Annotated in this window: 46 protein-coding genes, 4 tRNA genes, 3 rRNA genes and 1 pseudogene (1 of these 54 only partly in view); 21 read left to right on the top strand and 33 right to left on the bottom strand. The window is 67.1% G+C overall.

The genetic code is table 11. The annotated features are described in order from the left end of the window. On the bottom strand, window positions 1-101 hold the 5' end (the start) of the coding sequence (locus CBM981_RS00270; RefSeq protein WP_087066697.1) for an FAD-linked oxidase C-terminal domain-containing protein. The gene continues 1,372 nt to the left of window position 1, outside the view; the window shows 101 of its 1,473 coding nt (coding positions 1-101); its start codon is at window positions 99-101; its stop codon lies beyond the left edge, outside the window. Between the two features lie 161 nt (window positions 102-262). On the opposite strand from CBM981_RS00270, the gene hemL reads away from it, so the two are divergent. From hemL to CBM981_RS00240, 6 genes are all read left to right on the top strand, one after another. After that, window positions 263-1,579 (top strand): glutamate-1-semialdehyde 2,1-aminomutase, encoded by a 1,317-nt coding sequence (gene hemL / locus CBM981_RS00265; protein ID WP_087066695.1) that lies wholly within the window; start codon window positions 263-265, stop codon window positions 1,577-1,579. 5 nt (window positions 1,580-1,584) lie between these two features. Beyond that, window positions 1,585-2,709 carry a TRAP transporter substrate-binding protein gene (locus tag CBM981_RS00260; protein ID WP_087066693.1) on the top strand — a complete coding sequence of 375 codons (1,125 nt, stop codon included), beginning with the start codon at window positions 1,585-1,587 and terminating at the stop codon, window positions 2,707-2,709. 2 nt (window positions 2,710-2,711) lie between these two features. Beyond that, window positions 2,712-3,296, top strand: a complete 585-nt coding sequence (locus CBM981_RS00255) for a TRAP transporter small permease subunit (protein WP_225867439.1) — start codon at window positions 2,712-2,714, stop codon at window positions 3,294-3,296. Between the two features lie 6 nt (window positions 3,297-3,302). Further along, entirely contained in the window at window positions 3,303-4,676 is a 1,374-nt protein-coding gene (locus CBM981_RS00250; RefSeq protein ID WP_087066691.1) for a TRAP transporter large permease subunit, read from the top strand. A gap of 6 nt (window positions 4,677-4,682) precedes the next feature. Continuing rightward, on the top strand, window positions 4,683-5,087 hold the full coding sequence (locus tag CBM981_RS00245; RefSeq protein WP_087066689.1) for a YccF domain-containing protein: 405 nt from the start codon (window positions 4,683-4,685) through the stop codon (window positions 5,085-5,087). A gap of 67 nt (window positions 5,088-5,154) precedes the next feature. Further along, window positions 5,155-5,361, top strand: a complete 207-nt coding sequence (locus CBM981_RS00240) for a Nif11 family protein (RefSeq protein WP_087066687.1) — start codon at window positions 5,155-5,157, stop codon at window positions 5,359-5,361. 770 nt (window positions 5,362-6,131) lie between these two features. On the opposite strand, the gene CBM981_RS00235 is transcribed toward CBM981_RS00240, so the two are convergent. The 3 genes from CBM981_RS00235 to CBM981_RS00225 all read right to left on the bottom strand — a co-directional run bounded on the left by CBM981_RS00235 (window position 6,132) and on the right by CBM981_RS00225 (window position 9,429). Further along, window positions 6,132-6,788, bottom strand: coding sequence for a hypothetical protein (locus tag CBM981_RS00235; RefSeq protein ID WP_157665271.1), 657 nt, complete (start codon window positions 6,786-6,788; stop codon window positions 6,132-6,134). Between the two features lie 141 nt (window positions 6,789-6,929). Continuing rightward, window positions 6,930-8,498, bottom strand: coding sequence for an arylsulfatase (locus CBM981_RS00230; RefSeq protein WP_157665270.1), 1,569 nt, complete (start codon window positions 8,496-8,498; stop codon window positions 6,930-6,932). Window positions 8,499-9,054: 556 nt separating this feature from the next. Next, window positions 9,055-9,429: a VOC family protein gene (locus tag CBM981_RS00225; RefSeq protein WP_087066682.1), complete on the bottom strand. Its 375-nt coding sequence runs from the start codon at window positions 9,427-9,429 to the stop codon at window positions 9,055-9,057. Between the two features lie 89 nt (window positions 9,430-9,518). On the opposite strand from CBM981_RS00225, the gene CBM981_RS00220 reads away from it, so the two are divergent. Further along, on the top strand, window positions 9,519-10,655 hold the full coding sequence (locus CBM981_RS00220) for an IS5 family transposase (RefSeq protein WP_087066680.1): 1,137 nt from the start codon (window positions 9,519-9,521) through the stop codon (window positions 10,653-10,655). Between the two features lie 159 nt (window positions 10,656-10,814). Here CBM981_RS00220 and CBM981_RS00215 read toward each other — a convergent pair. Both CBM981_RS00215 and CBM981_RS00210 read right to left on the bottom strand, forming a co-directional pair. Beyond that, window positions 10,815-11,929, bottom strand: a protein-coding gene (locus CBM981_RS00215) for an IS3 family transposase (RefSeq protein ID WP_369801647.1) whose coding sequence is annotated in 2 segments (ribosomal slippage) — window positions 10,815-11,668 and window positions 11,668-11,929 — 1,116 coding nt in all. Because the reading frame shifts where the segments join, the coding sequence is not laid out codon by codon here. Between the two features lie 151 nt (window positions 11,930-12,080). Beyond that, window positions 12,081-12,863 carry an aldo/keto reductase gene (locus CBM981_RS00210; RefSeq protein ID WP_157665269.1) on the bottom strand — a complete coding sequence of 261 codons (783 nt, stop codon included), beginning with the start codon at window positions 12,861-12,863 and terminating at the stop codon, window positions 12,081-12,083. A gap of 804 nt (window positions 12,864-13,667) precedes the next feature. On the opposite strand from CBM981_RS00210, the gene CBM981_RS00205 reads away from it, so the two are divergent. Beyond that, the gene (locus CBM981_RS00205; RefSeq protein WP_087066675.1) at window positions 13,668-14,375 is read left to right on the top strand and encodes a hypothetical protein; all 708 of its coding nucleotides are present in this window, start codon (window positions 13,668-13,670) and stop codon (window positions 14,373-14,375) included. Window positions 14,376-14,769: 394 nt separating this feature from the next. On the opposite strand, the gene CBM981_RS00200 is transcribed toward CBM981_RS00205, so the two are convergent. Genes CBM981_RS00200 through CBM981_RS00175 form a run of 6 tightly spaced genes read right to left on the bottom strand, consistent with a single transcriptional unit; the run spans window position 14,770 to window position 20,726 of the window. Next, window positions 14,770-16,302 (bottom strand): GMC oxidoreductase, encoded by a 1,533-nt coding sequence (locus tag CBM981_RS00200; protein ID WP_087066673.1) that lies wholly within the window; start codon window positions 16,300-16,302, stop codon window positions 14,770-14,772. Between the two features lie 13 nt (window positions 16,303-16,315). Beyond that, window positions 16,316-16,936 (bottom strand): cytochrome c oxidase subunit 3, encoded by a 621-nt coding sequence (locus tag CBM981_RS00195; RefSeq protein ID WP_087066672.1) that lies wholly within the window; start codon window positions 16,934-16,936, stop codon window positions 16,316-16,318. A 4-nt stretch (window positions 16,937-16,940) separates the two neighbouring features. Continuing rightward, window positions 16,941-18,653 carry a cbb3-type cytochrome c oxidase subunit I gene (locus CBM981_RS00190; protein WP_087066670.1) on the bottom strand — a complete coding sequence of 571 codons (1,713 nt, stop codon included), beginning with the start codon at window positions 18,651-18,653 and terminating at the stop codon, window positions 16,941-16,943. 2 nt (window positions 18,654-18,655) lie between these two features. Further along, a complete protein-coding gene (locus CBM981_RS00185) occupies window positions 18,656-19,615 on the bottom strand; it encodes a cytochrome c oxidase subunit II (protein ID WP_087066667.1) in 960 nt (319 codons plus the stop codon). Continuing rightward, a complete protein-coding gene (locus CBM981_RS00180; RefSeq protein ID WP_087066665.1) occupies window positions 19,612-20,229 on the bottom strand; it encodes a DUF2231 domain-containing protein in 618 nt (205 codons plus the stop codon). Before CBM981_RS00180 ends, CBM981_RS00185 begins: the two co-directional genes overlap by 4 nt. Next, entirely contained in the window at window positions 20,229-20,726 is a 498-nt protein-coding gene (locus tag CBM981_RS00175) for a DUF2231 domain-containing protein (protein WP_087066663.1), read from the bottom strand. Before CBM981_RS00175 ends, CBM981_RS00180 begins: the two co-directional genes overlap by 1 nt. A gap of 166 nt (window positions 20,727-20,892) precedes the next feature. On the opposite strand from CBM981_RS00175, the gene CBM981_RS00170 reads away from it, so the two are divergent. Further along, the gene (locus tag CBM981_RS00170) at window positions 20,893-21,408 is read left to right on the top strand and encodes an HdeD family acid-resistance protein (protein WP_172820774.1); all 516 of its coding nucleotides are present in this window, start codon (window positions 20,893-20,895) and stop codon (window positions 21,406-21,408) included. A 17-nt stretch (window positions 21,409-21,425) separates the two neighbouring features. Here the strand turns inward: CBM981_RS00170 and ggt are convergent, their stop codons facing one another. From ggt to CBM981_RS00155, 3 genes are read right to left on the bottom strand one after another with little or no spacing between them, the layout of a single operon-like run. Next, window positions 21,426-23,225, bottom strand: coding sequence for a gamma-glutamyltransferase (gene ggt, locus CBM981_RS00165; RefSeq protein WP_087066661.1), 1,800 nt, complete (start codon window positions 23,223-23,225; stop codon window positions 21,426-21,428). Beyond that, window positions 23,222-25,114, bottom strand: coding sequence for a mechanosensitive ion channel family protein (locus CBM981_RS00160; RefSeq protein WP_172820773.1), 1,893 nt, complete (start codon window positions 25,112-25,114; stop codon window positions 23,222-23,224). Before CBM981_RS00160 ends, ggt begins: the two co-directional genes overlap by 4 nt. Window positions 25,115-25,171: 57 nt before the next feature. Further along, window positions 25,172-26,338, bottom strand: a complete 1,167-nt coding sequence (locus CBM981_RS00155) for a tetratricopeptide repeat protein (RefSeq protein WP_157665268.1) — start codon at window positions 26,336-26,338, stop codon at window positions 25,172-25,174. Between the two features lie 406 nt (window positions 26,339-26,744). Here CBM981_RS00155 and CBM981_RS00150 point away from each other — a divergent pair, with 406 nt between their 5' ends. Next, a complete protein-coding gene (locus CBM981_RS00150) occupies window positions 26,745-28,268 on the top strand; it encodes an alpha/beta fold hydrolase (RefSeq protein ID WP_225867438.1) in 1,524 nt (507 codons plus the stop codon). A gap of 16 nt (window positions 28,269-28,284) precedes the next feature. Here CBM981_RS00150 and CBM981_RS00145 read toward each other — a convergent pair. Further along, window positions 28,285-29,511 (bottom strand): annotated as a pseudogene (locus tag CBM981_RS00145) (cation:proton antiporter). A gap of 49 nt (window positions 29,512-29,560) precedes the next feature. Between CBM981_RS00145 and CBM981_RS00140 the strand changes: the two are divergent. Both CBM981_RS00140 and CBM981_RS00135 read left to right on the top strand, forming a co-directional pair. Continuing rightward, on the top strand, window positions 29,561-30,208 hold the full coding sequence (locus CBM981_RS00140; protein ID WP_087066655.1) for a potassium channel family protein: 648 nt from the start codon (window positions 29,561-29,563) through the stop codon (window positions 30,206-30,208). Then, window positions 30,205-31,881 carry a SulP family inorganic anion transporter gene (locus CBM981_RS00135; protein ID WP_225867437.1) on the top strand — a complete coding sequence of 559 codons (1,677 nt, stop codon included), beginning with the start codon at window positions 30,205-30,207 and terminating at the stop codon, window positions 31,879-31,881. The genes CBM981_RS00140 and CBM981_RS00135 overlap by 4 nt, the downstream gene beginning before the upstream one ends. A 50-nt stretch (window positions 31,882-31,931) precedes the next feature. Here CBM981_RS00135 and CBM981_RS00130 read toward each other — a convergent pair whose 3' ends face one another. The 4 genes from CBM981_RS00130 to CBM981_RS00115 form a co-directional block, all read right to left on the bottom strand. Continuing rightward, on the bottom strand, window positions 31,932-35,678 hold the full coding sequence (locus CBM981_RS00130) for a hydantoinase B/oxoprolinase family protein (RefSeq protein ID WP_087066652.1): 3,747 nt from the start codon (window positions 35,676-35,678) through the stop codon (window positions 31,932-31,934). A 37-nt stretch (window positions 35,679-35,715) separates the two neighbouring features. Beyond that, a complete protein-coding gene (locus CBM981_RS00125; protein WP_157665266.1) occupies window positions 35,716-36,198 on the bottom strand; it encodes a hypothetical protein in 483 nt (160 codons plus the stop codon). 190 nt (window positions 36,199-36,388) lie between these two features. After that, on the bottom strand, window positions 36,389-36,880 hold the full coding sequence (locus CBM981_RS00120) for a YajQ family cyclic di-GMP-binding protein (RefSeq protein ID WP_087066648.1): 492 nt from the start codon (window positions 36,878-36,880) through the stop codon (window positions 36,389-36,391). A 66-nt stretch (window positions 36,881-36,946) separates the two neighbouring features. Continuing rightward, window positions 36,947-37,924, bottom strand: a complete 978-nt coding sequence (locus CBM981_RS00115) for a class I SAM-dependent methyltransferase (RefSeq protein WP_225867436.1) — start codon at window positions 37,922-37,924, stop codon at window positions 36,947-36,949. A gap of 101 nt (window positions 37,925-38,025) precedes the next feature. Here CBM981_RS00115 and CBM981_RS00110 point away from each other — a divergent pair, with 101 nt between their 5' ends. Next, window positions 38,026-38,466 (top strand): MAPEG family protein, encoded by a 441-nt coding sequence (locus CBM981_RS00110; protein WP_087066644.1) that lies wholly within the window; start codon window positions 38,026-38,028, stop codon window positions 38,464-38,466. Window positions 38,467-38,506: 40 nt separating this feature from the next. On the opposite strand, the gene CBM981_RS00105 is transcribed toward CBM981_RS00110, so the two are convergent. From CBM981_RS00105 to ebsA, 3 genes are all read right to left on the bottom strand, one after another. Continuing rightward, window positions 38,507-39,019, bottom strand: coding sequence for a hypothetical protein (locus tag CBM981_RS00105; protein WP_006910726.1), 513 nt, complete (start codon window positions 39,017-39,019; stop codon window positions 38,507-38,509). Window positions 39,020-39,055: 36 nt separating this feature from the next. Then, window positions 39,056-40,153, bottom strand: coding sequence for a phosphotransacetylase family protein (locus CBM981_RS00100; protein ID WP_087066642.1), 1,098 nt, complete (start codon window positions 40,151-40,153; stop codon window positions 39,056-39,058). A gap of 91 nt (window positions 40,154-40,244) precedes the next feature. Then, window positions 40,245-40,727 (bottom strand): type IV pilus biogenesis protein EbsA, encoded by a 483-nt coding sequence (gene ebsA / locus CBM981_RS00095; protein WP_197686660.1) that lies wholly within the window; start codon window positions 40,725-40,727, stop codon window positions 40,245-40,247. A 138-nt stretch (window positions 40,728-40,865) separates the two neighbouring features. Between ebsA and CBM981_RS00090 the strand changes: the two genes are divergently transcribed. Continuing rightward, window positions 40,866-41,642 carry an NAD-dependent epimerase/dehydratase family protein gene (locus CBM981_RS00090; protein ID WP_087066640.1) on the top strand — a complete coding sequence of 259 codons (777 nt, stop codon included), beginning with the start codon at window positions 40,866-40,868 and terminating at the stop codon, window positions 41,640-41,642. Window positions 41,643-41,709: 67 nt separating this feature from the next. Here CBM981_RS00090 and map read toward each other — a convergent pair whose 3' ends face one another. Beyond that, on the bottom strand, window positions 41,710-42,567 hold the full coding sequence (gene map, locus CBM981_RS00085; protein ID WP_087066639.1) for a type I methionyl aminopeptidase: 858 nt from the start codon (window positions 42,565-42,567) through the stop codon (window positions 41,710-41,712). 208 nt (window positions 42,568-42,775) lie between these two features. Between map and CBM981_RS00080 the strand changes: the two genes are divergently transcribed. From CBM981_RS00080 to gltX, 6 genes are all read left to right on the top strand, one after another. Then, entirely contained in the window at window positions 42,776-43,123 is a 348-nt protein-coding gene (locus CBM981_RS00080; RefSeq protein WP_225867435.1) for a peptidase, read from the top strand. Window positions 43,124-43,182: 59 nt separating this feature from the next. Beyond that, window positions 43,183-43,734 carry a 50S ribosomal protein L19 gene (gene rplS / locus CBM981_RS15720; protein ID WP_225867434.1) on the top strand — a complete coding sequence of 184 codons (552 nt, stop codon included), beginning with the start codon at window positions 43,183-43,185 and terminating at the stop codon, window positions 43,732-43,734. A gap of 62 nt (window positions 43,735-43,796) precedes the next feature. Next, a tRNA-Trp gene (locus tag CBM981_RS00070) sits at window positions 43,797-43,869 on the top strand. A 36-nt stretch (window positions 43,870-43,905) separates the two neighbouring features. Further along, window positions 43,906-44,094 (top strand): hyperconserved protein Hcp, encoded by a 189-nt coding sequence (locus CBM981_RS00065; RefSeq protein ID WP_006043540.1) that lies wholly within the window; start codon window positions 43,906-43,908, stop codon window positions 44,092-44,094. Between the two features lie 205 nt (window positions 44,095-44,299). Continuing rightward, window positions 44,300-44,373, top strand: a tRNA-Asp gene (locus tag CBM981_RS00060). Window positions 44,374-44,436: 63 nt separating this feature from the next. Beyond that, window positions 44,437-45,882 (top strand): glutamate--tRNA ligase, encoded by a 1,446-nt coding sequence (gltX, locus tag CBM981_RS00055; protein ID WP_087069059.1) that lies wholly within the window; start codon window positions 44,437-44,439, stop codon window positions 45,880-45,882. On the opposite strand, the gene CBM981_RS00050 is transcribed toward gltX, so the two are convergent. Genes CBM981_RS00050 through CBM981_RS00040 form a run of 3 tightly spaced genes read right to left on the bottom strand, consistent with a single transcriptional unit; the run spans window position 45,814 to window position 47,902 of the window. Next, window positions 45,814-47,103, bottom strand: coding sequence for a cation:proton antiporter (locus CBM981_RS00050; protein WP_087066638.1), 1,290 nt, complete (start codon window positions 47,101-47,103; stop codon window positions 45,814-45,816). The two genes, gltX and CBM981_RS00050, sit on opposite strands and share 69 nt — an antisense overlap. Beyond that, window positions 47,100-47,345, bottom strand: coding sequence for a hypothetical protein (locus tag CBM981_RS00045; RefSeq protein ID WP_087066636.1), 246 nt, complete (start codon window positions 47,343-47,345; stop codon window positions 47,100-47,102). The genes CBM981_RS00050 and CBM981_RS00045 overlap by 4 nt, the downstream gene beginning before the upstream one ends. Window positions 47,346-47,368: 23 nt before the next feature. Continuing rightward, window positions 47,369-47,902: a DUF1643 domain-containing protein gene (locus CBM981_RS00040; RefSeq protein WP_087066634.1), complete on the bottom strand. Its 534-nt coding sequence runs from the start codon at window positions 47,900-47,902 to the stop codon at window positions 47,369-47,371. A 117-nt stretch (window positions 47,903-48,019) separates the two neighbouring features. On the opposite strand from CBM981_RS00040, the gene polA reads away from it, so the two are divergent. Continuing rightward, window positions 48,020-50,971, top strand: coding sequence for a DNA polymerase I (polA, locus tag CBM981_RS00035; RefSeq protein WP_087066632.1), 2,952 nt, complete (start codon window positions 48,020-48,022; stop codon window positions 50,969-50,971). Here the strand turns inward: polA and CBM981_RS00030 are convergent. The 6 genes from CBM981_RS00030 to CBM981_RS00005 all read right to left on the bottom strand — a co-directional run bounded on the left by CBM981_RS00030 (window position 50,913) and on the right by CBM981_RS00005 (window position 57,180). Beyond that, window positions 50,913-51,356 carry a DUF6165 family protein gene (locus tag CBM981_RS00030; RefSeq protein ID WP_197686659.1) on the bottom strand — a complete coding sequence of 148 codons (444 nt, stop codon included), beginning with the start codon at window positions 51,354-51,356 and terminating at the stop codon, window positions 50,913-50,915. The genes polA and CBM981_RS00030 overlap by 59 nt on opposite strands. Before the next feature lie 124 nt (window positions 51,357-51,480). Next, window positions 51,481-51,597 (bottom strand): 5S ribosomal RNA (rrf, locus tag CBM981_RS00025). A gap of 142 nt (window positions 51,598-51,739) precedes the next feature. Continuing rightward, window positions 51,740-54,627: ribosomal RNA gene (locus tag CBM981_RS00020) — 23S ribosomal RNA — on the bottom strand. Between the two features lie 598 nt (window positions 54,628-55,225). After that, window positions 55,226-55,298, bottom strand: a tRNA-Ala gene (locus tag CBM981_RS00015). 35 nt (window positions 55,299-55,333) lie between these two features. Beyond that, window positions 55,334-55,407 (bottom strand) — tRNA-Ile (locus CBM981_RS00010). 324 nt (window positions 55,408-55,731) lie between these two features. After that, window positions 55,732-57,180 (bottom strand): 16S ribosomal RNA (locus tag CBM981_RS00005). Together the 16S, 23S and 5S rRNA genes with 2 tRNA genes alongside form the textbook arrangement of a ribosomal RNA operon.

Genomic DNA, 57,180 nt, shown 5'->3' with positions numbered 1-57,180 from the left:
TCGCAGTCGTAGGCCAGCAGCTCCTGCCGGGCCGCCACCACGGCCCTGGGGGGCAGAAGCCGGCGCAGCTCGCGCTCCAGCGCTGGCCAGTCGATACGCACAGGGCCGCTCGGTTGTGTTCCGAAACTACTGACAAACCGTTCGGGGGGGTCTTGGGCCAGGATGGGAAGCGGTCCATCCGTAACGCTCTGCCGTTGCGGCGCTACGCCCAGCCGTCGCGAACGCCGACCAACCCTCCCGTCAACCCACCGCGGAATCCGCCTTGACCTCGGCTCCCGTTTCGGCCCCCGCCCTGAACACCACCCGCTCCCAGGAGATCTTCAGCGCCGCCCAGGCGCTGATGCCCGGCGGCGTGAGTTCACCGGTGCGGGCGTTCCGCTCCGTGGGGGGCAACCCGATCGTGTTCGACCGGGTGAAGGGCGCTTACGCCTGGGATGTGGATGGCAACCGCTACATCGATTACATCGGCAGCTGGGGACCCGCCATCTGCGGCCACGCCCATCCCGAGGTGATCAGCGCCCTGCACGCCGCCCTGGACAAGGGCACCAGCTTCGGCGCCCCCTGCGAACTGGAGAACCAGCTGGCCGAGCGGGTGATCGCGGCGGTGCCGTCGGTGGAGATGGTGCGCTTCGTGAACAGCGGCACCGAAGCCTGCATGTCGGTGCTGCGCCTGATCCGGGCCTTCACCGGCCGCGAGAAGGTGATCAAGTTCGAGGGCTGCTACCACGGCCACGCCGACATGTTCCTGGTGAAGGCAGGCTCCGGGGTGGCCACCCTGGGCCTGCCCGATTCCCCGGGCGTGCCGCGCAGCACCACCGCCTGCACCCTCACGGCCCCCTACAACGATCTGGAGGCGGTGAAGCAGCTCTTCGCCGAGAACCCCGGAGAGATCGCCGGCGTGATCCTCGAGCCGGTGGTGGGCAATGCGGGCTTCATCCCGCCGGTGCCCGGCTTCCTGGAGGGCATCCGCGAACTCACCAAGGAGAACGGCGCCCTGCTGGTGTTCGACGAGGTGATGACCGGCTTCCGGATCAGCTACGGCGGCGCCCAGGCCCGCTTCGGGGTCACGCCGGACCTGACCACCATGGGCAAGGTGATCGGCGGCGGGCTGCCGGTAGGGGCCTACGGCGGCCGCGCCGACATCATGGCGATGGTGGCCCCGGCGGGCCCGATGTACCAGGCGGGCACCCTGAGCGGCAATCCCCTGGCCATGACGGCCGGCATCAAGACCCTCGATCTGCTCAAGCAGCCCGGCACCTACGAGAAGCTGGAGGCCACCACCAAGCGGCTGATCGCGGGCATCCTCGAGGCCGGCAAGGCGGCTGGCCTGCCCATCTGCGGCGGCTCGATCAGCGCCATGTTCGGCTTCTTCCTCTGCGAGGGGCCCGTGCGCAACTTCGAGGAAGCCAAGACGGCCGACGCGGCCCGCTTCGGCAAGCTGCACCGCGCCATGCTCGAGCGGGGCGTGTACCTGGCACCCAGCGCCTTCGAGGCCGGCTTCACCTCCCTGGCCCACAGCGACAGCGACATCGACGCCACGATCGCGGCCTTCAAGGAGTGCTTCGCCGCCGTGGCCTGAGCGGGTTGACAGTCCCCCGCCGCCGGCTGCTCCAGGCAGCCGCCGCCAGCAGCTCCGCCGCCCTGCTGGGCGCCTGCACCATCCGCCGCGCCGGCTCCGCCAGCGGCGATGCCCTGCCGTTGGTGCGCTGGCGGATGGCCACCAGCTGGCCCCACTCCCTCGACACCATCTACGGCGGTGCCGAGACGGTGAGCCGCCGGGTGGCGGAGATGAGCGACGGCCGCTTCCAGATCCAGGCCTTCGCCGCCGGCGAGCTGGTGCCGGGGCTGGAGGTGCTCGAGGCGGTGCAGAGCGGCTCGGTGGAGTGCGGCCACACGGCCAGTTACTACTACGTGGGCAAGAACCCGGCCCTGGCCTTCGGCACGGCGGTGCCGTTCGGGCTAACGGCCCAGCAGCAGAACGCCTGGCTCTACGAGGCCGGCGGCCTCGAGGCGATCAACCGGGTGTACGCCGACTTCGGCGTGATCAGCTTTCCGGCGGGCAACACCGGCGCCCAGATGGGCGGCTGGTTCAAGCGGCGGCTCGACGGCCCCGCCTCCCTGCGGGGCCTGAAGATGCGGATCCCGGGCCAGGGCGGCAAGGTGATGGCCGCCCTGGGGGTGAATGTGCAGGTGCTGCCCGGCGGGGAGATCTACCTGGCCCTGGATCGCGGCGCCATCGATGCCGCCGAATGGACCGGCCCCTACGACGACGAGAAGCTCGGTCTGGCCCGGGCCGCCCGCTACTACTACTACCCGGGCTGGTGGGAACCGGGGCCCACCCTCACCGCCCTGGTGAACCGCCAGGCCTGGCAGCGTCTGCCGAAGGCCTACCAGGCCATGTTCAGCGTGGCCTGTCAGGAAGCCAACCTGGCCATGCTGAGCCGCTACGAGGCCCTCAACGCCCTGGCCCTGAAACGGTTGATCCAGGGCGGCACGGAGCTGGTGAACTACGGCGAGGCCATCCTCACGGCCGCCGCCGAAGCCTCGCAGCAGCTGCTCACGGACATGGCAGCCGGCGACCGCGGCTTCCGCGAGATCCACGACCAGTGGCGCACGTTCCGCCGCCAGGTGCAGGAGTGGAACGGCGTGAATGAGTACTCCCTCTCCCGCTTCATCTACGGCGGCAAGGGCGGTGGAGGAGGCAGCTGACCATGCCCGCCCCGCCTGAGCGCCAAGCCGATCCACCGCAGCCCCATGCAGCCCCCCGGGGCCCGGCCGTGCGCCTGGTGGCCGCCATCGACCGGCTGAACCGCTGGGCGGGCCGGCTGGCGGGCTGGGCCCTGGTGCTGATGCTCATCCTCGGCTGCTGGAACGTGTTCGGCCGCTACGCCGGCCTGCTGCTGGGCACCAACCTCAGCTCCAACGGCCTGATCGAGGCGCAGTGGTACCTGTTCGCCTTCGCCTTCCTGCTGGGCCTGGGCTGGACGCTGCAGCGCCAGGGCCATGTGCGGGTGGACGTGCTGCAGAGCCGCTGGCCGGAGCGCCGACGGCTGGGGGTGGATCTGGCCGGCACGCTGGGGCTGCTGCTGCCGTTCGTGGCCCTGGTGCTGATCGTGTCGGCGGCGCCCACGATCGAGAGCTGGCGCATCGCCGAGGCCTCACCGGATCCGGGCGGACTGCCGCGGTTCTGGGTGAAGGCCCTGATCCCGCTCGGGTTCCTGCTGCTGGGCCTGCAGGGGGTGGCGGAGGCGATCCGCCTGGCCCTGCAGCGGCGCACTCTGCGGCGGCGGCGCTGAGCGGCGATGGAGATCGAGCTGCTGGGCTACGTGATCGGCTTCGATGCCGGCGCCTGGCTGGGGGCGGGCATGTTCCTCACGCTGGTGCTGGCCCTGCTGAGCGGCTACCCGGTGGCCTTCGGCCTGGGCGGAGTCTCGGTGCTCTATGGCCTGCTGGGCATGGCCCTGGGGCTGATCGATCCCGCCTTCCTCGCGGCATTGCCGCAGCGGATCTTCGGCATCATGGGCAACTTCACCCTGCTGGCGATTCCGGCCTTCGTGTTCATGGGGGCGATGCTCGAGAAATCGGGCATCGCCGAGCGGCTGCTGGTGGCGATGGGGCATCTGCTGGGCCGGCTGCGCGGCGGCCTGGCCCTGGCGGTGGTGCTGGTGGGAGCGCTGCTGGCGGCCACCACCGGTGTGGTGGCCGCCACGGTCACCACCATGGGGCTGATCTCCCTGCCGGCGATGCTGCGCGCCGGCTACGACCGCTCGCTGGCCTGCGGCGTGATCACCGCCTCCGGCACCCTGGGCCAGATCATTCCCCCCAGCATCGTGCTGGTGGTGCTGGGCGACCAGCTGGGCGTGTCGATCGGCGATCTGTTCCTGGGCTCGCTGGTGCCGGGGCTGGTGATGGCCGGCGCCTTCGCCCTCTACGTGGTGGTGATCACGGCGTTGAAGCCGGAGCTGGCGCCGCGGCGCAGCACCGCCGAGGAGCGCGCCATGCCGGCGGCCACCCTGTTGCAGGTGGTGCTGCAGCCCCTGGGGCTGATCCTGCTGGTGCTGGGCAGCATCTTCTTCGGCATCGCCACCCCCACCGAAGCCGGCGCCCTGGGGGCGCTGGGGGCGGTGGTGCTGGCCTTGTTCCAGGGCGGCCTCAACCGCCAGGCGCTGGCGGAGGTGAGCGATGAAACCCTGCGCACCACCGCGATGGTGATGGCGATCCTGCTGGGCTCCACCGCCTTCAGCCTGGTGTTCCGCGGGCTGGGGGGCGATCAGCTGATCTCGGGGCTGCTGCTCAACCTGCCCGGCGGCCGGGTGGGCTTTCTGGCGATCGCGATGCTGGTGATCTTCATCCTGGGCTTTTTCATCGACTTCTTCGAGATCGCCTTCATCGTGGTGCCGCTGCTGCTGCCCACGGCCCGGGAGCTGCTGGGCCCCGCCGAGCTGCTCTGGTTCGGGGTGGTGATCGGCACCAACCTGCAGACCTCCTTCCTCACTCCGCCCTTCGGCTTCGCCCTCTTCTACCTGCGGGGCGTGGCACCGCCGGAGCTGGGCACCGGCGCCATCTACCGGGGGGCCTGGCCCTTCGTTGGAATCCAGCTGGCGGTGCTGCTACTGGTGGTGCTGGTGCCCCAACTGGTCACCTTCCTCCCCTCGCTCGCCTCAGCGGCCGGATGAAGCCCCATGCTGCGCTTCCTGCTCAATGTGCTCTGGTTCGTGCTCGGCGGCTTCGTGATGGGCCTGGGCTGGTGGCTGGCCGGCCTGGTGGCGGCGATCACGATCGTGGGCATCCCCTGGGCGAGGGCCTGCTTCCTGATCGGCACCTTCTCCTTCTGGCCCTTCGGCTACGAGGCGGTGAGCCGGCGCGAGCTCACCGGGCGGATGGAATTCGGCACCGGGCCGCTCGGACTGCTGGGCAACATCGTGTGGTTCCTGGTGGCCGGCTGGTGGCTGGCGATCGGCCACCTGGGCTCGGCGCTGGCCTGTTTCGTGACGATCGTGGGCATTCCCTTCGGCATCCAGCACATCAAGCTGGCGTTGATCGCCCTGGCGCCGATCGGCATGGAGGTGGTGCCCACCCAGCGCTGAGCCGGTGGGGAGGGGCGCAGCCACGGGCCGGGTGAGCTAGACAGGCGCCAGCAAGCACGCTGCCACCATGACTGCCCCAGGCCTCAAGGGACTCCTGAAAGCAGCTTTCAACGATCCCGCCCTGGAGGCCCGCCTCACCGCCCCCGGGGCGGACACGGTGGCCATCGCCGCCGCCGCAGGGTTCACCATCACGGCCGAGGAGTTCAGCAACGCCCTCGAGGGGTGGGAGGAGTGGCGGATCAGCAGCATCCACGACGTGGACACCGACACCTGAAGCCGGGGCGGGCGGCGCCCTGCGGAGGCGGGTTTCGCCAGTGCCGGCTCCGGAGCCGGAGCCGTTCATCGCGGGTGGTGACGAGAGTTGCCCATCCGGATCCCAGTCGACCCGCTGGACGGGAGCAGAGGATGCACCGCTTCGTTCGCTGCCCAGCCTCGTTCGCGGCACCGCGTCGCCCGTTTCCAGCCAATAGCTGACGCGCAGCCGTCGACGGCCCGATCCACCCCGAACACGGCTCCAGCCCAGCCGGGGCTCTGCACGCCAAGCAGGCGGCGGCCCCCGGGCTGGGCTTTCCGCTGGCGCGCGTTCCGGCGTTCATCCCAGGCATCAGCCTCAACGCGCAGGGGTAATCCCCCCGTTCCTGCCAGCCGCGCCGCCGCTCGTTGGCGAACTGAACGCTGGATCTGGGGCGCAAGCCAACGGGGAGGGGCGGAAGAATCAGGGCGGGGGCGTCGCCCTTCTCCTGCTGGCTGACGTGGTAGACGCGGGACCAGGTGCCACAGGGAGCGATCCTCCGGAGAGAGATCGGAGCGTCGCGGGAAGATCCGGCCCCGCAGCCAGGCACCAGGCTCGTAACGCCTGCTGGCCAGGTCCCAGCGCCCCCCATGGGACCAGTGGGTCGGTCCACGCCGGAACACTGCGACCACGGGGGCCTGGGTGGCCGCAAGGCAGTAGATCCGCGGCGGTAGCGGCTTATTGAAGAACGGCACGCATTGAGGTCAGGGATGCACCCTCTGGCCGGGCAGGCGGTGCCATGCGCAACACCCTCAGGGAAGCCGGGGTTGGTCCTCAAAGGAGGTGGGCTGCTTCTGGAAAAACAGGGCGGCAAGCCTCTGCATGCCCACCACGCGCCCGATCTCCCAGAAAGCGAAAAAGGGCATGAAGGCCAGGGTGATCATGAGCACACGGGCCGAAAGCTCGTACACCCCCAGGGAAGCCAGATCACGCAGCCCACTCAAGGCGCTGTGATGGCGGATCATGGCCTCGACCACGTGCTCGAGGACGCTGAACAGCAGCACCAGCAAGCCGAAGACCATCGACTTGTAGGCCACCGCAACGATCAGGGGTTGCTGGTCAAAACGACGCCCAAACCCGGCCATCCTGCCGACAAGAACCACCTTGGCGATGACCAGGGCCTCGATCAACGCGATCCCGTAGTGGAGGTAGGTCACTCCGGTTTCGGCGAGCACCAGTCTGCGGTACACGGTGAACGAGCCCAGGAAGATCCAGAGATAGAGGGCTGTAAGCCAGAAGACCTTGAGCTCCTCAAGCGCCCTCTGCTTGAAACCGGAGGCCCTGGACGACCCTGTGTTGGGCGGTGTCATGCACGCCCTCTGGCGCCCACGCTGATCGTTGCCATGATGATTGGCCCGGGCAGACCGGCGGGAAGGTTGCGTGGCCAGGATAGGCAACGGCACGGCCACAGAGAGCCTGAGGCCGGTGCAGAACGCCTCTGCAGCCTGATGAGGAAGCATCGCAGTGAGCCACCCTCAGGCTGGACACGACGTTGCTTCAGGAGTGGATGGGGTGGCTCAGCAGGAGGACAGGGAGTCGTCGGCGGTGAGCTAGTTACCCGTAGGCATGGGAATCTTGATGCCCTCCGAAGCCAGCATCTCCCGCACATGCTGGAAGCGCTCGTATTGCGTGAGAGTGATCGGACCGGAATAGCCCTCGCCCTGCATCTTGCGCGGCGGATATTCGATGTAGGTTTTCATCAGCTCCTTGATCGTGTCGCCGATGGTCACCATCACCCAGGTGCGTTCGGTGTAGTTGTTCATGAAGATGTCGTAGCGCTCCTGGGGGTCCTGCCAGAGGTCGAACAGCTGGGGCACGATGGCCACATAACTTTCCGCCCCCTTCCATCCCAGGTTGGAGTCAACGGCGAGCCCACCGGTGGTGCCGCCATCATCTCCACGCAGGTTGAACACGGCCTTGTAGTTGTTGATCCGTACGGCACCGGGCGTGAGCTCATTCTCGGTGAAGTAGAACCAGGATTTTCGCGCGCTCTTGCCGGTGCCCAACAGCACCGGAGAGAGGTCGAAGCTGTCGAAGGTGATCGGCTGGCCTTCCCGGTCCTGGCTGGGCAGGGACACACCGCCAAGGGCAGCAAAGGTGGCCAACAGATCGAGGCCTCCGAGGATGTCGTGGTTCTTGACGCCAGCCTCGATCTTGCCGGGCCACCAGGCAATGGCCGGCACGCGGTTGCCTCCCTCACGAACGGTGCCCTTCGTACCCCGGAATGGCGTATAGCCGGCGTCGGGATACACATCCTGCCAGGCTCCGTTGTCAGTGGTCCAGAAGATGAAGGTGTCCTCTTCGATGCCCAGCTCCCGCACCTTGTCGAGGATGGCGCCGATCCGGGCATCCAGCTCAACGATCGAGTCGGCGTACTTGCTCTTGGAAGGCGATTGGTGGATGAAGTCAGGGTGGGGGAGGTTGGGCTGGTGCACCTTCATGAAGTTGACGTTCAAAAAGAAGGGCTGATCGTCCTTGGCCGCCTCCTCGAGAAAGTCCGTCGCGGCCTTCTCGACATAGCCATCGAAGAAGGGGATCCCGACAACTCCTTGCTCCGGAGTATCCACATATTGACCGTTGATCTTGAAATCTTCCGTGGCCTTCTCACTGGCCTTGCCAGAGAGCGATCCCTGGGTCACCTTCTGGAACATCGACCGCAGGTCAGGATCCATGTCCGGGAACCAGGTGGGATCGGCATAGGTGTAGGCATTGAGGTGATAGAGGCCCACATACTTCATCTGGTCATAGCCGTGGGCATTGGGCAGGGCATAGTCCGCCTCACCCAGGTGCCATTTGCCCGTGAAGAAGGTGCGGTAGCCGCCCTGTTTCAGCACGGAGGCCAGCGTCCACTCGGCTGCCGGCAGGCCGCCGCCCTGGCCCTGGAAGGCCACGGTGGTCATGCCGCTGCGGTTGGGGATGCGTCCGGTCTGCATGGCGGCCCGGCCTGGGGTGCAACTCGGCTGGGCATAGAAGGAGAAGAAGGTCATCCCTTCGGCGGCCAGCCGGTCGAAGTTCGGCGTCGGCATGCCCCTGCCTTCACCACCGCCGTAAGGCCCAAGGTCGCCATAGCCCGTGTCATCCGTCACCAGCAGAATGATGTTGGGCTTCTTCGTGGCCATGGGTTCGCGTCTCCTGGAAAGGGTGATTCGTGGGCAGGTGGGGTCAGAACTGGCCCCCGTTCATGGGTGGGTGACACACCCTGAACGGGCTGTACGAGGCAGCCGTGGACGAGCCATCCACAACCGGACGACAGGTTGATCCGTATGGATCGAGCAGTGGCGGTCGAGCAGTGTGGATCGAGAAGTGTGGATCGAGAAGTGTGGATCGAGCAGGGCCGATCAGGACGTGTCGAGCTAGAAGTGGCGATCTAGGCAGTGCCAGGCGTAGAGCAGGACGTTACCGATGCAATCTAGGAACGGAACGCTGAAGCTCTGCTCACGATGGAACTTCTTTACTCTAGGAACCGCAGCAACGCGAAAGACCGTAGGGATCGCAGTGGGAAGCCTGAATCAAACCTCCACCCAAAACACAAGCCACTGACAATGACGCGGCGTTGATACAAGCCGTCATGCTCAAGGCAGCAACGACGCATCGCAGCGAGCCATCGCAGCGAGGCATGCACAGAAACGCCGTGAAGTGTGGAGCCGAAAGGGAGTAAGTAGGGCAGCGGAGCCGTCAGCTCTGGGAATAGAGGCCGATGGGGTTGCCTTCAGTGTCGAGACAGATGGCGATGTAGCCATAATCGCCGATCTTCATCTTCGGCCGCAGCACCTTGCCCCCGGCTGGTTCCACCCGGGCCTGCTGCACGGCGCAGTCGTCACAGGCGAAGTAGATCAGGGTGCCACCGGCGCCGGGTTGCAGGCCCTCCAGGGTGGTGAGGGCTCCGCCAGCTCCCATGAGGGTGTCACTCATGGGGAAGGTCCAGTACTCCTCACCCTCGGGGGTGGGCATGTTGGTGAGGGTGAAGGCGAACACGGCTTCATAGAACCGCTTGGCCCGCTCGATGTCGAAGACGGCGATCTCGAACCAGGTGACGGGGTTGCTGGCCATGGCGGACCCAGGCTGGGATGGATCCACGCTAAGAGTTCGCTGAAAAACCCGCCCACCCCTGCGAAAATGGAGTATCCGCCTCAGGCTTGATGCGTGGTCAGCAGGAGCGCACAGGCTCACTGTTCTCCTACGTCTCGATCGAGGAGCGGATTCCGGCCGGCCATCCGCTGCGGCGGATTCGCAAGCTGGCGGATCAGGCTCTCGATCGCCTCAATCCCACCTTCTGCCATCTCTATGCCTCAGAAGGCAGGCCATCGATACCGCCTGAGCAATTGCTGCTGGCCTCACTGCTGCAGGCGTTCTACGGGATCCGTTCGGAGCGCCTGCTGCTGGAGCAGCTCGACTACAACCTGCTGTTCCGCTGGTTTGTGGGCTTGAGTCCTGACGATCCGATCTGGCATCCGACCACGTTCACCAAGAATCGTGAGCGGCTGCTCAACGAGCAGTTGATGGGCCGGTTCCTGGAGAAGCTGATGGCGGCACCGGAGGTGAAACCGCTGCTCAGCAATGAACACTTCTCCGTCGATGGCACCCTGCTCCAAGCCTGGGCCTCACATGCCTCCCTGGAGCGAATCGACGGAGAGGATGACCCGCCGCCTCCGCCATCAGGCCCTGGCGAGGGATTCGGGGCGGCCAAGGATGGCAGGAAGCGGGCCAAGGGCGACTTCCGCGGGGTGCGTCTCAGCAACAAGACCCATCGCTCCGGCACGGATCCCGACGCTCTTCTGGCCCGCAAGTCGAATGTTCACCCGGCCCTGCCCAGCTACCGGGGGCATGTGCTCATGGACAACCGCCATGCCCTGGTGGTGGATTGCCGGGTGACCCAGGCTGACGGCTACGGCGAACGGGATGCGGCCAAGGAGATGGCCGCCGATCTCCCCGGGCACCACCAGAAAACCATCGGTGCTGACAAGAACTACGACACCCATGGATTCGTCGCAGAGATGCGACGGATCGGCGTTACCCCGCATGTCGCCCAGAACGCAGGACGCTCCGGCGGCTCCGCCATCGATGGCCGCACCACTCGCCATGAGGGCTATGCCAAGTCGATCCATGCACGCCGCGGCATCGAGAAGGTTTTCGGCTGGATCAAGCAGTTCGGCGGCCTGCGCCAGTTCAAGCTGCGCGGCCAGGCCAATGTCAGTGCCATGTTCGGACTGCATGTGATCGCCTACAACCTGATCCGCCTGAGCAACCTGCTCAGGCCTGTGGAGGCGATGGCATGAACAGGCCGTTCTCCAGAGATGGGAGCCTGCGAGGAGATTCAGCGTCGAGCGAGGTACCAATCCCGAGGATCAGGGACTCACAGCGAGCCTGAGTCATTCCAATAATCGTGACGTGACCCCCTTTATCGGTCCAGGGCTTATGAGAGTGGGTGGTCATGGTCATGCTGCAGCTCCTTGTTGAGCTGCCTCCAGGGGCGTACGCCCCTGGAGGGCCGAATGCGGCCTGAGTGAGTTGTACTCCCATCGCCAGCGATCGGCCAGGATCTGAGCCTCCGGGGCTGTGGTGAACAACTCGGTGTTGAGGAATTCATCGCGGAAGCGGCCGTTGAAGGATTCTGCGAATCCGTTCTCCCATGGGGATCCCGGCGCGATGTAGGCCGTGCTGGTGGCGCTGCTGGCCTCGCACCAGTCCCGTAGGGCCTGCGCAATGAACTCCGGGCCGTTGTCCGATCGGATGAACGCTGGCGCCGGGTAGAGGCTGGTGAGTTCCTCCAGCACAGTCACCACGTCTTTGGCCTTGCACCGCCTGCCCACCCGGATCGCCAGGCAGAGGCGGCTGTGCTCGTCGATCACGTTCAGGAACTTGAGTCTGCGGCCATCGGCGGTGGCATCGAACTGGAAATCCATGGCCCACACCTGGTGGGGATGCTGGGCCCGGTGACGCCTCACCGAGCCGTCGGCGGGCCGTGCCCGCTTCCGCTTCCTGGGAGTGGGCCGCTGCAGCCCCTCCTCCCGCCAGAGCCGTTGCACCCGCTTGTGGTTCACGGTCCAGCCCTCCCGACGCAGCAGGCGGTAGGCCATGCGGCGGCCCCAGCGGATGTGCTCAGCTGCAATCTCCCTCAGGCGGTGCCGAAGCTTGGTCTCCTCCAGGTCGACGACCTTCCCGCAATGGCGCTGGGTGCTGCGGTGCTGCCCCACAACACGGCAGGCCTGGCGCTCTGATGCCCGGTAACGCTCCTGCAGGACCGTGACGGCCCTGCGACGGCGTTCCGGGCTCAGAAGTTTCCCTCCGCAAGGTCCTTGAGCATCGCCTTCTCCAACTCGGCTTCTGCCAACAACTTCTTGAGCCGGGCGTTCTCCTTCTCCAGCTGCGTCAGCCGGCGGGCCTCCTCGGCCTGCATCCCGCCGTACTGCTGCCGCCAGCGGTGATACGTCGGCTGCGTCACCTCGATGACGCGGCAGACATCGGCGACGGTCTTGCCCTGGGCAATCAGCTGGTCGGCGGTCTTGAGCTTGCGGATGATCTGCTCCGCTGTGTGCCTGGTGCGTTTCATGGTGAAGTCCCCGGCCCAGTCTGGCCGGCTGAGGACTCTCATTCACCCTGGACCAATTCCCGGGGTCCACGTCAATCGCCTCGCCATGACCAGCTGGCTGGGTCACGGAGGGGGAGAACTCGCCTCGCGACGAGATTTTTTCTGCAAACTCCTAAGCGCGGTTTCCGGCGAGGGCCGCAGGGTTCTCACCGGCATGAGCCTTGCTGCGGCTGCCCGACATGGGAATGGTGTTGTCTGCTTGTGCAGGCAGCCAGACCAGGGGGAGTTGGGCCGGGGTGATGCTCAGGACAGAAGCAATTGCTACCAGTGTTTCAAGACGCTGCAGGTTGAGGATGAAGTTCTCACCCTGCATCATGGGTTGTTGACGCGGACTCGCCATCATCGAGAGATTGCACGGTGACGGCCAGGACGTCAGCGCCCAGGAGTGAGCAGCACGCAAGCGCCACTCCGATACAGTTGACGGGGGCAGAATAGCGTATTCAGATTCACGCGAAAACAATGAATACGCATAGTGCACTACCCAAACGGGATACAGCTGATTGGCCCTGTTGCTGTCATCAACGGTCCCATTGGACAAGCCAATGGCCTTCACCTTGCCTTGCTGAACGGCCTCGGCCATGGCTGAAACCGTCTCCTCCAGGAGAGTGCTGGGATCGCGGTGGTGGGCATAGAGCAAGTCGATCTGCTCCACACCATGACGCCTCAGACCATGGTCAATCGCCCGTTCCACACAGGTTTTCGACCCGTTAATCGTCAGCGGCAACCCCCAGCCTGTATCCCGTTGGCTGCCTGGCTGATCTGCTTCAAAGACAATGCCAGATTTCGTTGCCAAGAAAGCGTCGTGACCAAAGCGGCGCCTGGCCTGTCTGACCAGAGCTTCATTGTGCCCAGCACCATAGGCATCAGCGGTATCGCTCACCATGGTCTGAACCATGGCCTGAACCATGGCATAGACCAGAGTATTGATTGCTTAGCCATCCTCGCTTCGCCCGTACTAACCTTCCCGCACCATGGCGCCGTAAGCGATCCGCCTGATGGGCTTTGCATTCGGGATGAGCACGACAGCGCTTGGAGTTCGGGATTGAGCGAACGATCACTGGGCCGTGTATTGGCAGCGTTCAAGTGCTGCGGCACAGCAATGTGTGTTCATGTCAACGGCGTCCAACCATCGGAACGTCACACACTGAGGTGGAATCCCATGCCATGGACAGAGAATCAGGAAACTTCTCTTGCCGCAGGTTGCTCATGAATCACACAAGAACCATGACGAGACCAGCGACGCCGATCTGGGGGACGCTGAGGGGTGAGGCGTACCCAGCCAGGAAAGGAACCACGGGAATCCATGCACCCTTGGCAGCTCCACCAAGACAACGAAGCATCATGCGGCGGTCTGTCATCTTGACGGAGGTCGTCTCCTTGCGCAGTTGTTTCACTGCACCTGACGTCGATGGCACACCGGTTCACCACAACGTGGCCGTCCATGCGCCGCCAGAAGCGTGTGGACCGAGCGCCACAGTCTCTCAGAATGCATGGATCCGTGGCAGGTGTGTGGCTGTGTCAGGAAACCTCTGAGCAACACGTCTGAGCAGGGGTTCGTCAGCCGGATCGACTACGAGCTGCAGGTGGCAGCGTTCATACAAAAACCCCTGAGATCCTCCGACTGGAGGCCCAACAGATCGGCGGGACCCAAGCCTTTTCCAAGGGCGTATTATGCAGACTAGCAAGCATTGGTCCCAACATGCTGCGTCCGATTCCCGTCTTCATTGGATATGATCCACGTGAGCGGGTGGCGATTAATGTTCTCATCGACAGCCTCGTTCAGCACAGCAGCCAGCCATTGGCAATCACCCCAATAAAACTGGATCAGCTGAAAGGCATCTTCCAACGCAAACGAATTGCCAACCAAAGCACAGAGTTTTCTTTCTCGCGCTTTTTGGTTCCCCATTTAAGCGGCTACGAAGGGTGGGCAATATTTATGGACTGTGACATGCTGGCACGTGGCGATATCGCTGAGCTGTGGGCGTTACGGGACGAACGCTACGCCGTCATGTGCGTTCAGCACGATCACTCTCCAGGCGAAAAAGTCAAGTTTCTTGGAACAGTGCAAACCAGGTATGAAAAGAAGAATTGGAGTTCGCTTATGTTGTTCAACTGCGAGCAATGCAAAGCTTTGACACCAGATTATGTCAACAGTGCCAGTGGCCTGGAACTGCATCAATTCAAGTGGCTTGCTGATGATAGTTGTATCGGAGGACTCCCACAAGGGCGTTGGAACCACTTGATTGATGTGCAGCCCCCTGATGCACGTCCCGCCGGTGAAGGCGGGCCTGCCTTGGTGCATTGGACCCTGGGTGGCCCCTGGTTTCAGCAATACCGTAAGAGTGGAGGTGAGCTTGCTTCCGAATGGATCCTCAGCCGCGAAGAAGCCTTCCGCCTCTGGGATTGAGATGGGTCTGCCTCCATTGTTGAGTCTAAATGGAGCAGCCTTGATGTTTTTGGCCAGCCAATCTGAAGCTCTTTGCACAGCCATGCTGCACCATGCTTGCATCGACCATCGATGGAGCCCTGGATCACAACAGATTGCCTAACCCATGCGAATCGCGCCCTTGCATGATCCCATAAGATCAGGCTTCTTTCCTTACATCTAATCCAATGGCTGGAGCTGCGTGTATTTGCTGCACTTCGCTTGAACTCACAAGACCAACGAACGGAGATCACTACCCTCCGAGAGCCCCATGGGGCCTGACCCTTCAGACCGACCCGCAGGAGAATGGGTACCGGTTCGGAGAGAATACTTGCAGAGAACAGCCGGCGGCCTCGCCCCCAAGAGGACACAACCCTCACCCCAGCTCCTCGTGCACCTGGCCCGCCACCCGCAGGGCATTGGCGATCACCGTGAGGCCGGGGCCCACCGCCGGGCAGCCGGGGAACACGCTGGCATCGGCGATCCAGAGGTTCTCCAGCTTATGGCAGCGGCCCTGCAGGTTCACCACTGACGTGGCCGGATCGCTGCCCATGCGGCAGGTGCCGCAGGCCAGCCCCATCACGCTCAGCGGCGCCTCTCCGCGGGGGTAGATCGGGGCCCGCTGCACCACCGTGGTGGCGGAATCGGCCTCCGTTTTCTGCATCGTGTCCAGCCAGCGGTACACCAGCCGGTCGTGGGCCTCGCGGTTGTTGGCGATGTAGGCCACATCGATGCGGTCCCCCTGCACCGTCACGCGGTTTTCGGGGTCGGGCAGCACCGCCGTCATCGCCCACCAGGTGATCGAGCGGTCGGCCAGCCACTCCAGCGCCCGGTCCGGCAGCAGCCGGCTCACCAGCGACAGCAGCGGCGGCGATTCGGCGAACAGCGGATCCTGCAGCACGCCGCCGCCGTTGCGGATCGAGCCCAGGGCGTAGTCCACATTCCTGTCGCCCCAGTAGTACTCGGTGACACCCAGGGCCGGGGAGTAGCGCCCCGAATTGGGACGGCTGGCGCGCTGCAGCAGGGCCGTGAGCTGGGGCTTCATCAGGTTGCGGCCCACCTGATCCGAGCCGTTGGCCAGTCCGCGCGGGTGCCGCTCCCCGGCCGAGCGCAGCAGGATCGCCGCCGTGTTCACCGCCCCGGCCGCCAGCACCACCTGGTGCCCCTGGAACAGCCAGCGGTCGCCTGCGATCCGCGCCTCCAGCCCCTTCACCTGGCGCCCCGAGGGATCCACATGCAGGGCCTCCACCGTGGCGCCGCTGCGCAGGGTGGCAGGCACGGCCCCAGGGGTGATCGGTGCCAGGGCCCGCTCCACACCGAAGAGCTCCGCATCGCCGCTGGGATCACTGGCGCTCTCGCTCCAGCTCAGGGGCAGGTGGTAGGGCCGCAGCCCCTGACGCGCCAGGTCGGCGTGCAGCTCCTCCAGCACCGGCTCCATCGACAGCGGTGCATAGGGATAGGCGCCCTGCCGAGGAGGCGCCGTGGGGTCTTCGCCGGCCTGGCCATGCACCCGGTAGAGGGCTTCGGCCCGGTCGTACCAGGGAGCCAGATCGCTGTAGCGCAGGCCCCAGTCGGGGGAGCGGCCGTCCTGCATCGCCACCCCCTCGAATTCCGCCTCCCGCAGCCGCTCCAGCACCGACGCCCAGATCTTGGTGTTGCCGCCCAGCGCGTACACCATCTGGGGCTTGAAGGGATCGCCGTCGCTGCCGAACCAGGGCTGCTCAGGGTGATAGCGCTGCTTGCGGAACAGGTCCACATCGCCCACGTTCTGATCCACCAGCGGCAGCCGCTCGCCCCGCTCCAGCAGCAGCACCGTGCGCCCCGCTTCAGCCAGCTCGGCCGCCAGGGTGCCGCCGGCCGCGCCGCTGCCGATCACCACCACGTCGTAGAGGGTGTCGTCGATGATCATCGCGGGGGCCTCCTCAGCGCTGCCACACGTAGATCAGCACGAACAGCACCACCCAGATCACATCCACGAAGTGCCAGAACAGCGACACGGCCGTCACCCCCACCGAGCCGTTGGCGTAGTTGCCGGGCTGGAACGAGCGGGCCAGCATCAGCCCCATCAGCAGCACACCGGTGAGCACGTGCAGGCCGTGGAAGCCGGTGAGCAGGTAGAAGCTGGCGCCGTACACACCGCTGCCCAATCCGAAGGGAAGCCCTGCCCACTCCAGGCCCTGCCCCACCAGGAACACCGCCCCCATGGCCATGGTGAGCAGCCACCAGGCGCGGAATTCACGCAGCCGGCCCCGGTGCAGGGCCCGCTCGGCCAGCCAGATCACGCCGCTGCTGCTCACCAGCACCACGGTGGAGCGCAGCGGCATGGCCACCTCCAGCCCCTCCACCCCGGGCGGCAGCCACAGGGGTGAGGAGGTTTTGTAGATGGCGTAGCCGGCGAACAGCGCCAGGAAGATCACGCTCTCGGAGAGCAGGAAGATCACAAAGCCGGTGAGCGTGTGATCGCCGTGGCCATGGCCATGGCCCCCGTGGGCGAGCTCGGCGGGACGGTTGGCGTCGGCCGGGTTGGGCGTGGTGGTGGTCATGGCGTCAGCCCCCGGTGGCGGCGTTGGCCGCCCTGGCGATGTAGCGCTCTTCCTGCTCCACCAGGGGCCGGTTCAGCCCATAGCCGTAGGGGCCGCTGATCACCGTGGGCACGTCATGCTCGAAGTTCTCCGCCGGCGGCGGTGAGGGGAGCAGCCACTCCAGGCCGATGGCATGCCAGGGGTTCGGCGGCGCCTTCTCCCCCCGCACCCAGGAGCTCACCAGGTTGAGCAGGAACGGGATCATGGCCACCCCCAGCAGGAAGGCACCGAGGCTGGCCAGCACATTGGCGAAGGCGAACTCCGGGTCGTAAGACGCCACGCGCCTTGGCATCCCCAGCAGCCCGGCTGCATGCATCGGCAGGAAGGTGAGCTGGCTGCCGATGAAGGTGAGCAGGAAGTGCAGCTTGCCAAGGCCCTCATACATCATCCGGCCGGTGAACTTCGGGAACCAGTGGTAGATGCCGGCGAACACCCCGTAGGTGATGGTGGAGAAGATCACCGTGTGGAAATGGCCCACCACGAAGTAGGTGTTGCCCACGTGGATGTCCACCGGCACGGTGGCCAGCATGATGCCGGTGATGCCGGCGAAGATGAAGTTGAACACCCCGCCCAGGCAGAACAGCATGGCCGTGGTGAGCCGCAGCTTGCCGCGCCAGAGGGTGGCGATCCAGGCGAACACCTTGATGCCGGTGGGCACCGCGATCAGCATCGTGGTGACCATGAACAGGTTGCGCATCCACTGCGGCGTGCCGCTGTAGAACATGTGGTGCACCCACACGATCAGGCTGAGGAAGGTGATCGCGAACGAGGCGATCGCCACCACGTGGTAGCCGAACAGGGGCTTGCGGGCATACACCGGAAACAGCTCCGAGAAGATGCCGAACACCGGCAGCACCATCACGTACACCGCCGGATGGGAATAGAACCAGAAGAAGTGCTGATACAGCATCGGATCGCCACCCCCCTCCGGCCGGTAGAAGCTGGTGCCGAAGCTGAGGTCGAACAGCAGCAGCACCGCCCCGGCGGTGAGCACCGGCAGGCCGATCAGCTGGATCGCCTGGGCCGCCACCGCCGTCCAGCAGAAGATCGGCAGGCGGAACCAGCCCATGCCCGGGGCCCGCATGCGCATGATCGTGGTGATGAAGTTCACCGCCCCCATGATCGAGGAGATGCCGGAGAGGGCCACCGCCAGGATCCACAGGAACTGGCCATTGAGGAAATGCCCCAGCGGGTTCTGGATGCTCTGGGGCGGATAGGCCCACCAGCCCGCTCCCGAGGGGCCGCCCGGCACCAGGAAGCTGGCCATCAGGATCACCCCGAACACCGGCACCATCCAGAAGGCGGCCGCATTCAGGCGCGGGAAGGCCATGTCGGGCGCGCCGATCATCGGCGGGATCAGCAGGTTGTTGAAGCCGTTGAGGATCGGGAACAGAAACAGGAACAGCATCACCGTTCCGTGCATCGTGTAGAGGCCGTTGTACACGCTGGGGTCCACCAGATCCGCCGCCGGCGTGATCAGCTCACCGCGCATGATCATCGACAGCAGGCCGCCCACCAGCAGGAAGAACAGGGCGGTGATCATGTACTGCAGCCCGATCACCTTGGCGTCGGTGTTGAAGCTCAGGAAGCGGCGCCAGTTGTTGGGCGCGCCGGGCACCGGGTGGGGGGCCCGCAGCACGCGGGGATCGAACGCAGGAGCCGGAGTGGTGCTGGTCATGGTCAACCCTCGTGGCTGGCGGTGGGATCGGCGCTCACGTGCACCAGCGGCGGCGCCGCCGGCGGCACCGTGGCCCAGCCCCGGTTGCCCCGGGCCAGGCGCTGGGCATACAGATCGGTGGCGGCATTGGCGGCCGGGCGCAGCGGCTGGCCCAGGGCCTGCGCCAGCCAGGCCTCGTAGGCCTCCGGTGGCTCCACCACCACATCGGTCTGGTTGGAGGCGAAGTAGCCGCCGCTGAACATCGAATCCCGCAGCCGGTAGCGGCCGGCGCGGGTGGGGATGAGGCTGTAGTCGATCACGCTGCCGGGGATGAGGTCCTGCTTGAGCCGGAAGGCCGGCACATAGAAGCCGTGGATCACATCGGTGGCCTCCAGCCGCAGGACGCTGCGCTGGCCCTCGGGCAGGTGCAGCTCGCTGCTGTGCACCCCATTGGGGTAGATGAACTCCCAGCTCCACTGGCGGCCGATCACCTGGATCGGGCTGGCCGCGCCGGGCTCATCCGCGGCCATGGCCACGGCAGCCGGCCCCTCGGCGCCGTGCATGGCGGCGTGACCGCCGGTGACGCGCACCTTGCCGCCCAGGGTGGCGAGGGTGTCGCTCACGGCGATCGCCTTCCAGGCGATCAGCATCACGATCACCAGCGGGATCAGGGTCCAGGTGATTTCCAGCTTCAGGTTGCCCTCGATCGGATCGCCGTTGTCGAGGTCGTACTTGGGGGCGCGGTTGAACAGCAGGGTCCACAGCATCACGCCGCTGCAGCCCAGGAAGATGAAGCTGCCGATGCCCACCTCGAGGGCGAACAGATCATCCACCGGGCCGGCGGCGGCCGAGGCGGCCACCGGCAGCCAGCGGTGAGACTGCTGGGCCATCCAGAGGCTGGCGGCCAGATCGGCCAGCACGGCCCCCAGCAGCAGGGCCACCACCCACAGCCTCGGGCTCGGCGGCGGAGCGGTGGTGGTCATGGCAGACCCTCCCGCAGGTTCGCGCCAGTGGCCAGCAGCTGATCGGCCGTCACGTGCACGCCGAACTCGCCGGCCAGCTGGGCGCCCAGGGTGCCGTGCACACCGATCAGCACGAACAGGCCCAGGCCAGCCACCAGGTAGCTCCACTGCACCTGGCGGCCGAGGTCGCGGCGCCAGCGGAAGCGCTGCAGACCGCGCCACACCACCATCGCCACGATCAGCAGCAGCACCACCACCCCGCCCACGCCGTGCCAGAGCATGGTGGCGGCGCTGCCGAGGCCGAAGTCGCTGCGGGCGCCGGGGATCGGCACCGCCAGGAGCATCTCGTAGAAGCCGGCCGCCACCGTGAGGAAGGTCACCGCCGCGCAGGCCAGCAGGTTGTACCAGCCCACGTCGTGGAAGCCGGCCCGGGTGACGGGCAGGGCCAGGAAGCGGAACAGCCGCTTCTCCAGGGGGAACAGGGCGCCGGCGATGTCAAACACGATCGCAATCACGAACAGCCCGATCGTGAAGTGCACCAGGTTGGGGTGCAGGGGCAGGGCGTAGGGCAGCTGGTTGGGGCCCAGCTGATCGGCCACCGGCGTGAACGCCCTGAGTGCAGCCACAATTGCCATCACACCAGCCCCGCGCGCACCGCTTCCACCACGGGCACCGTGTGCAGCCCGTACACCCACACCAGCTGGTTGCCCAGCAGCACCTGCACCACCACCAGCACGCTCAGCAGGGCGCCGGCGCCGAGGAAGGCGGGGGGCAGGTGCAGGGGATCGCGGCTGCGGATCACGTAGCGCCAGCCCGAGAGCAGGGCCAGCACCCCGGCGAGCGACCAGCCCAGGGTGCTGTGCAGGTTGAGGATCGTGCTGGCGTCGCCGTAGGGATTGGCCAGGCCCGCCTCGATCTGGCCGAAGATGATCGCCACGAAGATGGCCACCGTGGCCACCAGCAGGTTCCAGAAGCTCACCTCGAACAGGGCCGGCCTGCGGCCGAAGCGGCCGATCAGGTCGAACACCACCGAGATCAGCGCCATCGCGATCACGAAGTGCACCACGATCGGGTGGATGGTGTCCATCCACGGCAGGTTGCGGTCGTTGAGCGGGGGCAACAGCTCCAGCATGGAAACCACACGGGCCGCAAGAGTGACCACACCCTGAGGGATTTCCCCAGGGCCCTGCGGCGCTTGTGATGGATTGCGACAGCCCGTGTGGGCATTCGCCGATCAAGCCGGCGGGCAATCGCCCCCGGAAACCCTGCGTAGGGTGGCGCCAGCTGCTCCCGGACCCATGGCCGCTCCCTCCTCCCCCGTGCTGCGCTGGCTCACCGCCGGCCTGCTGCTGGCAGCCGCGGCCCTGGCGATCGCCCTGCCCTTCGTGTCGGCCACGCTGCTCACGATCGTGATCGGCGGGGTGGCCATCGCCGCCGCCGTTTCCCAGGGCCTGCGCCTCACCGGTGAACCCGATCTGCAGGGCAAGCTGTTCCGCCTGCTCTCCGCCCTGCTCTACGCGGGCGGTGGCATCTACATCCTGCTCTACCCCCTGGCCAGCGAGGTGAGCCTCACCCTGCTGGTGGGTTTCCTGCTCGCCTTCCAGGGGGTGATGGAACTGGCCGCAGCGGCCGCGGGCCAGGTCCCCGCCCGTGGCCTGGTGCTGCTCGATGGCATCGTCACCACCGTGCTGGGCGGCATGCTGATCGCCGAGTGGCCCAGCGACAGCCTCTGGGCCATCGGCACCCTGCTGGGGGTGGGCCTGGGCATTTCGGCGGTGAACATGCTCACCACTCCGGGCCCTCAGGCCGGCTGAGGGCGGCGCCAGCCGCCTCACTCGCCGGCGGCCAGGCCCTCGGCCTTGCGGGGGTCCACCACCCCGAGCGTGCCGTCGGCCGTGATCTCCACGCTGTTGGCCGCCCCCATGGCCGGGCTGCGCACCAGCTGGTGACCCTTGGCCTCCAGCAGCCGGCGGGTGTCGGGGCTGAGGCCCTCCTCAAAGAAGAAGCGATCCGGCAGGAGCTGGGCGTGGATGCGCGGCGCCGCCACAGCCCCGGCCAGGTTGAGCCCGTGCTCGATGCGGTTGAGCAGCACCTGCAGCACCGTGGTGAGGATGCGGCTGCCGCCGGGGCTGCCGGTGGCGAACCACGGCCGGCCATCGGCATGGAACACCAGGGTGGGGCTCATCGAGCTGAGCGGCCGGCGCCCCGGGGCGATCGCGTTGGTAGCCCCCTGCACCAGCCCGAAGGCGTTGGGGCTGCCCAGCTGGGCGGTGAAGTCGTCCATCTCGTTGTTGAGCAGGAACCCGGCGCCGGGCACGGCGATGCCGTTGCCGAAGGGGAAGTTGAGCGTGGTGGTGAGCGCCACCATGCCCCCCTGCCGGTCGGCGGTGGAGAGATGGATCGTGTCCTCGCTCTCGGGCAGGGGCGGCCGTTCCTGCTGCACCTGGTCGGGCGGCCGGTGGCGCTCCAGATCCAGCGCGCTCCGCATCGCCGCCACGTAGGCGGGCGCCAGCATCCGGGCCAGCGGAATCGCCACCTGGTCGGGATCGCCCAGCAGGGCATTGCGGTCGCGGTAGGCCAGGTTCATGGCCTCGGCCATGCGGTGCAGGCTCTCGGCTCCATTGGCCCCCAGGCTCGCCAGCGGCATCGGTTCGAGCACGGCCAGCAGCTGCAGGATCGTGATCGCGCTGCTGGGGGGCGGCGGCACCAGCACGGTGGCGCCGCGGAAGCGGCCCGCCAGCGGCCGCACCAGCTGGGCCCGGTAGCCCTCCAGATCGCTTTGGGTGATCAGCCCGCCTTCCCGCCGCATCAGCCCCACCAGCGCTGCAGCCGTGGGACCCGCGTAGAAGCCGCGATCGCCCTCGGCGGCGATCCGTCGCAGGGTGGTGGCGAGCTGCGGTTGGCGCAGCACGGCCCCGGGCCGGTCCGCCGTCAGGAACAGGGCGCGGGGAGTGGGGTCAGCCTCCAGCCGGGGGCGGGCACGGCGCAGGTCCTCCGCCAGGGAGCGGCTCACCGGAAAGCCCTGCTCGGCCAGGGCGATGGCGGGGGCGATCACCCGCTGCAGCGGCAGGCGGCCGTAGCAGCGCTGGGCCAGCACCAGGCCGGCCACGGACCCAGGCACCGCCGTGCTGAGCAGGCTGCGGGTGGCCAGCTGGCGATCCACCGTCCCATCGGGCCCCACGAACAGATCGGGGCGGGCCGCCGCCGGGGCGGTCTCGCGGAAGTTCACGGCCACCGCCGTGCCCTGGCCGATGGCCAGCTCGGGGCCGGCGCCGCGGCCTGAAGCCCCGGATACTGGCAGGCAGCCCCGGGCCCGCGCCGGGGACTTCCCCGGCAGCCACAGCACCAGGAAACCGCCGCCGCCCAGGTTGCCCGCCTGGGGATGGGTCACTGCCAGGGCGAAGGCGGTGCCGATCGCCGCATCCACGGCATTGCCGCCCTGCCGCAGCAGCTCCACGCCGGCCGCGGCAGCCCGGGGCTCCTGCACGGCCACCATCCCCCCCGGCGACCACACCGGATGGGAACGCTGCTCCCGCTCCTGCAGCACATCGGCCCGCAGGGGCCCCGCAGGCAGGAGCAGCGACGGGGCCAGCAACAGCGGCACGACGCGCCGATGGGAGAACGGGGTCATGGTGCTGGGGGGCGGGGCAGGGCCGGCCCGATCAGATCGAGCCGGGGAACTCCCACGTCGATGCCGGCGGCATCGAGGGCCTGCTTGAGGCGGCGGCGGTATTCACGGCCCACAGGCCACTGCTGCAGGGGTTGCGTCTTGATCAGGATGCGGATGAGCACACCCGTGTGGGCGATCTCATCGATGCCGAGCATCTCCGGGGGCTCGAGGATGCGCTCCGCCCAAGCAGGATCACGGAAGAGATCCTGAGCGACGGACTCCATCAGGGCCATCACCGCATCCACATCCGCGCCGATCGACACCGTGAGGGCATAGTTCACCCGTGACCAGCTGCTGGAAAGATTGCGCACCGTGGTGATGGTGCCGTTCGGAATGCTGATCAGCTCCCCATCCAGATTGCGCAACTGGGTCACCCGCAGACCCACGCTCTCCACCAGACCGCTCTGGTCACCGATGACCACCACATCCCCCGCAGCAAACTGATCCTCGATCAGGATCATCAAGCCGCCGATCAGATCCTTGAGCAGATTCTGCGACGCCAGTGACAGGGCGAAGCTCAGAAAACCGAGCAGGATCGCCACGGCCTGGGTCACCGCTCCCAGCTGATGCAGCTGGTAGAAGATCACCATGCCGAGCAGGAGATACACGCCCACGCGCACCCATGCCCTCAGCGAACGCGACAGCGTCGGCGCCCGTAGCTTGGCCCGCGTGTCAGTCTGCTGACGGGCCCAGCGGCTCACGGACTGATGCGAGAGAAAGTTACCCGCCTTGATCGAGATCCTGGTGATCATCACCAGGAACAGAATCAGCAGAGGTGTGCCGATCGTGGCGTCCTTGCCCAGGGTCAGCACCCAGTCCAATGGGGGCCATCCCCGGTTGTCCGTAGCCAGGCCCGTTGTGATCAGCCCGCGCACCGAGATACCGAAGATCCAGTTGCTGAAGGGCCGGGTCCAGTAGAAGAGGCCGGCCGCCCAGGCGATACCGCAGGTCCAGAGCAGGCACTGACCCCAGAACAGCGAGGAGCGGTAGAACGAAAGCAGGCTGAGCTTCTGCCGCAAGGACATCCGCAGCTGCACCAGTCGCGGGGCCTGACGCCGGCTGCTCTCGATCTCCTGGGAGGAGCCTGCCTCTGGATCAGGCGCCTCCAGGGTCAACTCCCGAAGCCTGTCGCTCATGGCATGCTGGCGCCTTCGCAGAAGCTTCTGCAGCCGCATGCCGAGGCCACTGGCGAGGGTGATCACAAGGAGCCCGAGCCCCGCCCGCCGGGCCGACCGCCAGAGCGCAGGGGGCTGCCGTTCCTCCCAGGCATCCAACAGGATTCCTCTCACTTTGCTCGCGACGCGCCGGGCGATGGCCACAGGCTCGGAACTGTCCGTCCTGACCCTGGCCACATCGGCTGGAGTGACTGTGTAGACCAGCTCCGGCGGGTCGGAGCGGGGAAAAGCCAGAAACACCTCGAAGCTTGAACCCGCCTCCCGCACAAAGGTATGCAGATTTCTGGCCAGCTGGCGACGCTGCTGAACAACATTGGGCTGACGTTGTGAATCAACCGACTCGGCCGACACCCTCGCCGTGAAGGTGGTCATCGAGGTGAGGATCTTCTGGAGCCGGCTGTGAATCACAAAGGCACGCTGGGATGCCGAGTAGGCGGCATCGTTACCCGATGACGCCCCGGAGTTCTTGACGTCAATGAAACCTGAAACGGATCCGATGATCCGTCCATCCAGAAACACGGGAGACAGCTCCACGTTCCCCTGGGAAAAAACGGGCAGAAACTGCGGCGATGTCACCTGCTGTCCGCCCGTGGTATCGAGGGCAGGCAGGAACTGGGCCTGCACCGGCAGCAGGGTGCCCAGCAGCATCAGCAGACCGCCGAAGGCTGCAGCCATCCACGCCAGCAGCCTGCGCATGAGATCCGCGAAGCCCGGGTGACGGAGAAAGGGCATTCAGAAGCTGTAGGTGAGGCCGGTGGACAGAATCACATTCAGCCGTTCAAAGCCTGGTTCGAGCGGACGCGACCGGTACCGCACGGAAAGGCGGTTCGTCCACATCCACCGCTTGGTGATGGGCCAGTCCAGCCGTGTCGAGGACCAGAAAAACGCTTCATCGAACGTATCCACCGGTGTGGCCACCGCAAACACCTGGCTCCACTTCGCTGCGCCGATGGGCACCTCACGACTCCGGTAGACCAGGGCAACGGTAGTGTCCACCTGATCACGTCGCCGGTTCAGATCAATTTCGGCATACTCATAGCGAGGCCCAATGCCGAGTTGCACAGCCTGAAACGAGCCAGGTTCTGGCCCTTGCCAGATGGTGTAGCCATAGCCCAATAGCGTACCGGAGAGCACGGAGATGTCATCATCGTCGTTCTGCGTGGAGAAGGTGCTGTCATTCACGGCAACAAGCTGATCCACAAAAAGAAACTGGCGTCGGTCGAGCCGGTGGCGGTAGGCCAGAAATCCCTGACTGACCGGCCAGGTGAGATTGAAGTCGCGGGAGCTGTCGTAGTTGATCGAGGCGAAGAGATTGGCCTCGAAGTCGTCGCGGGGCCATTGCTTGTAGAGATCGAAGTTGGCCACCGCGCTGATCGTCGTGTCGTCATAGGTGGCCGCACTCACCGCCAGGCCCACCTTGCCCTCCAGCTTCTGCTCCGGGAAGGGGAAGGCCGTCTTCCGTGCTTCGGCCAGCTGCATCAGCTGCTCGCCCTCGGCAAAAACCTGCTCGGCCCGCTCCTGGTCACCCAGTTCGGCATAGGCCAGGCCGAGGCGAAGCAGGAGGGCCTCGCGTCGGGCTGTGGGAACCGCCCGTAACGATTGATTCGCCTGCTGGAGGGCCTGCCGGGCCCGATCGGGCTCTCCATGGCGCTGCAGGAGCAGGGCCAGCCGCAGCCACTGCTCCAGCCGACGGTCCGGGGCCTGGATGGCCGTGACGGCAGTCTCCGCATCCCGTTGCAGGGTCGCCCCATCACGCGGGCACCGCTGGCGCAGGCAGAACTCGAGCAGATCGAGCAGCAACTGGCTGCGGAGCTCAGGATCGGCCTCCGCCAGGCTGCGGGAGAGCAGGTGCTCCAGGCTGGCGGAGCCGATGGCCGAGGCCCAAGTCGCTGGCGCCATCCACCCCGCCACGGCAGCACCCATCAGGGCGGGGACAACCCTCTGAAGCATGGAGGCAACCCATGGCGTGCTGGTGACCCCACTGATCATTCCGATCGACCTGCCGCTGATCCACCGGCCAGGCACCGGGTGCCGATCGGGCGACCGGACCTAGCGACCACTCGGGCCAAGCGCCGGAACCACCTCACACTGTGCGCTGCCCGGCAGCATCCGATCGTCACGCAGATCCGGTGCAGCCCGGCAACCTCCTATTTCATCAACCCAGCGGAGTCAAGCCCGACGAGCCAACCCGTTGGACAGTCGCAATCCATCCCCGATCGGATCCACGGGCGTGGGAGGGTGGAGAAGCTTCCCTCACTGTTCGGGCCCGATGGGTCGTCCTTGTTGCCGTCCTCATCCCCGGGGCGTGCTTCCGGCACTGGCCCTCGGCCTGGCGGCTTCAGCAACCGTGGCTGTGGAGGCCAGGCCGGCCATGGCTCTGGAGGAACTCGAGCTCCGCCTGCCCCTGATCGGCGAGAACCTGGTGGTGCGGCTGGATGAGCTGAGCAGCGCCGAAGATCTGCTGGCTGGCAGCAGCGATCTGGCCGAGCTCGACCGTGCCAGCGACGGTGTGATCGGGCCGAAGGTGCTGCGGCTGTTCAACCATCCGATCCAGCTGCCCCCCGGTGTGGCCAAGGGACTGCAAGGGTCTGTTGGATCACCGTTGCTGCGGGAAGCGCTCCTGGCCACCACCGCCCTGGTGCGCGTCGATGGCGTGTCCACCGATCTGAGCGGGGAGAAGCTCTCGGAGGCCCTGAGCCTCAGCGAGCAGGAGGGATCCGTCACCCTGCTGACCCTGCTGCGGGCCATGCCGGGCAAGCGCGCCTCCATCGATCTGCAGCGCGCCCTGGTCGTGCTCGAGCGGCTGCACCGCCAGCAGGCGCCAGCCCAGGCGCTCCTGGCCAAAGGGACTGTGGTGGAAGCCGATCCCGAATTGAACCGCCCGGGCCCCTTCGCCGTGCAGCGCCGGGAACTGTCGCTGCCGGTGGCGCACCGTCAAAATCCCCTGCGCAGCGTGGCCCTGCTGCCCCAGGGCGTTTCCCCCAAGGGTCTGGTGTTCATCTCCCATGGGCTCTGGGATTCCCCCGTGAACTTCGAGGGTTGGGGAGGCCACCTGGCCAGTCATGGCTATGCCGTACTGCTGCCGGAACACCCCGGCAGCGACCAGGCCCAGCAGGCCGCCATGCTCTCCGGCACCATCCCGCCGCCCGAGCCGGAAGAGCTGGGCCTGCGCCCTCTCGATATCCGCGCGCTGCTGGCGGCGGTGGACTCCGACCGGCTCAACCTGGGGGCCATCCCCTCCGGGCGGCTGGTGGTGCTGGGGCACTCCTGGGGGGCCATCACCGCGCTTCAGCTGGCTGGCCTCAAACCCAGCGACGGCAGGCTGGGGCGGCGCTGCGGCAATCTCAACGATCCAGAGACCAATGTGAGCTGGGTGCTGCAGTGCAGTTTCCTGCGCTCCGCCAATCAGGCGGATGTGGCGGAACCCAGGGTGCTCGGCGTGGTGGCCGTGAGCCCACCGATGCGGCTGCTGTTCGACCACGGCGCGTCCAAGGACATGAATGGCCGGGCTGTCGTGGTGAGCGGCTCGAAGGACTGGGTGGTGCCCTTCGGCCCTGAAGCCCTCACGCCGTTCCAGAGACAGCCCGAAAGCCGCGGCCACCAGCTGGTGCTGGCGGCGGGCGGGAACCACTTCAACCTGCGGCCGGGGTCAGCAGCCGAACAGGCCGTGCTGCGGGGGCTGATGCTCAGCTGGGTGCAGCAGGTGTTCGCCGCCGGCGACGCTGCCCGGCCCGCCAGCGGGGCTCCTGCCCTGCTGCCGGCGACCGGCTGGGGGGATCCCACCCGGCCGCTGGTCGAAGCCACACCACAATTGCTCCCTGCCAGCTGATTGCCGCCGCTCAGGCCTACGGCGCTGCCGATCCGCCCAAACGGGCCATCACGCGCCCGTAGCGTTCAGCCAGGGGCACGGCGCTGAGGCCATGGGCCACCACGCTGAGCACCACGGTGAGGGCAATCACATCGGCGATCTGCTGGCCATGGGGCAGCCCCCCATCCAGCACCATCACGGCGAACACGATGCTGGCCAGCCCCCGCGGCCCGAACCAGCCGATGAACAGGGTGGTGGCTCTGGGCAGGCGCATCTGGGCCGTGGCCAGGGCCACCGGCAGCATGCGCACGATCGTGAGGCTCAGCACGGCGTAGGCCAGCGTGGCCGGAGAAATCGCGCCGAGGGCTCTCCCGAGCACGGCCGAACCGAAGGCCATCCAGGTGATCAGCGACAGCACATCCCCGGCCCCCTCGGCCGCCGCCAGCTCCAGTTCCTTGTTCCGGGGAGTCAGCCCCCCCAGCATCAGACCGGCACAGAAACAGGCGATGAAGCCACTCCCCCCCAGAACCTGGGCCAGCGAGAACACCACCACCGGCAGGGCCACCGCCAGCACGGGCCGCCAGTCGGCGGTGATCCAGCCCAGGGCGGCGCAGCGGTCGCGGGCGGCACAGGCGAGTTAGGCGAGGCAGACACCCACCAGCACCCCCACACCGATCTGGGAAAGGAAAAAGCGGACCAGCAGCGCGACGCCCTGAGAAGCAGGCATGGAACCCGCGGCGAGGCTGAGCAGAAACAGCAAAAAGGGCACACAGATGCCGTCGTTGAGGCCGCTTTCGGCGCTCAGGTCTTCACGGATCGCTGCGGGCACATGGGGGTTGGTGACCACCGGCTGCCCCAGGGCCGCATCGGTGGGGGCCAGAGCCACGGCCACGATGCCGGCCTCCACCAGTGACCAGCCCGGGAACAGGGCATGGGCCACGATGGCGCCGAACACAATCGTGAGCGGCAGGCCCAGCCCCAGCAATCGCAGCGGCAGGCGGGCGCTGTCGCGCAGCACCGGCAACTGGGCCTGGGCCGCATCGGAGAACAGGATCAGGGCCAGGCAGTACTCGGTGAGGGTACGCAGACCCTCGGAGTCCACCGACAACTGCAGCCAGCCGAGCACGACCGGGCTCAACAGCCACCCTCCGAACAGAAACGCCATTGCTGCCGACACAGGCGTGCGCTGGAGCCGCCCCGCCACAAGCGCATAGGCAAACACGAAGGTCGCCAGGATCGCCCAATTGAGGTATCCCTGGACCATGGCCTTGAGGAAGCTGCGGACAACCTATGGCGTCCCTGCATCCAGCCTGATGGCCCAACGAAGCCGCAGCGTCCTGGCGGCCTTTCTGCCCCACCTGGCCCTGCTGGCCGTGCTGCTGGCCGTGCTGGTGGGCCTTCTGCTGCAGGCCCCGGTCGCGGCGGGAACCCCGTCACCAGGCCCGGTTCCCCTGGACGAGATCCTGCTGGAGGCGGAGCAGCAGTCCCCCCAGATCCTGCGTCAACTGCTCCTGGCGCTGGGTATGACCCTGCTCTGCACCGTGATCCACCTGGTGATCTCGGCGATGGTGGCGGCCGGTTTCAACAGCGAAGGCCTGCTGCGCTGGGCCTCGCGCACCTCCTCCCGCCATCTGCTGCTGATCGCCGGCACCGCCCTGGCCACCTTCCTGGCCATGCTGCTCGAGATCCTCACCTGGGCCGTGCTCTTCCTGCGGCTGGGGGCCGTTGCCAGCGTGGAGCAGGCGCTCTACTTCTCCAGCGTCACCTTCGCCTCCCTCGGCTATGGCGACATCACCCTGGCCCTGCCCTTTCGCCTGCTGGCCTCCCTCGAGGCCCTGGTGGGCATCCTGATGGCGGGCTGGAGCACGGCCCTGCTGCTGGCGGTGGTGCAGAAATGCCTGGGGCTGCGGTACCACCGCAAGGGGTCAGGATCGGATTCCTCCGTCACCAGCGCCCCGTGAACACCCCGATCGCTTCACGGCTTCGGCTGGCCGGTCTGCTGCCCCTGAAGCGCGACCAGGTGGCCGGCGACGTGCTGGCCGGCCTCACCCTCGCGGCGCTCGCCATCCCCGAGGTGATGGGCTACACCCGCATCTCCCAGACCCCGATGGTGACGGGGCTTTACACCATGCTGCTGCCGATGGTGGCCTTCGCCCTGCTGGGGGCTTCGCGGCATCTGGTGGTGGCGGCAGACTCGGCCACGGCGGCGATCCTGGTGGCCACCCTGGCCGGCGTGGCCACCCCGGGGTCCCCCGCCTACGTGGGGCTCACCATGGCGGTGGCCCTGGTGGTGGCCCTGGCCCTGCTGGTGGCGGCCCTGCTGCGGCTGGGTTTCCTGGCGGACTTCCTCTCCCGCAGCGCCCTGATCGGGCTGCTCTCGGGCATTGGTGTGCAGGTGGCGGCCGGTGAGCTGCCCGGCCTGTTCGGCCTCTCCCGCCAGGGTGAGGGTGCCCTGCAGCAGCTGCTCAGCACCCTGGGGCGCCTGGACCAGAGCCGGATCGACCATCTGCTGGTGGCGGTGGGGGTGCTGGGGGTGATCGCGGTCTGCCGGCGGCTCGACCGGCGCCTGCCCGGTGCCCTGCTCGCGGTGGCCGCTTCGATCCTGCTCAGTGCCCTGCTCGATTTCCCCGGCCGGGGGCTGGATGTGGTGGGCACCGTTCCGAGCGGCCTGCCCCGGCTGGTGCTGCCGGCGGTGGGGCCGTCCCAGTGGAATGCGGTGCTGGTGAGTGCCGCCTCCTGCTTCGTGGTGATCCTGGCCCAGAGCTCCGCCACGGCCAGGGCCTATGCCCTGCGCTACCGGGAGCGGAGCCTCGAGAACGTGGATCTGGTGGGGCTGGCCAGCGCCAACCTGGCGGCCGGACTGAGCGGCACCTTCGTGGTGAACGGCTCGCCCACCAAGACCGAGATGGTGGATGCCGCCGGGGGGCGCAGCCAGCTGGCCCACCTCAGCGCTGCCGGAGTGGTGCTGCTGGTGCTCCTGTTCTTCACCCGCCCACTGGGCCTGCTGCCCGCAGCGGTGCTCTCCACGATCGTGTTTCTGATCGGGCTCAAGCTGATCGACTGGAATGGCCTGCGGGAGCTGTGGCGGCTGCAGCGCAACGAATTCGTGATCGCCATGGCCACGGTGGTCACCGTGGCCCAGGTGGGGGTGATGCCCGGCATCACCCTGGCCGTGGTGCTGTCGCTGATCGAGCAGGTGCGCCACACCTACCGGCCGCGCACCTGCCTGTGGACACCACGGCGGGATGGCACGGGCCTGCACACCGTTCCGGTGGCGCCGGGCGTGCTGGCCGCGCCGGGGATCCTGGCCTACCGCTTCGAGGCCAACCTCTTCTATGCGAATGCCAATCGCTTCACCCAGGAGGTGCTGGCGATGGTGAACCAGCCCGAAGCCGTGATCCAGGGGCTGGTGGTGGATGCCTCCGGCATCGATGACGTGGACTATTCGGCCGCCAAGGCCCTGCTGGAGCTGCGCGATCTGCTCATGGCCGGCGGTGTGCGCTCCGTCCTGGTGACCAACTCCCGGGCCATCCTCGAGGAGCTGAAGCGTTTCGGGCTCGCCCGTGGTGAGCACGGCATGGGCATCTTCAGCAGCGTGCCCGAGGCCATCGAGGCCCTCAGCCAGCCCCTCTGAGAGCCCTCCTGCCTCAGCCCTCCGGCCCCGCCATCAGGCTCCGGGCAGGCTCACAAGGGCATGGCCTGCGGCGAAGGCTGCGCGGGGCCGTAGCCCCCTCCGCCGGGGGTTTCGATCAGGAGCCCATCCCCGGCCTCCACCTGGACCTCGGTGGATCCCGGCAGGTGCTCCACCCTGCCATCGGCGTGCTCCAGCCGGTTGCGACCCGGCTGCCCGGGCTCCCCTCCGGCCAGGCCGAAGGGCGGCACCCGCCGCGAGCCCGACAGCAGCGACACCGTCATCGGAGCGAGAAACCGCAGCCGCCGCACCACCCCGTCGCCGCCGGGCCAGCGCCCCGCGCCACCGCTGCCCCGGCGGATCCGGAACGTCTCCAGCCGCACCGGCAGACGCTCCTCGAGCACTTCCGGATCCGTGAGGCGCGAGTTGGTCATGTGGCTCTGCACGGCACTGGCGCCGGCAAAGCCCTGGCCCTCGAGATCCCTGCCGCCGCCGGTGCCGCCGCAGATGGTTTCGTAGTACTGCACCCGGCCGTCGCCGAAGCTCAGGTTGTTCATCGTGCCCTGGGCCGCCGCCTGCACGCCGAGGGCGGCGAAGAGAGCATTGGCCAGGGCCTGGGAGGTTTCCACGTTGCCGGCCACCACCGCCGCCGGCGGCTGGGGATGGAGCAGCGAGCCGGGCGGCACCACCAGCTCCAGGGGCTCGAAGCAGCCGGCATTGAGCGGGATGGCCTCCCCCACCAGGCAGCGGAACACGTAGAGCACCACGGCCCGGGTGATGGCCAGGGGGGCGTTGAGATTGCCGGGATGCTGGGGCGAGGTGCCGCTGAAATCCAGGCAGGCCACGCGGCGCCGCCGGTTGATCCGCACCTGCACGGCAATGCAGCTGCCGTCATCCAGGCTCACCCGGGCCGAGCCGTCCTGCAGCCGGGCCACCACCCGCCGCACCGCCTCGGCCGCATTGGCCTGCACATGGCCCATGTAGGCCCGCACCTCCGCCAGGCCGGCCGTGTCGATCAGCCGCTGCAGCTCAGCCACCCCGAGGCGGTTGGCCGCCACCTGGGCCTGGAGATCGGCCAGCAGCTGGTCGGGGTTGCGCACCGGGTGGGGGCCCCGGGCGAAACGGGCCCGCCAGGCCGGTTCATCCAGCTGGCCCTGATGCAGAAACAGCTGGTTGTCGAGCAGCAGCCCCTCCTCCTCGATGCGCCGGCTGAAGGCGGGCATCGAGCCCGGGGTGATGCCGCCCACGTCGGCGTGGTGGCCGCGGCTGGCCACGAAGAAGGCCGGTGCAGCGCTGTCCGCGCCAGGGACGAACACCGGCGTGATGGCGGTGATGTCCGGCAGGTGGGTGCCGCCGCCGAAGGGGTCGTTGGCGAGCACCACATCGCCCGGGGCCAGCGGCGGCCGCTCACCGCGGGCCACCGCCTTCATCAGGCTGGCCACGCTCTCCCCCATCGAACCCAGGTGCACGGGGATGTGGGGCGCATTGGCCACCAGCGCCCCGGCCCCGTCGAACACGGCACAGGAGAAATCGAGCCGCTCGCGGATGTTCACCGAGCGGGCGCTCTGCTGCAGCCGCACCCCCATCTGCTCGGCGATGGCGGAGAAGCGGTGGTTGTAGAGCTCCAGCAGGGTGGGATCCACACTGCCGGCCTGCCCGCCGATGCTCCCCGGCCCCCCGTCCGTCGTCGCCACGGCGGTGGCCTCCAGCAGCACCGCCTGATCCGGCAGCACCCGCCCCCGCCAGCCCTGCTCCAGCAGCGAAGTGCTGGTGGGATCCAGCAGCAGCGCCGGACCCTCCAGCCGCTGGCCCGGCTGGAGCTGCTCCCGGCGCCACAGGGGCACCGGCTGCCAGCCCCGCCGCTCGTCCAGCCACACCCGCACCAGCGCCACCCCGGCCCGCTCCGCCGCGACCTGCTCGGCCGCAGGGGCTGGGGCGGATCCTGGGGGCTCGGGAGGCTCGGGAGGAGCCACTTCCAGCAGCAGCCGCCCCACCACCAGCTCCCCACTGCCCAGCTCGGGGGCATGGCCGAACCGCTCGCGGTGCTCCGCCAGAAAGGCCTCGTGCAACGCCTCGGCCGCCTGGCCTGGGGTCCAGGGCACCAGCAGGCCATCCTCCCGGCCGGGCAGGCAGAGCTCCAGGGAACACCAGCTGCGCACCTCCTGCTGGGCCCCCTCCAGGTCGCCCGCGGCATGGAGTTCGGCGCCACCCTGCCGCCGCAGCTCGGCGGCCAGGCGCTCCAGGCGGGGCAGGCTGGACGGGATCAGGGGCAGGTCGGGAGCGCACTCCTGCAGGGACCGCTGCTCCGCCCGGCCGATGCCGTAGGCGGACAGCACGCCGGCCAGAGGATGGAGCAGCACCTGCCGGATGCCCAGGCAGCGCGCCAGGCGGCAGGCATGCTGGCCGCCGGCACCGCCGTAGCTCACCAGCAGCGCCTGGCGCAGATCGTGGCCGCGCTCGATCGAGATCCTGCGGATCGCCGCCGCCATGGTTTCGATGGCGATCCGCAGGGCGCCGGCGGCCACCTGCTCGGGGGTGATGCCGGGTGAGCTGGGCGCCATCGCGGCGGCCAGCTCGGCGAAGCGCTGCTGCACCGCCTCCAGATCGGCCGGCTGGTCGGCACCTGGACCGAACACCGGCGGCAGCGCAGCGGCCGGCAACCGCCCCAGCAGCAGATTGGCGTCGGTGATCGTGGCGGGGCCGCCGCGGCGGTAGGCGGCGGGTCCTGGGTCGGCTCCGGCGGATTCGGGCCCCACGATCAGCCGCTGGCCGTCAAAGCGGAGGATCGAGCCCCCGCCGGCCGCCACGGTGTGGATCGGCAGCATCGGGGCCCGCAGCCGCAGGCCGGCGATCTCCGTCTCCGGCTGCCGTTCCCAGGCCAGGGCGCCGCGGCCGGGGTCCCAGTGGAACACATCGGTGGAGGTGCCCCCCATGTCGAAGCCCACCACGGGGATCGGGGGGTGGCCGGCGGCCCCCAGGGCCTCCTGGGCCACGGCCACGGCCCCCACCATCCCACCGGCCGGCCCGGAGAGGATCGTGTCCTTGGCGTGCAGGAATGCCGGCGCCACAAGGGCTCCGCTGGAGCCGAGCACCCGCAGCCGGGTGGCCGACCCCAGGGCGGCCTCCACCTGCTGGAGGTAGGCCCGCAGCACCGGGGCCACCGCCGCCTCCACCAGGGCGGTGTGGCCGCGCGGCACCAGCCGGGGCTGGGCACTGAGCCGGTGGGAGAGGGCCACCGCCTCGAAGCCGAAGCCGGCAAGCCAGGCGGCCAGCTGCCGCTCATGGGCAGGCTGGCGATGGCTGTGCAGCAGCGCCACCGCACAGCTGCCGTACCCCTCAGCGCGGGCCTGGCGCACCCTCGCGGCCAGGGGGGCATCAAGCCGCAGGGGGGTGAGTTCGCGGCCCTCGGCGTCAAGGCGGCCCCCCACCTCGAGCACCCTCACCCGCAGGGGCTGGGGCCGGTGGATGGCCAGGGCGAAGATGTCGGGGCGGTGCTGGTCGCCGATGCGCAGCAGATCCCCCAGCCCCCGGTTGATCAGCAACACCACACCCGCGCCGCGCTGCTCCAGCAGGGCGTTGGTGGCCACGGTGGTGCCCAGCCGCAGCTCGGCGATCGGATCGCCAGCGGCCATGGCCCGGATGGCCCGGGCCGCGGGATCACCGGGCCGGTCCGGCTGCACCGAGAGCACCTTGCGCACCTGGATCCGCCCCGAGGGGGCCAGGCCGATCACATCGGTGAAGGTGCCGCCGCGATCGATCCAGAACCGCCAGCCCTGGGGGGACCGGGCACGGGTGGTCACGCTCTGGAGCTGCCGGGCGGCGCCAGGCTACGCAGACTCAGCTCAGGCCCGAAGCGAGCGTGACGCGCAACTTGTCCAGCGGCACGCCATTGAAGCCGTAGACCCCATTGCCGTAGCTGCGCAGATCGTTGAAGCGGAAGGTCTTGTTGATGTTGCGCAGCCGCACCACATCCTCTCGGCCGAAGTTCTTGATCACGAAGCGCTGCATGTGATTGAAGGGGCCGTGTTCGCGGGTGGTGTTGGTGAACACGAACACATCACGCACCCGATCATTACCGAAATCAATCACACTGTTGGCTCGCTTGGTGATGGCACCGGCCTGGCCCCCAAAGATCACCTTGTCGCGATCCTTGTTGCCGCGGTAGTTGAAGCTGGCAAACATGCCGCGGTTGACGTACACGCGATTCACATCGCCGTCCGTTGCACCGGCACTCACCCTCGTGCGGGACACCACGGGCTGACCGGCCCAGCCATTGTTGCCTACAAGACTGAACTTTCCTTTCTTCACGGATTGACGCATCCAGGAAGGTCGGTTCCGGACTTTCCAATCACTCATTGTCAGGACTTTGGCCTCTCGACGGCACCGTAACAAACGATTCCGGGCGGTCGAGGCTGGACAGCCTGATCACTGTTCCACCCCCTGAAGCACTTGACAGCAAAGGTAGTGGCCGGAAAGAGAGAGAAACCGGGACGGCCCAGGAGCTGGCTGCTCAGCGGTAGTTCTCGAACTGGAGCGGCACCTCCACGTCCTGCTCCCTGAGCAGCTGGATGGCGGCCTGCAGATCGTCCTTGTTCTTGCCGGTGATGCGCAGGCTTTCCCCCTGAATCGCCACCGACACCTTCTTGAGGGTGTCGCGCACCGTCTTGCTGAGCTCCTTGGCCAGCTCCTTGCTCAGCCCCTTGCGCAGCTTCACCTCCTGCTTCACCCGGTTGCCGCCCACGGCCTCCGGCGGCTGGAAATCGAAGATCTTGAGCGAGAGATTGCGCTTGGTGGCCTTCTGGCGCAGCACGTCCTCCACCGCCTGCAGGGTCATGTCGCTGGCGGTGGTGATGGTGAGGCTGGTCTCCTCCAGATCGATGGTGGTGGCGGAGTCCTTGAGGTCGTAGCGCTGCGACACCTCGCGCCGCACCTGGTCGAGGGTGTTCACCAGTTCCTGACGGTCGAAATCGGAAACGACGTCGAAGGAAAAGGTGTCAGCCATGGAGCGCGCAACCGTGGAAACCTGGGCCAGCCTAGAAAACGACCCCGATCACCCTGCGATCTCCCCTCAGCGGCAGGCCACCAGCACCCGATGGCGCGGGTCGCAGGCCTGGCTGCGCACCGCCCGGAAACCGGCCTGCCGCAGGGCCTCCGGCAGATCGAGGCGGAAATAGTCCTCCAGGTAGGGCTCGGTGCTCTTGAGCAGGGTGGCGATCGGTGCGGGCAGCCGCCGGATCACGGCCGAGTCGGGATCCTGATCCACCAGGGCGATCACCCCGCCGGGGCGAAGCAGGCGCGCCGCCTCCTCAAGCACGGCGGCGGTGGCGGTGGCGGGCAGCTCGTGGCACACGAACTGCAGCGTGATCAGATCGAGGCTGGCCTCCGGCAGACCCGTGACCTCCGCGGCGGCGTGGTGCCAGGCATGGATCTCGCCCCGGCCGTCCCGCACCCGGGCCACCGCCAGCATGTGGGGGGAGAGATCCAAGCCGCTCACCCGCACCGGATCCTCCTGGCGCTGCTCCAGCCAGCGCTTCAGCGCCAGGGTGCCCACCCCCACCGAACAGCCCAGGTCCAGGGCGTCGTGCACCGCACGGCCCGCCAGGCTGGGCTCGATGGCCGCGAAGATCGCCTGGCGCAGCCGCCCCTGGGCCTGCTGGGGGCTGAGCGTTTCCCCCGGCCACACCCGCAGCGCCATGGCATCGGTGGCCTGCTCGGCCTCGCAGGCCGCCGCCCAGCAGAGATTGCCCTCGCCGTAGGCGTGGAAGCGGGCGCGGTAGTAGGGCGGCGTGACGGTGGCCGGGCAGCCGGAGGCGGCGAGCAGCGGCTCGGCCTGGCGCTGCAGCTGCTGGCGGCGCAGCCTCCAGGCGATGCCGCGCCGCTCCGCGGTGCGGATGATCAAGCGGCGCGCCTGGAGGAACATCAGCTGCCGCAGCGGCTCCACCGCCAGCAGCGCCTTGATCAGGCGGCCGATCGGGTGGCGGTCGTCCACCCAGTTGGGTGGGGCGCCGGCGGCCGGGGAGGGGGCTGGAGTCACGGCTGGCGGCATGGCAGGGGTCACGGCTGGCGGCATGGCCGCCTGATCCTGGCTCCACGGGCTGCGAGCATGCTGGCGATCGGCAGTCCGTCTGTCACGGTTTCCTTTTCGCCATGTCGCTGTCCGCCACCGCCGCTCCCTTCGCCTGGTCGCTGGCACTGACCGGAGCCGTGGTGGTGCTGAGCACCGTGCCCCTGGGGGCGGCCCGCTCCCAGGCCGACTTCAGCCTGAGCGATCTGCAGGCCCCCCGGGCGATGTTCGAGCGGCTCTCCCCCTGGGGCAAGCGGGCGGCCTGGGCCCATCAGAACAGTTTCGAGGCCTTCACCCTCCACGCGCCGGCAGCTCTGCTCTGCCTGATCGTGGCCCTGGCCTCGCCGGGGGGCCTGACGGCACCGGTCGCCGTGGCGGTCGCCTGGATCCATCCGCTGCTGCGGCTCGCCTATCTGGCGGCCTACATCGGCAACCTGCCGCCCCTGCGGGGGCTGTGCTGGGCCGGCGGGCTGATCTGCAGCGGCGTGCTCTACGTGGAGGGGCTCAGGGCCCTGCTGGGCTGAGGGCTGAGCAGGGCCGAGACTCCGGCAGCCGCCGGCAGGATCAGTCGAAGTAGAGCAGGCTCACCACCTTGCCCATGTCCTCGGCCACCCGCACGCTGGCCAGCAGCGTTTCGCTGTCGTGGAAGGCGTAGCAGATCAGCTGGTCGCAACGGCTGATGATGTCCTGGTTGCAGAGGCTGCTGGCCATCGGCAGGGGCAGCTCATCGTGCTCGGGCTTCTCCACCAGGTGCAGCACCCGCTCGAGCTGGTCGCGGGATTCCACCGGCTGGCGGTCCAGGCTCTGGGGGAGCAGCACGGTGAGCCGGCCGGGATCGATCTCCAGCACGCTGCGGATCACGGCGGCGTTCACCCCCTGGGATCCGGAGGTGATCAGGTTGTGGCCTTCCTGCGCCAGGGAGCGGGCCACCACTTCCACCAGGTGAATCGACACCACCGGCACATGGCGGCTGCCGAGAATGGCAATCCTGCGCTTGCTGCGATCCTGCAGCATCGCCAGCTCCTGAGCGAGGGTGTCGATCCGATCGAGGGAAGGCAGATCGAGGGATCGGGTCACCGCAAGATCGCAGGCTGCGCCATGAAACTAGCAGCGTTATTGCGCCAATGCGGGCAGCCGCAGGCGAGTGAAAAGGCGGCTGAAATCGCAGTATTCCTCCACCAGCCGGAAGGCGTAGGTGGCCTTGACAGCTTCGTGGAGGCGCACATGGCCGAAGGCCTGCTCGATCACCTCCACCGTGGTGAGGGTGTCGTGCTCCACCTTGAGCAGGGGCACGTCCAGCTCCTCGGCACGGGTGAGCAACTGGGGCAGGGGGTCACCGGCACCGGTGAGGATCAGGCACTGGGTGGAGGCCTCCAGGGCCGCCAGCTGGATGTCGGTGCGATCGGCTCCGGTCACCACCGCCATGTTGCGGCGGCGGCGGAAGAACTCCATCGCCGAATTCACGTTCATGGCGCCGATCGAGAGGGTTTCCACCAGCAGATCGAGGCGGTCGCGGCAGCAGAGCACCTCGGCCCCCAGCCGCCGGGCCAGTTCCTCCACGGTCACGCTGCGCAGCAGGGGGCTGCGGGGCATCACCCCCAGGATCGGGATGCCGAGATTCTCGAGGGCTGGCACCACGTCGTCAGCCATCTGGGCAATCATCGACGGGTTGACCGCGTTCAGCACCACCCCGGCCAGGTGCTCTCCCAGGGCGGCGCGGGCCGCCAGCAGGGAGTCGACGCTGCGGCTGTCCGTCCAGGGCTGCACCAGCAGCACCGGGGCCTCCAGGGCACGGGCCAGCTGGGGCAGGCTCAGTCCGTAGAGGAGCCCCTCGTGCAGGCTGCCGGCCGCTTCGAGCAGGGCCACCCCGCCGGCGGTCTGGGCCAGCTGCTCCTTCAGGGCACTGAAACCCGGGCCGGCGGAGAGATTGCCCGCCAGCAGCCGCTGGCGCGCCAGGGCCGGCTCCATGGCATCCAGCGACGGAATCAGCTGGTGGTCCTCCAGGCCCAGGGTGGCGCCCACGAAACGCACATCCGGGTCCACCAGGGGTTCCCCGGCGGGGGGAAGCCCATCCGCCTCGAGGCTGGTGGCCAGGGGTTTGCCGAAACGCACCTCCAGGCCCTGAAGACGCAGCTGGCGAGCGAGCCCCAGCACCACCGCCGACTTGCCGCTGAACGGTTCACAGGAGCCGATCAGCAGGGTGGGAGCCATACTTCAACCTCGCTGAGGACTGCCGTCGTGCGGTCAATGTAGGGACCCCCAACCCACGGCGCCGCCCGTACGGAACGGGGCCGCAACTGGTTCAGCCGGTCTGGGCCGCCGGCCATGCCCCTGCCACCTGTGCCCCTGCCGCCCGTGCTGCCTCCTGCTGGGCTCTCTCCAGTTGGGCACCCTCCAGAGGATCGCCCAGCAGCAGCCACCGCCAGAACGCCTCCGGCAGCTCGCGCTGGCGCCGCAGCATCAGCCACTGCACCAGCTGGTAGGCGGGGAGCTGGAAGTCGTAGGTCACGGCCGGGTGCGCGGGAAACCGCAACGCGCAGCTGAGCAGCTCGAGAGGGGCCAGCTCACCGGACCAGTGCAGGTGGAACCCAAGCGACCGGCCACCCTCCAGGCGGCGCTCGCCGGACCAGCTGCCCCTGATGAGCACCACCATGGCCTCCTGGAGGCTGATCTGACGGCTCACACCGCCGCAGTAGGGGGCAAACAGGGGAATGAGGGGCTCCACGTCGCTCGCGCTCGTCAGGAAGGTGCCGTTCTGAACGGAGGCGGCATCGGAGAAGGCCATCAAACGGTGGAGCGCAGGTCTGGGGGCGTGGGCGGTGGGGTCGCCATGCAGCAGGATTCTGGCGGTCCCCCGGCCAGGTGGCCGGAACGGCCCTCGCAGCCCCGGTGCCAGGGGGCGGATCCGCGCCATGATCCGGGCATGAGCGAGAGCAGCAGGGAGGCCACGGGCCGAACCGTGGCGATCACGGGAGCCAGTGGGGCGCTGGGCCAGGCCCTGCTGCGCGAGTGGCATCGCCGCGGGGCTCGCCTGATCGCCCTCTGCGCCGGCGACCGTCCCCTCGAGCTGCGCGACAGCGGTGGCGCCCCCATCCCCCTGCGGCAGGTGCAGTGGTGCGCGGGCCAGGAGAGCGCCCTGCGGCCGCTGCTGCAGGAGGTGGACGTGCTGGTGATCAACCACGGCATCAATGTTCACGGAGCGCGCACGCCTGAGGCCGTGAGCAGTTCGCTGGAGGTGAATGCCCTCAGCGGCTGGCGGCTGCTGGAGCTGTTCGCGGCTGTGGTGGCCGAGCGAGACAGCGAAGGCCCGGGCGCAGGTGCCGCAGGGGGTGGGCGGCCGGAGGTGTGGCTGAACACCTCGGAGGCGGAGATCCAGCCGGCCGTGAGTCCGCTCTACGAGATCAGCAAGCGGCTGCTCGGCCAGCTCCTGAGCCTGCGGGCTCTGGATCTGGGCCGGGAGCTGAAACTTCGCCGGCTGGTGCTGGGACCCTTCCGTTCGGCCCTCAACCCGGTGGGGCTGATGTCTCCGGCTTTCGTGGCCCGCCAGGTGCTCTGGCAGGCGGAGCTGGGCCTGGGGCTGATCATCGTGACCCCCAACCCACTCACCTATGTGCTGATGCCCCTCACCAGCGCCGGCCGCTGGCTGTATTACAGCCTCTTCAGCAGCGCCTCGGCCCAGGAGCCAGCGGGGCCGTGCTGATCCTGCGCTCGGGTTGTCGCCTCCGCTCCGGCCCCCGGAGAACCCAGCCCCCGGAGAAACCAGCGTCTCAGAAGTCCCGGTCGGTGAGGATCTCGCAGCCGTCGCTGGTCACGGCGATGGTGTGCTCCCACTGGGCCGAGAGGCTGCCGTCCACCGTCACCACGGTCCAGCGGTCGCGCAGGGTGCGGCAGGCCTTGCTGCCGGCGTTCAGGATCGGCTCCACGGCCAGGGTCATGCCGGCCCGCAGGGTCATGTTGGGGAGGTCGCGGGTGCGGAAGTTGAACACCGAGGGCTCCTCGTGCAGGTTCCGGCCCACGCCGTGGCCGGTGTAGTCCTCCACCACCGCGTAGCCGTGGGCTTCCACGTGGTCCTGCACGGCACCGGCGATGTCCAGCAGGGTGCTGCCGGCCTTGATGCGGGAGAGGCCCTGCATCAGCGATTCCTGGGCCACCCGGGCCAGCCGCCGGGCTTCCTCCGGGGTCTCCTCCCCCACGCAGATGGTCACGCAGCTGTCGCCGTGGTAGCCGTCGAAGTAGGCGCCGGTGTCCACCTTGAGCAGGTCGCCGGGCTTGATCACCCGCTTGCTGCTGGGGATGCCGTGCACCACCTCGTTGTTGATCGAGGCACAGATGCTGGCCGGGAAGCCGTGGTAACCCTTGAAACTGGGCGTGGCCCCCATCTCGCGGATCCGCTTCTCGGCGTGGGCGTCCAGGTCTCCGGTGGTGATGCCCGGCACGGCCAGGTCAAACATCTCCCGCAGCACGGTGGCCACGATGCGGCTGGCCTGGCGCATGGTGGCGATCTCCCGCGCCGACTTCACCTCCACGCCGCGCCGGATCTTCGGGATGCGCGGCCCCGTTTCCACCAGGGGCGAAGGCGCTCCGGCGGCGCGGGTGCTGGCCAGCAGATCGGCAAAGAGATTCATGGCGGGGGGTCCCTCAGTTGGGCTGGGTCGGGCGGCGGGAAGGGGAGCGACCCTCCAGCGGAAGCGCTTGGTGGCAGAGATTCTGGCGGAGCCTGGCCAGCAGTGCCGGGGCAGCCTGCCTGCGCATCACTGCCTGGGTAGTCCTGCCTGCGTAGTCCTGCCTGCGCATCATGGTGGACACCCTGCGCCTCCCAGCCCCCTCCACCCCGTGACGCCCTCGGATGTGAAGCCGGATGTGAAGCCCGCGGCCCGGCTGGTGCTGCGCTGGCGTGGGCTGCATGCCGCCGTGGCTCCGCTGGTGCTCTTGCCACTGCTGCTCACGGTGGCCACGGGCATGGGCTACCGGCTGCTGCGCGACTGGGGCGGCCTGGGCCGCGATCAGGCCCACGTGCTGATGGTGCTGCACGAGGGCGAATGGCTGCGGGCCTGGTTCGGACCCAACGGCGAAACGGTGTACGTGCTGCTCAACGGCCTCGGCCTGCTGTGGATGCTGGTGAGCGGGGGGGCGCTGGCGCTGCAGCGGCTGCGCCGCCGGCTGGCCAGGACCCGGGGGTGAGGGGAGGGGTGCCAACGAGCCGGTACACTGGCGGTTTGGCCAGGCGACGCGGAGCTGAGATGGCGGCTGAGGACAATCAGAACACGATCGGCACGGAGATCGGCACCGAACAGGGCGACACCGAACAGGGCGGCACCGACCTGAGCGACGCGGCCCAGGCTGCGGCCACCCCGGGCGACGACGCTCCGGTGGAGGAGAGTGCGGCCCCCGTGGCCACGGCCACCCAGCCGGCGGTGAAGGCCAGAACCGGAAAGATGAGCGCCCAGGCCCTGATCCAGGCCTTCGAGGCCGAGCAGCTCAAGGACGAACTCCCCCAGATCTACGTGGGCGACACCGTGAAGGTGGGGGTGCGGATCCGCGAAGGCAACAAGGAGCGGGTGCAGCCTTACGAGGGTGTGGTGATCGCCAAGCGCCACGGCGGCCTCAACGCCACCATCACGGTGCGCCGGATCTTCCAGGGCGTGGGCGTGGAGCGGATTTTCCTCCTCCACAGCCCCCAGGTGGCGTTTGTCAACGTGGAGCGGCGCGGTAAGGTGCGCCGGGCGAAGCTTTTCTACCTGCGCGATCGGGTGGGTAAAGCCACCCGGGTCAAGCAACGCTTCGACCGCTGACGATCACTCCGTCAGGAGTCTTCCTCCAGCATCGTCATTTTCATCCTGGGGACATCGGCCCTGCGCCGTTAGTTCAGTTGGTAGAACGCAGGTCTCCAAAACCTGATGTCGGGGGTTCAAGTCCTCCACGGCGCGTTCGATGTCCCCATCTGCTGTTTCGTGGTTCCGGACATGGAGTTGGATTTACAACCCGGTGATGTCGTCAAGGTGCTCGAATCCGCCGCCCTGGGCTGGGTTCGCGCACGGGTGATCCGGGTCAAATCCGGTGGTCGGGTCGTTGTTCAGAGTGATCAGGGGCGTGAATTCACCGCCCGCGGCAACCAGGTGCGGCTGATCGAACCGGCCGGATTCCGGCCCTGACACGATCACTGGCCCCATCCCCGTCGCAGGGGTCCCGACCCTCCCCAATCAGTTGACGATGGGGCCAGTGATCACGGATACTTTTCAGGTCGCCAAAGCGCCCACACCCCAAGCCTGCCGGCCCTTCACCGGACCGACCAGCCCTTGAACCTGGGCCGCCAATCAACGACACCACCCGACGGCCCCAGCGCCCGAAGGTCAGCCTGGGACTGTAGTTCAATCGGTTAGAGCACCGCCCTGTCACGGCGGAAGTTGCGGGTTCGAGCCCCGTCAGTCCCGTTCCCACCACCGGTGCCCGCCGGTGGACACCCAGGAGTTCAGCAGGTGACCACAGCTGGCGCGGTGCGTGTGCGTCTCGCCCCCAGCCCCACCGGCACCCTCCACATCGGCACGGCCCGCACGGCGGTGTTCAACTGGCTGTTCGCCCGCCACCACGGCGGAGCGTTCCTGCTGCGGATCGAGGACACCGACCGCGAGCGCAGCCGCGCCGAGTACACCGAGAACATCCTGGAGGGCCTGCGCTGGCTCGGACTCACCTGGGACGCTGAGCCGGTGATCCAGAGTGAACGGCAGGCGGAGCACGACGCCGCCATCCGGCAGCTGCTGGCGAACGGCAAGGCCTACCGCTGCTACGCCAGCGAGGCCGAACTCACCGCCATGCGGGAGCAGCAGGCCGCCAGCAAGCAGGCGCCCCGCTACGACAACCGCCACCGCCATCTCACGCCGGAGCAGGAACAGGCCTTCATCGCCGAGGGCCGTGAGCCGGTGATCCGCTTCCGCATCGACGACGACCGCACCATCACCTGGACCGACCTGGTGCGCGGCGAGATGCGCTGGAGCGGCGCCGATCTCGGCGGCGACATGGTGATCGCCCGCCGCGCCCCGGCCGATCGCATCGGCGACCCGCTCTACAACCTGGTGGTGGTGGTGGACGATGCCGCCATGGCCATCAGCCACGTGATCCGCGGCGAGGACCACATCGCCAACACGGCCAAGCAGCTGCTCCTCTACGAGGCCCTCGGCGTCGAGCCGCCCGTGTTCGCCCACACCCCCCTGATCCTCAACCAGGCGGGCAAGAAGCTCTCGAAGCGCGATGGGGTGACCTCCATCAGCGAGTTCCGGGCGATGGGCTACACGGCTGCGGCCCTGGCCAACTACATGACCCTGCTGGGCTGGTCGCCGCCGGAGGGCATGGGGGAGCGCTTCAGCCTGGAGCAGGCGGCGGCGGTGTTCGGCTTTGAGCGGGTGAACCGGGCCGGCGCCCGCTTCGACTGGGACAAGCTCAACTGGCTGAACGGCCAGGTGCTGCGCGAGGAGGGCCCCGAGGCCCTGCGGCAGCAGCTGCTGCCGCTCTGGCAGGCCAGGGGCTGGGGGGATCCCGACGCGGACGGGGCCAATCCGGTTCACGCCGATGCCGCCTGGCAGCGGGATCTCTGCGAGCTGATCGGCCCCTCCCTCACCCTGCTGGCCGATGGCGTGGAGCAGGCCGGGCCGTTCTTCCGCCAGCCGCCGCTCGATGACGGCGCCAGCCAGCAGCTGGAGACCGACGGGGCCCGGCCGGCCCTGGCGGCCCTGCTGGCCCAGCTGCCGCCCGGCCCCCTGGGCGCGGATCAGGCCCAGGCCCTGCTGGGTGAGGCCGTCCGTGCGGCCGGGGTGAAGAAGGGGGTGCTGATGAAGAGTCTGCGGGCGGCGCTGCTGGGCAGCCTGCAGGGGCCCGACCTACTCGCCACCTGGCTGCTGCTCCACCGCAGCGGCGACGATCGCGGCCGGATCAGCCGCTGCCTCTGAGCCCTCCGCGGCGGGCTCGCCGTCGGCCTCCTGGATCAGCCCCAGCCAGCCGGCCAGGGGCCCGGCACTCAGCCCCTGCAGCCCCACCGTGAGCAGGATGGTGAGAAACACCAGGCCCTGAAGCCGGCCGGCCCCCACCACCCCGGCCTGCTCCAGCCGGATGGCGAAGAGGCTCGCCACGGCGGCGGTCACGATGCCCCGGGGGGCCAGCCAGCTCAGCAGGGTCTGCTGCTGCAGCGAGAAGCCCATGCCCCAGGTGGCGAGGCTGATCGCCAGCGGACGCACCACCAGCATCAGGGCCAGCACACAGGCCACGCCGCCCCAGCCGAGCGGGCTGAGCTGGGCGAAGCTCACGTCGGCGGCCAGCAGGGGGAACAGCATGGTGATCGCCAGCTGGGCCAGCTGGCGGATCAGGGCATCGAGCTCGGCGGCCTCGCTCTCCAGCCGCCGGCCCACCACCACGCCGGCGGCCACCGCCGCCGGCAGGCCCGACTCCGCCAGCACCTGCTCGGCGCCGGTGAACATCAGGAACAGGGTGCCGAGGGTGAGCTGGAGCCGCAGGGGTTCGGTGCGCGGCTCCACCGGCAGGCGCTGCAGCACCACCGACAGGAGCCCGCCGGCGGCGGCACCGAGCAGCACGCCGCCCCCCAGGCGCAGCAGGAGGCCCAGGGCCAGCTCCCGCCAGCCATGCAGGTTGCCCAGCACCAGCTCGAGCAGCAGCAGGGCCAGCACGGCACCGATCGGCTCCAGCACGAGCCCCTCCCCCTCCAGCACCTCCCCCAGGGGAGCCCGCAGCCCGATCTGGCGCACCAGCGGGTTCACCACCGTGGGACCGGTGGCCAGCACGATGGCGCTGAACACCGCCGCCAGCGGCCAGTCGAGGCCCGCCAGGCCATGGGCCAGCAGCAGCCCCCCCACCAGGGCCACCAGCAGCCTCACCCCGGTGATGCGCAGCACCGCCTGGCGGGTGCCATCGGCGGGCAGCCGCAGGTTGAGGCCGCCGTCGAACAGCACCAGGCTCACGAACAGGCCCACCACGGTCTCGAGCCCGTCGCCCAGGTCGAGGGGCTCCACCAGGCCCAGGCCGGCCCGGCCGATCAGCAGGCCGGCACTGAGCAGCAGCACCACCCCGGGCAGGCCGGTGAGCCAGGCCAGAGCCTGGGCGATGGCTCCGGCAAAGACCGTGACCCCCCAGAGCAGTCCGAGCCGCTCAGGGGTCATGCATCGTCGTTCGCACTGAACCGGGGCTCCACGTGGATGCCGATCACGGCGGAGGGACGCACCACGATGTATTCGCCCTCCAGCTCCGAGATCGGCACATTCACGAACGTGTCCGGGGCCGAGGCCGTGAGCACCCCGCTGTACCAGTCCTGGAAGGCCTGCAGGGTGGGGAAGGTGACCGTCTTCGTCTGACCACCACTCATGTGCAGATGGACGCTGTAGCGCCGGGGGATGCGGGACATGGCGGGAGGGCCGGACGCAGGCATCAGGTGTGCCCAGGATGGCCCAGCGCCTTCGGAATGCGCCAGCTCCAGGGCTCCAGCACCGCCGTGGCGGGCACGTAGAGGGGATGGCGGGGGTGACCGCCGGCCGTCTGCCCGACGGCCAGCAGGGCGCGGGACTGCAGCAGGGGCACGAGCTGCAGCAGCCGCCGGCCGCTCCAGCTGCCGGCAGCGCCCCAGCCCACCCACACGGGCGCCTGGGGCAGCAGGGCCAGCCGCCGCCCAAGCCACAGGTCGTTGGCGCCGCCCACCGGCTGCGGCAGCCGCCGCAGCAGGGCCGGGGCGGGGGTGATGCGGGCGTAGAGGTTGAGCACCTCCAGGGCACCGAAACCCCAGCCCCGGGCCAGCCCCACCAGGCGCCGCAGGGTGGGATCGTCGCGGCGGCCATCGGCCCGGGAGGGGTTGCAGCCCAGGAACAGCAGGGGCGGCAGGGCCGGATCCCAGCAGCGCCGCAGCCACCAGCGGTAGCGGCCGCAGGGGCTGAAGCGGGCCTTGCCCCGGATGTCCTGCCTGCCCATGCCCAACCGAACCGCCCCCCGCTGCTGCCCCCAGCATGCAGCGCCCAACAGGCAGCGCCAGCCTGCCGGCAGTGGCGGGCGAGTGGCAGGCTGGGGCGGCGATCGGACAGGAGCGGCGTGGCAGCAGCGGAACCCAACGGCGCCAGGCCGCTGCTGCTGCTGATCGACGGCCACTCCCTGGCCTTCCGCAGCTTCTACGCCTTCAGCAAGGGCGGCGAGGGCGGCCTCAGCACCAAGGGAGGGGTGCCCACCTCGGTGACCTATGGCTTCCTCAAGGCCCTGCTCGACCACTGCAAGGGGCTGGAACCGAAGGGGCTGGTGGTGGCCTTCGACACGGCCGAGCCCACCTTCCGCCACGACGCCGACGCCGCCTACAAGGCCCACCGCGACGAGGCCCCGGAGGCCTTCTTCCAGGACCTGGCCAACCTGCAGACGATCCTGCGCGAGAGCCTCGACATCCCCCTGTGCATGGCGCCGGGCTACGAGGCCGACGACGTGCTCGGCACCCTGGCCAACCGGGCCGCCGACGCCGGCTGGCGGGTGCGCATCCTCTCCGGCGACCGCGACCTGTTCCAGCTGGTGGATGACAGCCGCGACATCGCCGTGCTCTACATGGGCGGCGGCCCCTATGCGAAGAACAGCGGGCCGCTGGAGATCCGCCGCGAGGGGGTGATCAGCAAGCTGGGCGTGACGCCGGAGGAGGTGGTGGACCTCAAGGCCCTCACCGGCGACAGCAGCGACAACATCCCGGGGGTGAAGGGGGTGGGCCCCAAGACCGCGATCAACCTGCTGGCGGCCTACGAGCACCTCGATGGCATCTACGCAGCCCTGGAGAGCCTGGAAGGGGCAGGCCCGAAGGCCAGGGATCCCAAGGGCGTGCTCAAGGGAGCCCTGATCGGCAGGTTGAAGGACGACCGCGACAACGCCTTCCGCTCGCGGATGCTGGCCGAGATCCTGGTGGACATCCCGCTGCCGCAACCGCCGCGGCTGGAGCTGGGACAGGTGGATCGCGAAGCCCTGCGCAGCAGCCTCGAGGAGCTGGAGCTGGGCAGCCTGGCCCGCCAGGTGGAGCGGTTCGCCGCCCTGTTCTCGGCGGACCCCCCGGCGGAGCCGGCCCCCGCTGATTCCGCCAAGGAGACCGCCACCGCAACCGCCCCCCCGGGCCCTCCGCCCCTGCAGCCCCAGCTGATCACCAGCCCCGAAGCCCTGGCCGCGCTGGTGCAGCGGCTGCTGGGCTGCACCGATCCGGCGGCGCCGGTGGCGCTCGACACCGAGACCACGGCACTCAATCCCTTCCGGGCGGAGCTGGTGGGCCTTGGCGTGGCCTGGGGCGAGGGGCTGGCCGAGCTGGCCTACATCCCCATCGGTCACCAGCCGGCGGCAGGGGCCGACCTGCTCAGCGAAGGCGAGCCGCCGCCCCCGCAGCTCCCCCTCGATCAGGTGCTCACGGCGCTGGCCCCCTGGCTGGCCAGTGCCGAGCACCCCAAGACGCTGCAGAACGCCAAGTACGACCGGCTGATCCTGCTGCGCCATGGCCTCGCGCTGGGCGGTGTGGTGATGGACACCCTGCTGGCCGACTATCTGCGCGATGCCAACGCCAAGCACGGCCTGGAGGTGCTGGCCCAGCGCAACCTCGGCTTCACGCCCACCAGCTACGGCGAGCTGGTGCCGAAGGGATCCAGCTTCGCGGCCGTGCCGATCGAGGCGGCCGCGCGGTACTGCGGCATGGATGTGCACGTGACCCGCCGGCTGAGCCCGCTGCTGCGCCACCAGCTCGAAGAGCTGGGTCCGGCCCTGCCGGCGCTGCTCGATCAGGTGGAGCTGCCGCTGGAGCCGGTGCTGGCCCAGATGGAGGCCACGGGCATCCGCATCGACACGGCCTACCTGCAGGAGCTGGGCCGGGAGCTGGGGGCCACCCTGGAGCGGCTGGAGGCCGAAGCCCGCGAGGCTGCGGGGGTGGACTTCAACCTGGCCAGCCCCAAGCAGCTGGGGGAGCTGCTGTTCGACACCCTGGGGCTCGAGCGCAGGAAATCCCGCCGCACCAAGACCGGCTGGAGCACCGATGCCACCGTGCTGGAGAAGCTGGAGGACGACCACCCGGTGGTGCCGCTGGTGCTGGAGCACCGCACCCTCAGCAAGCTGAAGAGCACCTACGTGGATGCGCTGCCCAGCCTGATGGAGCCGGAAACCGGGCGGGTGCACACCGATTTCAACCAGGCGGTGACGGCCACCGGGCGCCTCTCCAGCAGCAACCCCAACCTGCAGAACATTCCCATCCGCACGGAGTTCTCCCGGCGGATCCGCAAGGCCTTCCTGCCGCAGGAGGGCTGGAGCCTGATCAGCGCCGACTACTCCCAGATCGAGCTGCGCATCCTCACCCACCTGTGCGGCGAGGAGGTGCTGGTGGAGGCCTACCGCAACGGCGACGACGTGCATGCCCTCACCGCCCGGCTGCTGCTGGAGAAGGAGGAGGTGACCCCACAGGAGCGGCGGCTGGGCAAGACGATCAATTTCGGGGTGATCTACGGCATGGGCGCCCAGCGGTTCGCCCGTGAAACGGGCGTCAGCCAGGCCGAAGCCAAGGACTTTCTCAGCCGCTACAAGCAGCGCTATCCCCGGGTGTTCGCCTTTCTGGAGCTGCAGGAGCGGCTGGCCCTCAGCCGGGGCTACGTGGAGACGATCCTGGGGCGGCGCCGGCCCTTCGCCTTCGATCCGAGCGGCCTGGGACGTCTCCGCGGCAAGGATCCGCTGGCGATCGATCTGGAGGTGGCCCGCCGCGGCGGCCTCGAGGCCCAGCAGCTGCGCGCCGCCGCCAACGCCCCGATCCAGGGCTCCAGCGCCGACATCATCAAGCTGGCCATGGTGCGGCTGCAGCAGGTGCTCACCCAGCAGGCCCTGCCGGCGCGGCTGCTGCTGCAGGTGCACGATGAATTGGTGCTGGAGGCAGCTCCGGACGTCCTGGACCAGGTGCGCGCCCTGACGCGCAGCACCATGGAGCAGGCGGTGGAGCTCACGGTGCCGCTGGTGGCGGAAACGGGGGTGGGGCCGAACTGGATGGAGGCGAAGTAGGCCGGGGGGCTCCGTACACCTTCTCTTCGATCAGCGGACTGCCACAGGCCAGGCTGATGGCCCGCTTGAGGGCGGCGCGGCGGTCGTTGAGGCGATGGATGCTGCGGGCGGTGTCCACGAACGCCGCGCCGAAATCCAGGGCCCGGTCGTGGGCGCGGATGGCATCCTCCGCCTCCCACAGCTGGGCATTCACGGCCCGCAGCTGCTGCAGCAACGGGCTCGGGATGGAGAGGCCGGACTGCTCCAGCACCTGCTGCAGCAGCTGGTGCTCCTGCTGCACATGGGCGAGGGCCTCACCCTCGATGTGCTGGCACTTGAGTTCGAGAATAGTGATCTTGTCGATCAGCTCACCCACCGAAACCGGGATCTGAACCAAGGGCGCCATGGATCCTCACCAGCCGGTACTAGCCACAAAAAGGACCATACAAAAGGCCACAAAAAAAGCCACCCGCAGGTGGCTTCCGGCCTGCCTCACGCAGGACCTTCTTCTTTGGAGCAGCAATAGTTTTACCTGGCATCGACCTATTTTCTCAGGGGGCTACCCCCCAAATATCGTCGGCGCTGCAGCGTTTCACAACCGAGTTCGAGATGGATCGGTGTGGTTCCACTGCGCCATGGACACCAGGATAGTCGTCGCGCTCCCAGGTGAACCCTGAGAACTGCATAGGTTAGATCCTGATCACCTGCCCCACCTGACTCCCCTCTGCAGGGGCACCAGGCCTGGCTGTGATCAACATCCTCTGGAATCAAGCACAAGAGCTCGAGTTGATGGTCAAGCCCTCGGTCTATTAGTACTCCTCCGCTTCACACATTACTGCGCTTCCACGTAGAGCCTATCAACGGGTGTTCTTCCCGTGACCTTACTGGCTTATGCCATGGGAATACTCATCTTGAGGTGGGCTTCCCACTTAGATGCTTTCAGCGGTTATCCTCTCCGCACATGGCTACCCAGCGTTTACCGTTGGCACGATAACTGGCACACCAGAGGTGCGTTCCTCCCGGTCCTCTCGTACTAGGGAGAAATCCTCTCAATATTCCTGCGCGTGCACCGGATATGGACCGAACTGTCTCACGACGTTCTGAACCCAGCTCGCGTACCGCTTTAATGGGCGAACAGCCCAACCCTTGGGACCGACTTCAGCCCCAGGTTGCGATGAGCCGACATCGAGGTGCCAAACCTCCCCGTCGATGTGAACTCTTGGGGGAGATCAGCCTGTTATCCCTAGAGTAACTTTTATCCGTTGAGCGACGGCCCTTCCACTCAGAACCGTCGGATCACTAAAGCCGAGTTTCCTCCCTGTTCGACTTGTAGGTCTCACAGTCAAGCCTGCTTCTGCTTTTACACTCGTCGGCTGATTTCCAACCAGCCTGAGCAGACCTTTGCGCGCCTCCGTTACCTTTTAGGAGGCGACCGCCCCAGTCAAACTGCCCACCTGATACTGTCCAGCACCCGGATAACGGGTTGCTGTTAGAACTCTAGCTCGGAAAGAGTGGTATCTCACCAGTGGCTCACCATCACCCGCAAGCAATGGTTCATAGCCTCCCACCTATCCTGCGCATTCCGAGCCCGAGCACAATACCAAGCTACAGTAAAGCTTCATAGGGTCTTTCTGTCCGGGTGCACGTAGTCCGCATCTTCACAGACAATTCTATTTCGCCGAGCCTCTCTCCGAGACAGCGCCCAGATCGTTACGCCTTTCGTGCGGGTCGGAACTTACCCGACAAGGAATTTCGCTACCTTAGGACCGTTATAGTTACGGCCGCCGTTCACCGGGGCTTCAGTCGCCAGCTTCGCTTTCGCTGACCGGCTTCCTTAACCTTCCGGCACTGGGCAGGCGTCAGCCCCCATACATCGTCTTGCGACTTAGCGGAGACCTGTGTTTTTGGTAAACAGTCGCCTGGGCCTCTTCACTGCGACCACCTCGCGGTGGCACCCCTTCTCCCGAAGTTACGGGGCCATTTTGCCGAGTTCCTTAGAGAGAGTTACCTCGCGCCCCTCGGTATTCTCTACCACCCCACCTGTGTCGGTTTCGGGTACAGGCCATCATGCCTTAACGGGTATAGGGCTTTTCTTGGAAGCTTGACATCATCCACTTCGCGGCCGTAGCCGCTCGTACTCACGCCTCAGCTCAGGACGTTTTCGCCGTCCCTCAACACCTCGAACGCTTGAACCAGTAACCAACGTCTGGCTGGACTAGCCTTCTCCGTCCCCCTTCCCAAAACATGACAGGTACAGGAATGTTGACCTGTTGTCCATCGACTACGCCTTTCGGCCTCGCCTTAGGTCCTGACTAACCCTCCGCGGACGAGCCTGCCGGAGGAACCCTTAGGGTTTCGGGGCATGGGATTCTCACCCATGTTTTCGCTACTCAAGCCGACATTCTCACTTCCATGCAGTCCACGCCCGCTTACGCTAACGCTTCACCCCACATGGAACGCTCCCCTACCATTCACATGTTCCTAAGAACATTTAAATCCGCAGCTTCGGTACAATGCTTAGCCCCGTTCATTTTCGGCGCAGGATCGCTCGACCAGTGAGCTATTACGCACTCCTTTGAGGATGGCTGCTTCTAGGCAAACCTCCTGGTTGTCTGGGCAATCCCACCTCCTTTATCACTCAGCATTGATTTGGGGACCTTAGCTGGCGGTCTGGGCTGTTTCCCTTTCGACCATGGAGCTTATCCCCCACAGTCTGACTGCCTCGCTTCACACAGGGTATTCAGAGTTCGTCTCGATTTGGTACCGCTCTCGCAGCCCGCACCGAAACGGTGGCTTTACCCCCCTGCTGGAGCACGAGACGCTACGCCTCAACGTATTTCGGGGAGAACCAGCTAGCTCCGGGTTCGATTGGCATTTCACCCCTAACCACAGCTCATCCGCTGATTTTTCAACATCAGTCGGTTCGGACCTCCACTTGGTATCACCCAAGCTTCATCCTGGCCATGGTTAGATCACCCGGGTTCGGGTCTATAAACACTGACGATCGCCCTATTCAGACTCGCTTTCGCTATGGCTCCACCATTCCCGGTTTAACCTGCCAGTGCCTATAAGTCGCCGGCTCATTCTTCAACAGGCACACGGTCACCCGATCAGTCGGGCTCCCATTGCTTGTAAGCTCACGGTTTCATGTTCTATTTCACTCCCCTCCCGGGGTTCTTTTCACCTTTCCCTCGCGGTACTGTTGCGCTATCGGTCACACAGGAGTACTTAGCCTTACGAGGTGGTCCTCGCGGATTCACACGGAATTTCACGTGCTCCGTGCTACTCGGGATACAGCTAGCTCAGTTCGATTTTCGGTTACGGGGCTTTCACCCTCTGTGGCGCGCCATTCAAACGCTTCTCCTAATCTCCCTGATACACGTTGCTGTCCCACAACCCCGATGCTCGAAAGCATCGGTTTAGGCTTGTCCCCGTTCGCTCGCCGCTACTGAGGGAGTCGTTTTTACTTTCCTTTCCTCCAGCTACTAAGATGTTTCAGTTCGCTGGGTTGGCTCGCACCGCCCTATGGATTCAGGCGGCCGTTCTAGGGGTTGCCCCATTCGGAAATTCCCGGATCAAAGCGTGTTTCCAGCTCCCCGAGACTTATCGCAGGTAACCACGTCCTTCATCGCCTCTGTGTGCCAAGGTATCCACCGTGAGCCCTTTGTAGCTTGACCATTTAAACTCCCAGTGCTTCAGGTTGTTGACACCTATTCTCTCACCATTCCATTCACACGCTCAGGCAACAGCTTCCATCACCCTCATCGGATGATCGTTGCCACTGCCCTCACGCGTTCGCTGGAATGCTGGATCAGACTCTCCCCTCCTCGGCGGAAGGCAAAAGAACACTGAAAGCTCTCGGCTCTTGTCTCCATAGAATTGCCGATTCCCGCACGCTCTTGGTACTGGCTCATCGCCACTCCCTCCAGCGCAGGAAATCAAGCCTCCATGAGATGCTTTCTTTCCAGACTCACCTATGCAGTTGTCAAGGTTCTGCTGTCTTCTCTCTGTCAACTCACGCTCACAGAGTGAATCCAGCATCGGCTCAATCGTTGATCACCGTTGATGATCAGGAATGAGCAGAGGCTGAACTCCGCAGCTATCATCCGCAGCCATCAAAATCTCTCTTGATGCTGCTGAAACCTACCGTCTGTCTGGTCACCTCCTCACGCCTTGCTTCCTGGCGATCGGGTTTCTGGCTTTCGGGGTGTCCCGCCTGCATTCCGGCTCGGCAGCAACATCATCGTGCTCCCTTGCCTTCCCGCGCTGCGTCAGTGGAGGTTAGCGGACTCGAACCGCTGACATCCTGCTTGCAAAGCAGGCGCTCTACCAACTGAGCTAAACCCCCAGCCGGCAAGTCCTGCCTGCTGGGCAGGCGGCGAATGGGCCATCCTGGACTTGAACCAGGGACCTCACCCTTATCAGGGGTGCGCTCTAACCACCTGAGCTAATGGCCCAGGAAGGAATCTCCCGCAACACGTCTTCCTCCAAGAGATTGTCCTCTCGGACCCTCTCCTCTCGCAAGCCACGGTCTGGGAGCTCGTGGGGTGACCTAGACAACGTTTAGGAACTGAAAAAGATCGCACAGCCTCACCAAATCCAGCACCGTCACAGCTTGACCCTCGCGGATCTCCCTGCTTCAGCCTTGCTTCAGTTCGCTGACTCTCTCCTTGAGGTACCGATCGACCTTCGAGATGACAGGACCGTGGCCTGAGACAATTGGGCCCTTCAGACTTTCGTCCTCGTGGCGCTCAGACATCACAATCAGTTGTGTCTCCCTGTTAGGAGGTGATCCAGCCGCACCTTCCGGTACGGCTACCTTGTTACGACTTCACCCCAGTCATCAGCCCCACCTTCGGCGTCCTCCTCCACAAGGGTTGGAGTAACGACTTCGGGCGTGGCCAACTTCCATGGTGTGACGGGCGGTGTGTACAAGGCCCGGGAACGTATTCACCGCAGTATGCTGACCTGCGATTACTAGCGATTCCTCCTTCACGTAGGCGAGTTGCAGCCTACGATCTGAACTGAGCCACGGTTTATGGGATTTGCTAGCTCTCGCGAGTTTGCTGCCCTTTGTCCGTAGCATTGTAGTACGTGTGTAGCCCAGGATGTAAGGGGCATGATGACTTGACGTCATCCACACCTTCCTCCGGTTTATCACCGGCGGTCTCTCTAGAGTGCCCAACTTAATGCTGGCAACTAAAGACGTGGGTTGCGCTCGTTGCGGGACTTAACCCAACATCTCACGACACGAGCTGACGACAGCCATGCACCACCTGTCTCTGCGCTCCCGAAGGCACTCCCCGATTTCTCAGGGATTCGCAGGATGTCAAACCCTGGTAAGGTTCTTCGCGTTGCATCGAATTAAACCACATACTCCACCGCTTGTGCGGGCCCCCGTCAATTCCTTTGAGTTTCACACTTGCGTGCGTACTCCCCAGGCGGAACACTTAACGCGTTGGCTACGACACCGAGGGGGTCGATTCCCCCGACACCTAGTGTTCATCGTTTACGGCCAGGACTACAGGGGTATCTAATCCCTTTCGCTCCCCTGGCTTTCGTCCATGAGCGTCAGTTATGGCCCAGCAGAGCGCCTTCGCCACTGGTGTTCTTCCCGATATCTACGCATTTCACCGCTACACCGGGAATTCCCTCTGCCCCTACCACACTCTAGTCTTGTAGTTTCCATTGCTTAAATGGAGTTGAGCTCCACGCTTTAACAACAGACTTTCAAGACCGCCTGCGGACGCTTTACGCCCAATAATTCCGGATAACGCTTGCCACTCCCGTATTACCGCGGCTGCTGGCACGGAATTAGCCGTGGCTTATTCCTCAAGTACCGTCAGATCTTCTTCCTTGAGAAAAGAGGTTTACAGCCCAGAGGCCTTCATCCCTCACGCGGCGTTGCTCCGTCAGGCTTTCGCCCATTGCGGAAAATTCCCCACTGCTGCCTCCCGTAGGAGTCTGGGCCGTGTCTCAGTCCCAGTGTGGCTGATCATCCTCTCAGACCAGCTACTGATCGATGCCTTGGTAGGCTCTTACCCCACCAACTAGCTAATCAGACGCGAGCTCATCCTCAGGCGAAAACTCATTTCACCTCGCGGCATATGGGGTATTAGCGGCCGTTTCCAGCCGTTATCCCCCTCCTGAGGGCAGATTCTCACGCGTTACTCACCCGTCCGCCACTCACCCGAAGGTGCGTTCGACTTGCATGTGTTAAGCACGCCGCC

This window comes from Cyanobium sp. NIES-981, from assembly GCF_900088535.1.
Taxonomy (GTDB): domain Bacteria; phylum Cyanobacteriota; class Cyanobacteriia; order PCC-6307; family Cyanobiaceae; genus NIES-981.
This window is presented reverse-complemented; position numbering and strand designations above follow the sequence as displayed.

Coding starts and splice junctions, on each gene's coding strand:
- CBM981_RS00245 (WP_087066689.1), top strand. CDS start 4,683: ATGCTGCGCTTCCTGCTCAATGTGCTCTGGTTCGTGCTCGGCGGCTTC.
- CBM981_RS00125 (WP_157665266.1), bottom strand. CDS start 36,198: ATGCGTCAATCCGTGAAGAAAGGAAAGTTCAGTCTTGTAGGCAACAAT.
- CBM981_RS00030 (WP_197686659.1), bottom strand. CDS start 51,356: ATGGCGCCCTTGGTTCAGATCCCGGTTTCGGTGGGTGAGCTGATCGAC.
- CBM981_RS00160 (WP_172820773.1), bottom strand. CDS start 25,114: ATGGCTGCAGCCTTCGGCGGTCTGCTGATGCTGCTGGGCACCCTGCTG.
- CBM981_RS00050 (WP_087066638.1), bottom strand. CDS start 47,103: ATGACCCCTGAGCGGCTCGGACTGCTCTGGGGGGTCACGGTCTTTGCC.
- CBM981_RS00200 (WP_087066673.1), bottom strand. CDS start 16,302: ATGATCATCGACGACACCCTCTACGACGTGGTGGTGATCGGCAGCGGC.
- CBM981_RS00110 (WP_087066644.1), top strand. CDS start 38,026: ATGTCGCTGTCCGCCACCGCCGCTCCCTTCGCCTGGTCGCTGGCACTG.
- CBM981_RS00040 (WP_087066634.1), bottom strand. CDS start 47,902: ATGGGCAGGCAGGACATCCGGGGCAAGGCCCGCTTCAGCCCCTGCGGC.
- CBM981_RS00175 (WP_087066663.1), bottom strand. CDS start 20,726: ATGCTGGAGCTGTTGCCCCCGCTCAACGACCGCAACCTGCCGTGGATG.
- CBM981_RS00100 (WP_087066642.1), bottom strand. CDS start 40,153: ATGGCTCCCACCCTGCTGATCGGCTCCTGTGAACCGTTCAGCGGCAAG.
- ebsA (WP_197686660.1), bottom strand. CDS start 40,727: ATGGCCTTCTCCGATGCCGCCTCCGTTCAGAACGGCACCTTCCTGACG.
- CBM981_RS00155 (WP_157665268.1), bottom strand. CDS start 26,338: ATGGCGCCAGCGACTTGGGCCTCGGCCATCGGCTCCGCCAGCCTGGAG.
- CBM981_RS00240 (WP_087066687.1), top strand. CDS start 5,155: ATGACTGCCCCAGGCCTCAAGGGACTCCTGAAAGCAGCTTTCAACGAT.
- map (WP_087066639.1), bottom strand. CDS start 42,567: ATGAATCTCTTTGCCGATCTGCTGGCCAGCACCCGCGCCGCCGGAGCG.
- CBM981_RS00120 (WP_087066648.1), bottom strand. CDS start 36,880: ATGGCTGACACCTTTTCCTTCGACGTCGTTTCCGATTTCGACCGTCAG.
- CBM981_RS00190 (WP_087066670.1), bottom strand. CDS start 18,653: ATGACCAGCACCACTCCGGCTCCTGCGTTCGATCCCCGCGTGCTGCGG.
- CBM981_RS00255 (WP_225867439.1), top strand. CDS start 2,712: ATGCCCGCCCCGCCTGAGCGCCAAGCCGATCCACCGCAGCCCCATGCA.
- CBM981_RS00180 (WP_087066665.1), bottom strand. CDS start 20,229: ATGGCAATTGTGGCTGCACTCAGGGCGTTCACGCCGGTGGCCGATCAG.
- CBM981_RS00115 (WP_225867436.1), bottom strand. CDS start 37,924: ATGCCGCCAGCCGTGACTCCAGCCCCCTCCCCGGCCGCCGGCGCCCCA.
- CBM981_RS00185 (WP_087066667.1), bottom strand. CDS start 19,615: ATGACCACCACCGCTCCGCCGCCGAGCCCGAGGCTGTGGGTGGTGGCC.
- CBM981_RS00210 (WP_157665269.1), bottom strand. CDS start 12,863: ATGGTTCAGACCATGGTGAGCGATACCGCTGATGCCTATGGTGCTGGG.
- CBM981_RS00090 (WP_087066640.1), top strand. CDS start 40,866: ATGAGCGAGAGCAGCAGGGAGGCCACGGGCCGAACCGTGGCGATCACG.
- CBM981_RS00220 (WP_087066680.1), top strand. CDS start 9,519: ATGCGTGGTCAGCAGGAGCGCACAGGCTCACTGTTCTCCTACGTCTCG.
- ggt (WP_087066661.1), bottom strand. CDS start 23,225: ATGACCCCGTTCTCCCATCGGCGCGTCGTGCCGCTGTTGCTGGCCCCG.
- CBM981_RS00170 (WP_172820774.1), top strand. CDS start 20,893: ATGGCCGCTCCCTCCTCCCCCGTGCTGCGCTGGCTCACCGCCGGCCTG.
- CBM981_RS00230 (WP_157665270.1), bottom strand. CDS start 8,498: ATGGCCACGAAGAAGCCCAACATCATTCTGCTGGTGACGGATGACACG.
- CBM981_RS00205 (WP_087066675.1), top strand. CDS start 13,668: ATGCTGCGTCCGATTCCCGTCTTCATTGGATATGATCCACGTGAGCGG.
- CBM981_RS00045 (WP_087066636.1), bottom strand. CDS start 47,345: ATGTCCCGCATCCCCCGGCGCTACAGCGTCCATCTGCACATGAGTGGT.
- CBM981_RS00225 (WP_087066682.1), bottom strand. CDS start 9,429: ATGGCCAGCAACCCCGTCACCTGGTTCGAGATCGCCGTCTTCGACATC.
- CBM981_RS00140 (WP_087066655.1), top strand. CDS start 29,561: ATGGCCCAACGAAGCCGCAGCGTCCTGGCGGCCTTTCTGCCCCACCTG.
- CBM981_RS00250 (WP_087066691.1), top strand. CDS start 3,303: ATGGAGATCGAGCTGCTGGGCTACGTGATCGGCTTCGATGCCGGCGCC.
- CBM981_RS00065 (WP_006043540.1), top strand. CDS start 43,906: ATGGAGTTGGATTTACAACCCGGTGATGTCGTCAAGGTGCTCGAATCC.
- CBM981_RS00195 (WP_087066672.1), bottom strand. CDS start 16,936: ATGACCACCACCACGCCCAACCCGGCCGACGCCAACCGTCCCGCCGAG.
- rplS (WP_225867434.1), top strand. CDS start 43,183: ATGGCGGCTGAGGACAATCAGAACACGATCGGCACGGAGATCGGCACC.